Genomic DNA, 57,671 nt, shown 5'->3' on the forward strand with positions numbered 1-57,671 from the left:
CAAGAGGTGGCGCCCAAACCGGCGCCGAGGCCGCCGCTTGGACTCCTACTCCGCGACGAGCCTCCACCTGAATTCGAAGCACTTGCCCCACTCGGTGCGCGCCGACGAACAGGTGTCCCCACGATGCGCTCCTGACTCATACGGGTGCACGCCACGAAGACCACCGGGCCGACGGACAACATCGGACCGCATGGCCCGCGACCGGTTCATTCCCTCGAACACGTTACGCCGAACGGGTGCTGTCGGCACCTGGGCGGAGCCGCCGTCCCGGGCCGCGAGGGCGACCCGGGACGACGGCTCCGGAGCGGGCGGGAGAGGATCAGGGGATGAGCCTCCACTGGTCGATGTAGCCGACGTCGATCGCGGCGTGGTCCTGGACGCGGAGCTTCCAGGTGCCGGTCAGAGGCTGCGCGGAGGCGTCGACGGTGAAGGTCTGGTCGACGTTGTCGGCCGAGCCGCCACTGCGGTTCAGGAGCGAGTAGACCGTGCCGTTGGGGCCGACCAGGTCGACCGTCAGGTCACCCCGGTAGGTGTGGATGATCTTCACGTAGACCTGGGTGGTCGCCGAGGCGTTCCCGGTGCGGTCGGTGACGGTGATCGGGGACTCCACCGCGGAGCTGTTGTCGGGGATGTCGACGCGGGTGGAGCTGGCGTAGACGTAGGCCACCTCCCAGGAGAAGCTCACTGTGCTGCTCGCGCCGGTGGCGTCGGTGACCGTGATGCTGACGTCGCTGGTGCCGAGAGTGGTCGGGGTGCCGGAGATCAGGCCCGTGTCACTCATCGTCAGCCCGTCCGGCAGGCCGGTCGCCGTGTACGTCAGGCCCGCACCGGAGTTGGTGGTGTACGCGTCCGTCTGGAGGGACACCGCCTGCCCGACACCGCTGATCTGGTCCGCGATCGGCGCCACGTTGACGCCCAGTGCGATCCGGCTGCCCACGTTGATCGCCGCCCACGCGTCGGCCACGGCGAGGTAGGTGGGGCTGTAGGCGCCGAAGAGGTCGGCCGCCGCCTGGAGCGTGGCCGTACGGGCGCCCGCGTAGTTCGTGCTCGACGTCATGTAGGTGGTGAGGGCCCGGTACCAGACGCGTTGGGCGTTGTCGATGCCGATGCCGGTCACCGGCTGCCCGTCGTAGGTGGGGCTGTCGTAGGCGACCCCGTTCACGGTCTTCGCCCCGCTGCCCTCGGAGAGCAGGTAGAAGAGGTGGTTGGCCGGGCCCGAGGAGTAGTGGACGTCGAGGCCGCCCAGCGAGGAGCTCCAGTAGTCGCTGGACGCGCCGTCCTTGGAGGGCTTGTCCATGTAGCGCAGCGGGGTGCCGTTCCCGTTGATGTTGATCTTCTCGCCGACCAGGTAGTCCGGGACGTCGGCCGGCAGGTTCTCGTAGAACTCGACGGCGGCGGCGAAGATGTCCGAGGTGGCCTCGTTGAGGCCGCCCGACTCGCCGGAGTAGGTGAGGCCGGCGGTGGCAGCGGTGACACCGTGGCTCATCTCGTGGGCGGCCACGTCGAGCGCGGTGAGCGGGTGGGTGTTGCCCGAACCGTCGCCGTACGTCATGCAGAAGCAGCTGTCCGACCAGAAGGCGTTGACGTAGTTGTTGCCGTAGTGGGCGCGGCTGTAGGCGGCTACGCCGTCGTTGCGTATGCCGTTGCGGCCGAAGACGTTCTTGTAGAAGTCCCAGGTGGCCGCCGCACCGAAGGCGACGTCCACGCCCGCGGTCTGCCGGTTGGACGGGGTGCCGTCGCCCCAGACATCGTTGTCGTCGGTGAAGAGCGTGCCGGTGCCGGAGGTGCCCTGGTTCAGGTCGTAGGTGCGGTGTCCGGCGCGGTCGCCGTCGACGAGCTGGTACGTCGAACCGGAGAGCGTGGTGCCGAGGGGCACGGTGCCGTTGAACTGGCCGGTGCCGGTGCCGGTTTCGACGCCCTGGTACTTGAAGAGCTGCTTTCCGGTGTCCGCGTCGGTGATCACGTGGAGCTCATTGGGGGTGCCGTCGTCCTGGAAGCCGCCGACCACGGACTCCCAGGCCAGGGCGGGCTTGCCGGAGGCGGCCCAGACGACCAGACGCGGGGCGCCGTCGATCGCGGGCTGTTCGGCACCGGCCTTCGCGGCGGTGGTGAGCGCCTTGGCCTTCGCCGTCGCCGAGGAGACCTTCGCCTTGACGGACGGGACCGCGAGGCTCGCCTTCGTGGCCCGCGACACCGTGAGGCGGCCGCCGTCGTCGTGGACGATCAGGTCGCCGCCGAGGACGGGAAGGCCCGCGTAGGTGCGCTCGTAGCGGGTGTGTGTCGTACCGTCCGCGTCCTGGGACACGTCCTTGACGACCAGCTTCTCGCCGGCGCCGAGGCCGAGGGTCCTGGCGGTGTCGGGAGCCTCTGTCGCGGCGCTCTTGAGCAGCGCCGCACGCCTCGCCGGCGAGAGCTTGGCGGAGGCGGCACCGGCGTCGGGGGTGGCCAGGATCTTGGCCGGGGCGTGACCGCCGGATGCGGCCATCGCGGTGCCGTTCTGTATTCCGGCCACGAGCATCGCACTTGCCGCGGTCAGCGCCAGGGCGACGCTGTGTCTGGTGCGATGCTGATGACGGTCCTGCCGGAACATGCGTTCTCCTTCTGTGGGGTGATCGGGCCCGGTGGGGCCCGGGAGAGCGGGTCGGCCTGGTGAGGCCGTCCGGCGGCGCGCGGGTGGGTGGCACGGTACGAGGCGGGTCAGGTCCTCGCTGCCGTGCGGGGTGAAGACAGGGGTCGGACACGGGAGTTGTGTGGGACAACCTGTGTGTAGACGGTGAACTTTCGGAGAGCAGATTGACACTCGGGAACCATAAATGTCATGAGCGCATCAGAACATCGGCTTGAACTGGCGGTTGCGAGCGGCCGGTTCGAGCGGCTGAACAGCGCTTTTCGGCCGCTGCTTCCATGTGCTCCCGTGTGGTGCTTCAGGAGCCCGGAGCGAAGGAGGCGCGAGCCGCCGCTCCCCGTACGGCCGGGATCAGGTCCGCGACCCGTTCGAGCTGGTCGCGCTGGGAGGACAGGCCCAGAGCTCCGAGGCGCACGACGATGTGCCGGACGCCGGCGGTGACGTACTCTCCCAGGCGCTGCCGCACCTGGTCGGCGGAGCCGGTGACAACTGCCTGGATCTTCTCCAGCTCCTCCAGCGGCATGCCGTAGGTGGCCCGTGCGTAGCCCTCCAGTGCCCGGCGGCCGCCCTCGATGTCGTCGTCGATCCGTACCGAGACGAACACCGCGGGGGTGATGTCCTCAGCCGCACGTCCGGCATCGGCCGCCGCTCTGCGGATGTCGCGGAGGCCGGACGCGTAGTCGGCGGGGTCGGGCGGGTAGGGCAGCCAGCCGTCGTACATCAGCCCGGTGCGGGCCAGCGCCGCAGGGGTCGCGCCGCCGAGCCAGACGGGCGGGCCGTCGGCTCGGAACGGCCTGGTCGTGGGCGGGATGCCGTCGAACCGGAGGATCTCGCCGTGGAAGGCGTCGGCGCCGTCCCACAGGGCCCGCCACAGGCTGACAGTCTCGTCCAGGCGGGCGAAACGCCTGTCCCACGGCAGCTCGGACAGTGTGTAGAGGGGCCGTCCGAAGCGGCCCGGGAAGCCGGCGCCGACGGCCACGGTGAGGCGGCCTCCGGACAGCAGGTCGATCGACGCGAGGGCCTGCGCGGCCTGGACGGGACGGCGCAGGAACGGCATCAGCGCGGCCGTGCCCAGCGTCACGGTCCCGGTCGCCGGGGCGAGCGCGGCCAGCATCGAGAGCGCCTCGATACGCGGGCTGACGAGCGAGTCGTTGACGAAGAGCGAGGAGAAACCCGAGCGTTCGGCCAGGCGGCCGAGGTCGACCAGCTCGCGAGGGTCGTCGGCCGGGCCCCACTGGGCGGTTCCGGTCGGAAGCAGTACGCCGATGTCCATGCCGGCGATGCTCGCGACCGGTGTCGGTGGCGGCAATTCCCTGCGGGGAATGGCCCGGAACCGTCCGCCGGCGTTAGAACAGGCGCGTGGACTTCCCTCGTACGCTTCGCGAACGCCGTACCCGCAGTCGTCTCAGCCAACTCGACCTGGCGCTGCGGGCGGGCACCACCCAGCGGCACCTCAGCTTCATCGAGTCCGGCAGGTCCGTCCCCGGCCGGAACATGGTCGTGCGCCTGGCCGAGTCGCTGGAACTGCCGCTGCGGGAGCGCAACGAGCTGCTGCTGGCCGCCGGATTCGCACCCGCCTATCCCGAGAGCGCACTCGACGACCCGGTGCTGGCCCCCGTGCGCACGGCCATCGACCACATCCTGCGCGGGCATCTGCCGTACCCGGCACTGGTGGTGGACCGCGTCGGTGACCTGATCGCCGCGAACACCGCGTTCGACCTGATCACCGAGGGGGCGGCCGCCGACCTGGTGGGCCCGGGCACGAACATCTACCGCCTCGCCCTGCACCCCGACGGTCTGGCTCCCCGCATCCTCAACCTCGCCGAATGGGCGCGCCACATCCTGGCACGCCTCGGGCACGTGAAAGACCTGCACTCCGAACTCATCGGTTACGTTCCCGAGTTGGAGCCGTCCGACGGACTCCTGGGTTTCGCGGTTCCGCTCCGCCTGCAGTCCTCGCTCGGTGAGCTGCGCCTGATGACGACCGTGACGACCTTCGCGACCGCCGTCGACGTGACACTCGCCGAGCTGAAGCTGGAGGCGTTCCTGCCGGCCGACCCGGCGACGGCCGAGGCGCTCTCGACGGCCGCCGGATCCACCGCCTTCGCTGTCGCGGGTCAGGCACCCGGGAACCTGTAGTCGGCCTTGGTCCGGCAGAGCCTCCAGCGTCGTGTGCCCGAAGCCGAGTTCTGCCGCGGTCTGCCGGATCTGCGCGGTGATGCTGCGGGATTCGAAGGAGATGCCCTAGTCTCCCGCTGCCCCGTCATAGCGTTCGCGCGCCGCGTGGACCTCTTCGATGTGGGTCTCCGCCCAGTCCTTCACGCCTGCCACCAGGAGGCAGAGGCTGAGGCCGAGCGGGGTGAGTTCGTAGTCCACGCGGACCGGGACGGACGGGGTGACCGTGCGGGCGAGGATGCCGTCGCGTTCCAGGGAGCGCAGGGTCTGGGTGAGCATCTTGGGGCTGACGCCGGCGATCTTGCGGGCGAGCTCGCTGTAGCGCATCGGGCCGGGGGCAAGCGCGCAGACGACGAGGCTCACCCACTTGTCGCTGATCCGGTCGAGGAGCTGGTTGGTGGGGCAGGCCCGGATGAACGCGTCGTACTCCACGCGCGCCTGCTCGCGTCGCTGGGCCGCCGTCGTCGTCGGCATCGCTCACCTCTGGGGGACCTAGGCACCTTCAGGTAACTACTTACCAGAAGATAGTAACTCTTCCTAGGGTTGCGATCAGCCGAGGAGAGACCGAGGCGAGACCCGGGCGAGAACGCCCTACAGGGAGCAGGCAGTCATGCGTGCAGCAGTGGTGAACAGGTTCGGCGGGCCCGAGGTCGTGGAGGTGGTGGAGACCGAGCGGCCCGAGCCGGGCCCGCGCCAGGTGCGGATCAAGGTCGCGGCGGCCGCGTTGAACCCCGCGGACGAAGGAGTGCGAGCCGGATTCTTCGGCGGCGCGGGCAAGCGGATCGGGCTCGGCTGGGACGTCGCCGGGACCGTGGACGCGACCGGCGTCGCCACCGCCTGGGGCGTCGGCGACCAGGTGGTGGCGCTGGACCCCGGCATGGTGCGGCCGCTCGGCACCCACGCCGAGTACGTCGTCGTGGAGGCGGACGCGGTGGCCACGGCGCCGGCCACGGTGGACGCCGTGCACGCGGCGACGCTGCCGCTGAACGGGCTGACCGCCGTACAGGCCCTGGACCTGCTGGAGTTGACCGAGGGGCAGTCCCTCCTGGTCACCGGCGCGGCGGGTGCGGTCGGCGGCTTCGCCGTCCAACTGGCGGCCCACCGGGGCGTGTCGGTGACCGCACTGGCCCGCGAGGCCGACGAGGAGCTCGTACGGTCCCTGGGGGCCGCGCACTTCACGGCGGGCGACGTCGAGGCGGGGAGTTTCGACGCCGTACTGGACGCGGCGGTTCTCGGTGAGCCGGCCCTGGAGTGGGTGCGCGACGGGGGCGGCTACGTCGGTGTCCGGCCCGGGGGTGAGCCCGCGCCCGTGCGCGGGATACGGACGACCTCCGTCGCCGTGACCGCCGACGGGGCACGCCTCGCGGAGCTGGCGGGACTCGTGGACGAGGGCGTGCTGACGCTCCGGGTGGCCGAGACGTTCCCCCTGGAAGAGGCCGCCAAGGCACACGCCCGCCTCGCGGCGGGCGGGGTACGCGGGCGACTGGTGCTGGTGCCCTAGCCGGCTAGCTCTGGCGGCCGGTGGTGGTGAAGCGGCTGCGGTAGTGGGTCGGGGTGGTGCCCAGGTGGCGGGCGAAGGCACGGCGGAGGGTCTCGTCGGTGCCCAGGCCACTGTGCCGGGCGGCGGAGGTGACGCTGTGGCCGGCCAGAAGCAGCTGCTGGGCGCGGTCCAGGCGGACCCGCTCGACCCAGCGCGCCGGTGTGGTGCCCAGCTCGGCGGTGAACAGCCGGGTCAGGTGCCGGGTGCTGACGGCGGCGGACGCGGCCATGGCGGGCAGGCTGTGGTCGGCGGTCGGATCGGCGAGCACCGAGGCGACGAGCGTACGGAGCAGGTCGCTGCGGGCCGGTGGTGTGGTGATGGCCGTGGAGAACTGCGACTGGCCGCCCGGGCGTTGCAGGAACACCACCAGTTCGCGCGCGATGTCCCGCGCCACGTCCGCGCCGTGGTCGTCCTCCACCAGGGCGAGGGTGAGGTCGATGCCCGCGCTGATGCCGGCCGAGGTCACGTACCGTCCGTCGCGGATGTGGATGGCGTCCGGCTCGACCCGCACCCGGGGATACCGGCGTGCGAACGTGGCCGCGTGCCGCCAGTGGGTCGTCGCGCGCCGCCCGTCGAGCAGGCCCAGCTCACCCAGCACGAACGCCCCCGTGCACACGGAGGCGACCCGCCGCGCCCGCTCGGTGAGGTCGCGTGCCGTGGCCAGCAGCCCGTCCTCGATCGGCCGCTCGGCGAGCCGGTCGCCGCCCGCCACCAGGACCGTGTCCACCGGGCCGGCGTCGGCGGCCCGGACGGTGCCGGTCAGGGCCGGCCCGGCGGAGGTGGTGACCGTGCCGCCCGCAGGGGAGACCAGCACCAGCTCGTAGGGGTCGGCGAGCCGGCCCGCCTGGTACAGCACCTCCGAGGGACCGCTCACGTCGAGCATGGTCACCCCGTCGAAGACCACAAAGCCCACCCGATGCGCCATGTCCGAATCCGTGGTTTTCCTGGCAGCAGAGACATGGCCCAGCCTACGTCCCCCGGAGAACCCTGGAGGCACATCACCTGCACATCACCTGACCGGCACGGAGGCCGAAGAACGATGAGCGAAGAGATCGCAGGCGTACGGATCCCGGACACCGCCCTGGTGCGGGAGGCCACCGAGATGGTCCGTGACATCGCCACCCCGCTGGTGTTCGACCACTCCCGGCGGGTCTTCCTGTGGGGCTCACTGCGCGGCCGCGCCCTGGGTACGGCCTTCGACCCCGAGCTGCTGTACGTCGGCGCGATGTTCCACGACCTGGGGCTCACCAAGAGCCTGCGCCGCACCGACCGGCGCTTCGAGATCGACGGCGCCGACGAGGCCCGCGCCTTCCTGCAGGCCCGCGGCATCACCGGCGAGCCGGCCGACCGGGTCTGGACGGCCATCGCCCTGCACACCACCCCGGAGATCCCGCTGCACATGGCCCCCGAGATCGCCCTGGTCACCCGCGGGGTGGAGCTGGACGTGCTGGGCATCGGCTACCACGAGGTCACCGACGAGCAGCGCGCGGCGGTCGTCGCGGCGCATCCGCGCCCGGACTTCAAGAACCAGATCCTCGCCGCCTTCACGGAGGGGATCCAGGACCGCCCCGACACCACCTTCGGCAACGTCAAGGCCGACGTGCTCGCCCACTACGTCCCCGGCTTCCGGCGCGGTGACTTCGTCGAGGTCATCAGGACCTCCGCCTGGCCCGAGTGACCCGTGCGAGCGGGGCTGCTCAGTCCGGCGGCGGTCCGAGCAGCCCCTCCACGATGTCGTGGAGGGGACCCAGGAGGTCCTCGGGTGTGGCGTCGGCCAGGGGCCGCAGGCCCACGGCGGAGCGTACGACGGCCACCCCGACGCCGAGGGCGACCAGGAGCTCCGCCCGCAGCTCGGCGTCGGGTGCCGACGAGGCGCCGGACGCTTCGAGCACCTGCCGGCCGAACTCCTCCAGGGCCCGCCGGCGCAGCTCCGTCACCTGCTCGTCGCCGGAGTCCCGCAGCAGCATCAGCACCGGATGTTCGCCGAACTCCGCCCACGCCCCGGCCGCCAGCTGCCGGCTGAGCGCCTCGGCGAGCGCGGCCCGGTCGCGCGGGAACTCGCCCTCGCCGCCGAGGAACCGGGGCGCCGACGCCAGCGCCGCCTTGAACAGGCCCTCCTTGGAGCCGAAGTAGCGCTTGATGAGCGCCAGGTTGACCCCCGCGTCCGCGGCGACGTCCCGCAGCGTCGTACGGTCGTAGCCCAGCCGTGTGAACCGGGAGCGGGCGGCCAGGAGCAGGGCCTGCCGGGTCGCCGAGGCGTCCCGGCGCCGGGGCCCGTCGGCGGCCTGCTCTGTCACGTCGTCCGACGACACAGCGGCTCCTCTCGTCAACGCCACGACGGCCCCTTCGGCGGAACGAGGCTGCGCCACAAGGTAATCATGCGTTGACATGGTCCCGCAGTGCGGGCTACGTTGCCAAGTAATCACTTGATGACTAATCGCTTGATGGCTGACCGCTTGATGGCCGGCCGCTTGGTGATCAACGGGCCGCGTGGAAGGAACAGAGACGGTGCCTCAGCAAGCCCTCCTCGTCATGGACGTCCAGCAGGTCGTCGTCGACCGCTTTCCCGACGCCGAGTACCTGCCCCGGCTGAGCAAGGCGATCGACGCCGCCCGGGCCGGCGGCGTCCCGGTGATCTACGTGGTCGTCGGCTTCCGCCCGGGCTACCCGGAGGTCAGCGCCCGCAACAAGATGTTCCGCGGCCTCGTGGGCGCCGCGCCCCGCCCGGCCGGGGACGACCGGTCCACGCAGGTCCACCCGGACGTGGCTCCCGCGCCCGGCGAGCCGGTCGTCACCAAGCGGCGGGTCAGCGCCTTCGCCGGCAGCGACCTGGACATGGTGCTGCGGGCCGGCGGGATCGACCACCTCGTCCTCACCGGCATCGCCACCAGCGGTGTCGTGCTGTCCACCCTGCGGCAGGCCGCCGACCTGGACTTCGAGCTCACCGTGCTGTCCGACGGCTGCCTCGACTCCGACCCCGAGGTGCACCGGGTGCTCACGGAGAAGGTGTTCCCGAAGCAGGCCGAGGTCACGACCGTCGACGCGTGGGCGGCGGCACTCTGACCGCGTTCTGAACGCATTCCGACGCGGGCCGTCAGGCGAGCGTCACCTCCACCGGCAGCTTCTTGATGCCGTTCACGAAGTTCGAGCGCACCCGCGGCACCTCGCCGGCCAGGCGGATGTCGGCGAGCCGCGGGATCAGCTCCTCGAACATGATCCGGATCTCGGTGCGCGCGAGCAGGTTGCCCAGGCACAGGTGCGGGCTGCCCTTGCCGAAGGTGACGTGGTCGTTGTCCCGCCGGGCCACGTCGAAGTCGTACGGGTTCCCGAAGACCTCCTCGTCGCGGTTGCCCGAGGCGTACCACATGACGACCTTGTCGCCCTCCTTGATCTGCTTGCCGCCGAGCTCGACGTCACGGGTCGCGGTCCGGCGGAAGTGGTAGACCGGGGACGCCCAGCGCAGGAACTCCTCCACCGCCGTCGGGACCAGCGACGGGTCGTCCCGGAGCCGGGCCAGCTGCTCGGGGTGCTGGAGGAGGGCCAGCATGGAGTGGGTGATGGTGTGCCGGGTGGTCTCGTTGCCGGCCACCACCAGGAGCAGGAAGTAGTTGTCGAAGTCCTGCGCGGAGAGCGGGACCCCGTCGCGCGGGGTGGTGTTGACCAGTCTGGAGACCAGGTCGGTCCCCTCGCCGCCGCGCCGCTGCCGGGCCAGTTCCCGTCCGTACTCGAAGACTTCGAGCGAGGCGGGGGAGCGGAACGGCAGGTCGCGGTACTTCTCGCTCTCCGCGCTGTGCAGCAGGACGTCCGCGTAGTCGGGGTCGGTGTTGCCGATGATGCGGTTGCCCCAGTCGATGAGCTGCTGGTTGTCCTCCGGCGGGACGTCCAGGAGCCGGGCCAGGACGTTGATGGGGAAGTCCGCGGAGACCTCCTTCACGAAGTCGAAGGTCCCCTTGGCCAGCGCCGCGTCCAGCGTCTTCGCCGTCAGCCCGCGCAGGAAGTCCGTGTAGCTGTTGATGACCCCGGCCCCGAACTGCCGCTGGATCACGCTGCGCAGGGCACGATGCCGGACACCGTCCAGCTCCAGGATCGAGGCGCGCTTGCGGATCTGGTCCTCGTCGAGCTCCTCCAGGTTCACGAACCGGGTGGAGGTGAACGTCTCGGCGTCCCGGTCGACCCGCGCGATGTCGGCGTGCCGGGTCAGCGCCCAGAAACCGGAGTTGGGCGCCTCCTCGGGCTGCCAGTGCACCGGGTCCTGGTGGCGCAGGGTGTGGAACATCCGCCAGGGGGTCACCCCGTCGGTGAAGTTGTCGAGGTTCGCGAGGTCGACATCGGCGAGGCGCATGGCCTCGACGCCGGTGGCTGTGGTCATCGTCGGTCCTTCGAAGGTGGTCGCGGGTGGCCGCGGGTGGTCACAGGTGGTAGGCGTACTCGGTGAACTCCCAGTCGGTGACATGCCGTTGGAAGCGTTCGACCTCGTTGCGCTTGTAGGTGAGGTACGACGTGGTGAAGTCCTTGCCGAGCAGCTCGGCCAGGGCGGTGTCCGCCTCCAGCGCGTCGAGCGCGGCGGACAGGTCCATCGGGAGCACGGCCGCCTTCGTGGTGTCGTAGCCGTAGCCCTCCAGCGGGGCGGGCGGCTCCTCGCCGGCCAGGACACCGAGGAGTGCGGCGGCCGTGGTCGCGGCGATCGCCAGATACGGGTTGGCGCTCGCGTCCCCGAGCCGCAGTTCGAGCCGGGCACCTGCGCCGCGCTCGGGCGGCACGCGGACCATCGCGCTGCGGTTGTCCAGGCCCCAGTCGATCAGCCAGGGGGCGAGGGTGTCGGGTCCGAAGCGCTTGTACGAGTTGACGGTCGGGTTCAGCAGCGCGGCCAGGGCGGGCGCGTGCGCGAGGATGCCGGCGATCGCGTGCCGGGCGGTGGCCGACAGGCCGTACGCGCCGGACGGGTCGTCGAAGACGTTGCGTGCCTCCTCGCCCTCGCAGGACAGGTGCAGGTGAAAACCGGAGCCGCCTGCGTCGTTGAAGGGCTTGGCCATGAAGGTGGCGAGCCGCCCCTCGCGACGGGCCAGTTCCTTGACCGCCGCCTTGAAGCGGAACGCCCGGTCGGCCGCGGACAGGGCCTCCGAATGCAGCAGGTTGATCTCGAACTGCCCGCCGTCGAACTCGTGGTTGCCGCTCAGCACCCCGATGCGCAGGTCGCGGACCTGCCGCAGGGTGCGCAGCAGGTGGTTGTCGGGGTCGGCGCGCAGCCCGGCGGTGTAGACGACACCGGGGACGCTGCCGTAGCGCCGCCAGCCGCCGCCCGGGTCCGGCTCGCACAGGAAGTACTCCAGCTCGGGCCCGACGACCGGGCTCAGCCCGTGCTCACGGCACCGCTCCAGGACCGACCGCAGCAGGTCACGCGGCGACTCGGGGGCGGGTGACCCGGTGGCGGGATCGGTGACCTCGGCCAGACAGGCCGCCACGCCCGGCTCCCAGGGCAGCGCGACCAGGGTGGAGAGGTCCGGCCGTACGCAGACGTCCGGGAGCCCGGCGTCCAGACCACCGCTGACCGGGACCACGTCCCCCTGCGGGCTGGTGTGGTACACGGCCCGGCAGAAGGCCAGCCCGTGCTCCAGCGCCCGCGGCAGCTCCTCCACGAGCACGTCACGCGCCCGGTCCGTGCCGATCAGGTCGGGATACGTCACCCGGACGACGTCGATGCCGTCGGCGGCGAGCCGGTCCAGGTGCCGGCGGACTTCTGCATGGTCTTGATCGCTCACCGTTGTCTCCTTGGGCGGACGGACGTCGGGACACCACGAAGAGTCAGGTGGTGTGAAAGGTGAGGGCGGGGGGCCGGGGTGCGATGTGAGAGGGCCTCGGCAGCACTCCGGCCGACTGTTTGAAGCCAAACGGTAGGCAGGGGTGCACCTTGCCGCAAGAGGGCGACGCAAAGAATTTATCCATACGGATAGGTATTGACCAGGGGGTGGCGGCTGCCTACCTTGTTTGAAGCCAAACGAGTCCGGGACGCGGTCCGCCGCAACCCGTTGGCGGGGCCCGGTCGGCACGACCGGCCGGGCCCACTTCTTCTCCCTCTCTCCCTTCGCTCCCGCTCCCTCAGGAGGACCGGCCATGAAGGTCGTCGTCGACATGAACAAGTGCCAGGACCACGGCCAGTGCGTCTTCGCGGCCCCCGACGTCTTCTCCCTGGACGACGCCGGCCACCTCGTCCACGTCACCGACCCGGACGACGCGCTGCGCGACGAGGTCGAGGAAGCGGCCGACGTCTGCCCGCTCCAGGCCATCCGCATCGAGGCCTGACCGTGAACGCGCGCATCGTCGTGGCCGGCGCCTCCATGGCCGGCCTGCGCGCCGCCGAGCAACTCCGCGCGGCCGGCTGGAGCGGCGCGATCACCCTCGTCGGCGACGAACCGCACATGCCCTACAACCGGCCGCCCCTGTCCAAGGAGGTCCTGGCCGGCAGGGCCCCCTTCGAGTCCCTCGCCTTCCGGCCGCGCGCCAGCGTGTCCGACGTCGAATGGCGACTGGGCAGGACGGTGGTCACCGCGGAACTGGACGAGCGGACGGTACGGCTCGACGACGGCACCGAGCTGTCGTACGACGGGCTGGTCGTCGCCACCGGAATGCGCCCCCGGCGCCTGACCTGCCCGGGACCCAGTGCCGGCCGCCACACGGTCCGCACCCTCGACGACGCCCAGGGGCTGCGCGCGGCGCTGACCCGGCCCGGTGCCCGGGTCGTCGTGGTCGGCGCCGGGTTCATCGGCTGCGAGGTCGCCGCGACCGCGGTGGGGCTCGGAGTCGCCGAGGTGACCGTCGTCGACCCGCTGCCGCTGCCGATGGCCGGACCGCTCGGAGAGCTGCTGGGCCGGGCGCTGCTCGGGCGGCACGAGGAACGCGGGGTCCGCTTCGCGCTGGGGACCGGCGTCGCCGGGTTCACCGGAGACGACCGCGTCACCGGTGTGATCCTGAGCGACGGTTCGGTGCTGCCCGCGGACGTGGTGGTCGAGTCGGTGGGCTCGGTCGCCAACACCGAGTGGCTGGACGGCAACGGGCTCGACCTGACCGACGGCGTGCTCACCGACGCCTGCCTGCGGGCCGGCGGCCGGCCCGACGTGGTCGCGGTGGGCGATGTGGCCCGGTTCCCCAACGCCCGCTACGACGGTGTGCCGCGCCGCGTCGAGCACTGGTGCATCCCGACCGACACCGCCAAGCACGCGGCGAGGACGCTCGTCGCCGACGAGACGCCGGCGCCCTTCGCGCCGTTGCCCACCTTCTGGAGCGACCAGCACGACTTCCGGCTGCAGTCCTTCGGGGCGCCGGTCCTCGGCAAGGAGGACGTCCGTGTCCTCGACGGCGACCCGGCGGGGGACGTGCTCGTCGGCTACCACCACGACGACCGGCTCGTCGGTGTCGTCGCGCTCGGCGGCCAGGCCGCGGCCGCGTCCGCCGCCCGTTACCGCGCCGAGCTGCTGAAGCAGCCCGCCCTGACCGAGACCGTTTCCGTCTAAGGAGCCCCAAGTGACCGGTGTACGCGGCTTTTTCCACCCCAGGACGGCGAGCGGAGCGTCGTCGCTGATCCCGGCTCCGCCGTGGCGGTACTCCGGTGACCTGCTCACCGTCGAATACCGCACGGATCCCGCACGGGTGCGTGAACTGCTCCCCGAGCCGCTGGAGTTGGCCGACGAGGATCCCGGCGCGGTCGCCCTGATCTGGGCCGACTGGCAGTCCTGCTCGGCGTCCGGGGACGAACTGCTCGACCCTGTGCGTGCGCAGTACAAGGAGGCCTTCGCGGTCGTGCGCTGCAAGTACCGGGGGCAGACGTACTCGCGGTGCGTCTACATCTGGGTCGACAAGGACTTCGCGATCGCCCGTGGGCTGCACCAGGGGTATCCCAAGAAGCTCGGGTCGATTCACCAGACGCGGCCGCACCCGTACGGGCCCGCTCCCCGGATCGAGGCCGGGGCGAGGTTCGGCGCGACGCTGGCCGCGGCCGACCGGCGGCTGGCCCAGGCGGTGGTGACGCTGCGGGAGCCGTCCGGGACGAACGGGTTCGTCAACGGGCATCCGATGGCTCATCACCGGTGGCTGCCGGCGATCGAGAAGGGCAAGGGGCTGGCTCTCGACGAGTTGATCGAGTCGGGGGCCGCGGACTTCGAAGGGGGCCAACCGTGGGTGGGGGAGGCCGAGTTGGAGCTGTTCGAGGCGCCTACCGAGGAGCTGGCCCGGCTGGAGGTCCGGGAGCCGATCGCTGCGTATTACCGGCAGGTCGGGGTGGTGTGGGACGGCGGGCGGCTTCTTGAGTCCGGAACGTCGGGAGCGGTTGCCGAGTGAGGTGCGTGGTCGGGTGCGGGTCGTTCGTGGCTGGTCGCGCAGTTCCCCGCGCCCCTGAGTAGGTCCAGTTTCCCTCGATAATCAGGAGCCCCTCTCATGGCTGACAAAATCAACGTCGCCGGAATCCCCGTCGACACCCGGCACTGGATCGGCGGCCGACGGGTCGCCTCTGCCGAGACGTTCACCGACAGTTCGCCCATCGACGGGGAGCCGATCGGTGAGATCGCCCGCGGCGGTCCCCCCGAAGCCGCTGCCGCCGTTGCCGCTGCCCGGGACGCCTTCCCCTCCTGGGCTGCCACCCCCCGTGCCGAACGCGCTCGCCTTCTCCACGCCATCGCCGACGGGGTCGAGAAGCGCATCGAAGAGCTCGCGATCGTCGAGACCTCCGACAACGGCGCCCTCCTGCGTTCGCACCGGCGCGGAGTCATGCCCCGTGTCGCGCACAACTTCCGTTTCTTCGCGGACTGGTTGCTCCAGCTCGACCACGAGGACTTCGAGACCCGGGGCCACCGCAACCACGTCAGCTGGGACCCCGCCGGCCCCTGCGTGCTGATCACCCCGTGGAACGCCCCGCTCATGCTGGCCACCTGGAAGGTCGCCCCGGCTCTCGCCGCCGGCAACACCGTGATCCTCAAGCCCGCCGAGTGGTCCCCGCTCACCGCCTCCCTCCTCGCCGACATCGCGGCCGAGGCCAGGCTGCCGGCCGGGGTGCTCAACGTCGTGCAGGGGTACGGCGCCGAGATCGGTGATGCGCTCACGTCCCATCCGGACGTACGCCGCATCAGCTTCACCGGCTCCGTACCGACCGCCAGGCGCATCGCCGCCTCGGCCGCCGCCAACCTGACGCCCCTGAGTCTCGAACTCGGCGGCAAGTCACCCCTGTTGGTGTTCGCCGACGCCGATCTCGACCTTGCCGTCGACCTCGCCGTGGAGCAGTACGACAACGCCGGGCAGGTCTGCCTGGCCGGGACCCGCCTGCTCGTCGAGGACTCGGTCGCCGAGGAGTTCACCCGGCGGTTCGTGGCGAAGGCCGACGCGCTGCGGCAGGGCGACCCCCGTGACGAGGCCACCGACATCGGGCCGAACATCCACCCCCGTCAGCTGGAGAAGATCGACGGCTTCGTGCGGCGGGCCATCGGCGAGGGGGCGCGGGCCGTGATCGGCGGGGAGCGCCGGGACGGGCAGTTCTACGCACCGACGCTTCTCACCGATGTCGCGCAGGACAGTGAGGTCGTGCAGGAGGAGGTCTTCGGGCCCGTTCTCACCCTCCAGACCTTCGCCGACGAGGAGGAGGCGGTCCGGCTCGCGAACGACACGCGGTTCGGGCTCGCCGCCACCCTCGCCACCGGCGACCCCGAGCGGGCCGAGCGGGTCACCGCGCAGTTGGTCGCCGGCACCGTCTGGGTCAACTGCTTCTTCGTGCGTGACCTCCAGGCGCCGTTCGGCGGCTCCCGGCTCTCCGGGGTCGGGCGCGAGGGCGGCACCTGGAGCTTCGACTTCTACTGCGACCTCAAGAACACCGTCACCGCACCGAAGGGGTTCAAGGACCATGGGTGAGATCGTCGGGGCGGGGCTGCTCGCCCACGTCCCCACCATCGTGCTGCCGGAGGCCGACCGGCTGGAGCTCAACGAGGGCAAGGAGATCACCCTCGTCACCGGCCTCCGGCAACTCCGCAGGGACGTCTTCGAGCGGGACGACTACGACACCGTCGTCGTCCTCGACTCCCACTGGGCGACGACCGTCGAGTTCGTCGTCACGGCACAGCAGCGCAGGGCGGGACTGTTCACCTCCGAGGAACTGCCGCGTGGGATGTGCCGGATGCCGTACGACTTTCCCGGTGACCCCGAACTCGCCCGCAACGTGGAGAAGTTCGCCGACAAGCACGGCACCTGGATCACCGCGATCGACGACGAGTACTTGCCGATCTACTACGCGACCATCAACCTCTGGAAGTTCCTGGGCGAGGGCCTGCCCGACAAGCGGTGGGTGACCATCGGGGTATGCCAGACCGGGGACATGGAGGACCATATGCGGCTCGGGCGGGCGCTCGCCGACGGTATCGCCGCGACTCCTGGGCGGCGGGTGCTGATCATCGCCTCCGGTGCCCTCTCGCACACCTTCTGGCCGCTGCGCGAGCTGCGCGACCACGAGGCCAGCGATCCGGTGCACATCCGTACGCCGGAGGCCCGGGAGGCCGACTACGAGCGCATCGAATGGTTCAGGGAGGGCCGGCACGACAAGGTCCTCGACACCATGGACGCGTTCTGGAAGTTCAAGCCCGAGGCGAGGTTCTCGCACTACCTGATGATGGCCGGCGCCCTCGGTGAGCAGGCCTGTGCCGCCCCGGCCCGGCAGTACGGCGACTACGAGAACTCCGTCGGCACCGGCCAGGTGCACCTCTGGTTCGACCGGCCCGCCGACGGCTGGACCGGCACCGGCACGCCCGTGACCGCCGCGCCCCACCACCCGCACCGTCGTCCCTAGGAAGGCCGCCATGCCCGAATACCGCCGCATCCTCCTCGACGGCGCCGCCGTCCAGGTCACCGTCGACGGGGACGAACTCGTCGCCGGGGACGGGCGCCGCGTCAAGATCGAGGAGGCGCAGCACCTGCCGCCGGTCGTACCGTCCAAGGTGATCGCCGTCCATCTCAACCACCGCAGCCGGGTGGAGGAGTTCCGGATCGGGCTGCCCGACACCCCGACCTACTTCCACAAGCCCACCTCCGCCCTCAACTCCCACCGGGGCGCCGTCGTCCGTCCCGAGGGCTGCAAGTGGCTCAACTACGAGGGCGAGGTCGCCATCGTCATCGGGAGGACCGCGCGGAACGTCTCGCCTGCAGAGGCGGGCGAGTACATCGCCGGGTACACGGTCGCCAACGACTACGGACTGCACGACTTCCGGGACACCGACGCCGGCTCCATGCTGCGGGTGAAGGGCTCGGACACGCTGTGCCCGCTGGGCCCCGGTCTGGTCACCGACTGGGACTTCCACGGCAAGCGGCTGCGCACGTACGTCAACGGCGAGGTGGTGCAGGACGGTTCGACCGACGAGATGAAGTGGGACATGCACTACCTCGTCGCCGACATCGCCCGCACGATCACCCTCTACCCGGGCGACGTGCTGCTGTCCGGCACCCCGGCCAACTCGCGGCCCGTCCAGCCGGGCGATGTCGTCGAGGTCGAGGTGGAGGGGCTCGGGCGGCTCACCAACCACATCGTCACCGGGCCCACCCCCATCCGTACCGACGTGGGCGCCCAGCCCACCGAGTCCGAGGAAGTGCTGTCCACCGCGCTCGGCGGCGACTGGGAGTTCCGTGGCATCCGCGCGCCCCGCAGGTAGACGTCCCGGAAGGCGCCGGGAACCGGCGGGTAGGGTCGCGACCATGACCGAACCCGCCGAGACCCCCCACCGGCCCGACGATCGGCCCGTCGACCAGCGCGGCGACCGGCCCGACGACCGGTCGCGCAAGCGGCTCGGTTACGGCGAGGGGCGCGAGGCGCTGCTCAAGGCCGCGGTCCGGGTCGTCGGCGCGCGCGGGCTGCGCCACCTCACCTACCGTGCCGTCGCCGAGGAGGCCGGGGTCACCCACGGCCTCGTCGTCCACCACTTCGGCTCCCGGGACGCGCTGATCGAGGAGTCCCTCGCCTACGCCGTGCGCCTCAGCCTCAGCAGCAGCCTGCTGGAGCCCGGCACCGGGAAGCCCGAGGACTTCGTGGCCGGTCTGACGGACATGGTGGAGGACGACTCGGACGGCCAGGCGTACCAGTACGAGCTGCTCCTGGAGGCCCGCCGCAGGCCCGAGCTGCTCCCGCAGGTCCGCGAGCTCTACGACGAGTACTTCGGTGCCTCCCAGCGCGAGCTGGACCGCATCCTGCCCGGCGACGCGAGCCCCGCCTTCAACCGGCTGGTCTTCGCCGCGCTGGACGGTCTGGTGCTGCACCAGCTCACCGGCATCGGCGACCGAGCCGACACCGAGGCGGCCCTGTCCGAGCTGCGTGCCCTCCTGCGCACCCTGGGTGAGCGGCCGCCGGAGAACCGCGACTGAGCGTGCCCGTCCCGGAACCCCCCGTCGCGGTCGCGCCGGGGGGTTTGCCATGCCCTGGGCGCAGCGGTTTCCCTGGCGTAAATTCCCCTTCCCACCCCCTTGCCAGATGGATAGTTCCGGCCCACCATGAGGCAACTCGTTTGGCTCAAAACGAAAACTCTCCCTTCCCCTCAGCAGGTGATCCGAGTGGACAGTCAGACGGTCGACGCCGCCTCGCAGGCCGGAACGGGCGCCCAGCCCGCCACCACCCTCAAACGCAACGCCCTGGGTGTCCTGGGCATCCTCTTCTTCGTCCTGTCCGCCCAGGCACCGCTCACCGGTATCGCCGGCGCCGTGCCGATCGCGGTCGCCATCGGCAACGGCGCCGGCGCCCCGGCCGCCTATGCCCTCGCCGGAGCGGTGATCCTGCTGTTCTCGGTGGGCTTCGTGGCCATGGGCCGCCATGTCGTCAACGCCGGCGCCTTCTACACCTACATCGGCAAGGGGCTCGGCCGGACGACCGGCAGCGGCAGCGCCGCCGTGGCTCTGTTCGCCTACTGCACGGTCCAGGCCGCGATGTACGGGCTGTACGGGTACACGGTCAGCGGGCTCGTCGAGCACTACTCCGGCGCGCACATCGCCTGGTGGGTGTGGACCCTGGTGACCATGGTCGTGGTCCAGGTGCTGGGCGCCGCCGGGATCGAGCTGGGCGCCAAGGTCCTCGCCGTCTTCGTGCTGGCCGAGTTCAGCATCCTGCTCGCCTTCGCCCTGGTCACGTTCTTCAAGGGCGGCGGCCCCGAGGGCCTCGACTTCGGCGGTACGTTCTCGCCGAGCGCCGTGCTCCAGGGCGCGCCCGGCGTGGCCCTGATGTTCGCCGTCGCCTCGATGTTCGGCTTCGAGGCCACCGCCATCTACGGCGAGGAGGCCCGCGAGCCCCACAGGACCGTCCCCCGGGCCACCTACCTCTCGGTCGTCGTGGTCACCGGCTTCTTCGCCTTCGTGTCCTGGATGCTGGTCTCCTCGTACGGCCCCTCCAAGGTCACCGCGGCCGCGGGCAAGGCACTGTCGGGCGGCGACTCCACCGTCTTCGTCTTCGCACCCATCGCCGACCAGTTCGGCGGCTGGGTCAACGACGTCCTGCCGATCCTGCTCGCCACCTCCCTCTTCGCCGGCATCCTCGCCTTCCACAACTCCGCCAACCGCTACCTGTTCTCCCTCAGCCGCGAGGGCCTGCTGCCCGCCCGGCTGCGCACCCTCAACCACCGGCACTCGCCGTGGGCCGCGGGCCTGGTCCAGACGGCGATCGCGGTGCTGCTCGTGATGCCCTTCGCCCTCGCCGGCAAGGACCCGGTCCTCACCCTCTTCTCCTGGTTCAGCGGCGTCGGGGTCCTCGCCTGCATGCTGCTGTACTTCCTGACCTCGGTCTCGGTGATCGTCTTCTTCCGCCGCGAACGCCTCGACACCCGGCCCTGGAACACGGTGATCGCCCCGGCCCTCGGCGCCCTCGGCATCGCCGCCATGATCTGGGTCATCCTGGCCAACTTCACGACCCTCATCGGCGGCGCCACCAGCACGGCCGTCTGGCTCGTCGTCACCGTCCCCGCCGTCCTGGGTCTCGGGGCGGGCACCGCACGGCTCGTCCACCGCCGCTGACGCACCCCGCCGGGCCCGGCCCCCGCACGGCCGGGCCCCCACCCTCCGATTGGGAACACCATGCTGGACCTCACCCCCGACGAACTGACCGGCCGGGCCAAGACCCTCGACCTGCCCGCACAGCACCACATCGACGGCACCGACGAGCCGGGCGGCGGGGCGGCCTTCGCCGTCGTCTCACCCCGCGACGGTCAGCTCCTCACCCAGGTCGCCGACGCCGGGCAGGCCGAGGTCGACCACGCCGTGGCCGCCGCCCGCCGCGCCTTCGACGCCGGGCCCTGGCCCCGCCTGGCGCCCGCCGAGCGCGGCCGGATCCTGCTGCGCATGGCCGAACTCCTCGAAGAACACCGGGAGGAGCTCGCCCTCACCATCACCCTGGAGATGGGCAAGCCGATCACCGAGGCGTACGCCATCGAACTGCGCGCCGCGATCACCACGTTCCGCTGGTACGGGCAGCTGGCCGACAAACTCACCGACGAGTCCCCGCACACCGCCTCCGACGCCCTCGCCCTGGTCACCCGCGAGCCGACCGGCGTCGTCGGCGCGGTCGTCCCCTGGAACTTCCCCCTCACCCTCGCGAGCTGGAAGGTGGCCCCGGCACTCGCGGCCGGCTGCACGGTCGTCCTGAAGCCCTCCGAGTCCTCCCCGCTCTCCGCCCTGCTCCTCGGCCGGATCGGCACCGAGGCCGGACTGCCTCCAGGCGTCCTCAACGTCGTCACCGGCGACGGCCCCACGGCCGGACGGGCGATCGGCCTCCACCCCGACGTCGACGTGCTGGCCTTCACCGGCTCCACCGCCGTCGGCCGCCACTTCCTGCGCTACTCCGCCGACTCCAACCTCAAGCGGGTCTGGCTGGAGCTGGGCGGCAAGTCGCCCAACATCATCCTCCCGGACGCCCCCGACCTGGACCGGGCCGCCGCCACCGCGGCCTGGGGCATCTTCTTCAACCAGGGCGAGATGTGCACCGCGCCCTCCCGGCTCCTCGTCCACTCCTCGATCGCCGAGCGCGTCACGGACGCCATCGTGAGGCGGGCGGAGGAACTGCGGATCGGCGACCCGCTCGACCCCGCGACCGAGATGGGCGCGCTGGTCGGGGAGGCCCACCTGGAGCGCGTGCAGGGGCATGTCGCCGCCGGGCAGGAGCAGGGGGCCCGGCTGCGCACCGGCGGCGAACGCACCCTCACGGAGACCGGCGGCAGCTTTCTGCGGCCCACCGTCTTCGACCGCGTCGACTCCGGTATGCGGCTGGCCCGGGAGGAGATCTTCGGGCCGGTGCTGTCCGTCCTCGCCTTCGACGACCTGGACGAGGCGGTCCGGCTCGCCAACGCCACCGAGTACGGCCTCGCGGCCGGCCTGTGGACCTCCGACCTGTCCACCGCGCACCGGGTCTCCCGCGCCCTGAAGGCCGGCACGGTCTGGGTGAACTGCTACGAGGAGGGCGATCTGACCGTGCCGTTCGGCGGGATGAAGCAGTCCGGCAACGGCCGGGACAAGTCCGCCCACGCGATCGACAAATACACGGACCTCAAGACGACCTGGATCCAGCTGTGACCCGTCCGCACCGTCGGCTCCGTCCCCTCATCGCCGTACCCGCGCGGTTCTCCGCCACCACCTCGGCGCTGCGCTTCGCCGCCGAGGTGAACGCCCGGGCCCTGATCGAGGCCGTCTGGCGGGCCGGCGGCGAACCCGCGAGCATCCACCCCGCCGACACCGACGTGCCCGGCCGGCTCGCCCGCTTCGACGGCGTGCTGCTGCCCGGCGGCGGCGACCTCGCCCCGCACCGCTACGGGGCGACGGAGACCCACGACACGGTCTACGACGTCGACGACCTCCAGGACACCTTCGACCTCCAGGTCGCCCGCCACGCGCTGGAGTCGGGCCTGCCGCTGCTGGCGATCTGCCGGGGGCTGCAGGCCGTGAACGTGGCTCTGGGCGGCACTCTGGAGCAGGACATGGGCGGCCCGGACCGCACCCACCGGCACCTGCGCCACCCGGTGACCGTCCGTCCCGGGTCGCTCGTCGAGCAGGTGGTGGGGGAGGAGAAGGTGGACGCCTCCTGCTACCACCACCAGCGTGTGGACCGCCTCGGCACCGGACTCGCCGTCACCGCGTCCTCGGCGGACGGCACGGTCGAGGGACTGGAACTGGCCGACGCGCCGGGCTGGTTCACCGCCGTGCAGTGGCATCCCGAGGACACCGCGCACGAAGACCCGGTGCAGCAGCGTCTGTTCGACGCGTTCGTACGGGCCGCGCGGTGAGGCTCAGGCCTTCGGGCGCCGTCCGCTGCGGCGCGGCGCGGGCTCGGCGCCGTCGAGCAGTTCGCGGCGCCGCTCCTCGCCGTGGTCCTCGACCTGGAGGACGACCCGCCGCAGCAGCTCCGCGAGGGTGCGGCACTCGGCGTCGCTGAGCCCGGAGGTCACGAAGGCCTCCTCCTCGTTGAACGCCGGGAACACCCGCTGCATCAGCTCCTCGCCCTTGTCGGTGAGGCTGAGCAGCACCAGGCGCCCGTCGTCCGGATGCCCGGCGCGGCCGAGCAGCCCGCGCGACTCCAGGGTGCGCGCCACGCCGGTGAGCGTGCCCTTGGAGATCCCGGCCTCCTCCGCCACGTGCCGGGTCTCCGACTCGCCCCACACCCAGACGACCCACAGCACCACGAACGCGGTCCAGGTCAGGTCCGAGCCGCGCAGCACGGAGTTCTCCAGGTGCTGGCGGACGGCGGAGGCGGCCCGGTGGACGTTGGCCACGGCCGCCATCTGGTCCCGGCGGACCGGGATCCCGCCGAGCTTCGCCGAGGCGAGCTTCTCCGCTTCGGTGATGGACCGGTGACCGGGCACGGGTGGCTCCTTCTCGACTTTCGTTCGGCCTCAAATTATACGGTCGTACGGCACAAGCGTGCCGTCAGCGGGCGGCCGGGTGGGGCAGGTCGTGGGCCTCCAGACTGATCAGCTCCTCGGCCGTCGGTGCGGTGAGCTCGGCGACGCGCTGGGCCTGGCGTTCGGTCATCTCCTGGAAGATCTGGCGGGCGGAGCGGCCGTTGCCGAAGCCCTCACCCCGGGGCATGGCCTCGAAGAGGGAGAACAGTTCGGTACGGGCCGTGGGGGTCAGCTCGTAGCGGTGCTGCCCCGCCTGGAACTCGACGATCGACACCAGCTCGCCCGGCTCGTAGTCCTCGAAGAGGAGGGTGCGGCCGAAACGGGAGGCGAGGCCGGGGTTGGAGCCGATGAAGCGGTGCATGTCACCGGGGTAGCCGGCGGCGATGACCACCACGTCGTCGCGGTGGTCCTCCATCAGCTTGACCAGGGTCGCCACGGCCTCGGTGCCGAAGTCGTTGCCCGCGAAGGCCGGGGCCAGGGAGTAGGCCTCGTCGATGAAGAGGACGCCGCCGAGCGCCCGGTTGAAGGCGGCGGTGGTCTTCGGGCCGGTGTGGCCGACGTACTCGCCGACCAGCGCGGTGCGGTCGACCTCGATCAGGTGGCCCCGGCGGAGCAGGCCGAGGGCCTTGAGGAGGCGGCCGTAGAGGCGGGCGACCGTGGTCTTGCCGGTGCCGGGGTTGCCGGCGAACACCAGGTGGCGGCTGAGCGGCGGGGCGGGCAGCCCGGCTTCCTCGCGGCGGCGGACCGTCTGCATGAGCTTGACCAGGGAGCCGACGTCCTGCTTCACGCGGTCCAGGCCGACCAGCTCGTGGAGTTCGCCGAGCAGGTCCTCCAGGTTCTCCTCCTCCGGCTCGTCGGAGCCGTCTGCGGTCTTGGCGGCGGAAGAGGGGGAGGGGGCCGCACCCGGTCGGCCGTTCGTGGGGGCCGCGGCCGGGGTGCCGAAGGTCAGCGGGGTGCCGTCGGCGGTGCAGTCCTCCAGGACCGGCTTGGCGCCCTCGTCGGTGCCCAGCGCCTCCGCGCAGTCCCGGATCCGGCAGTGCCGGAAGACCGGGTCGGCGCCCTTGGCGACGTGCAGGGCCGGGAAACCCGCCCGGGTGACGTCGACCGAGGTGAAGGTGCCGCCCGCACCCTCGGCCAGGAACACCCCGTTCTTGCCCGGCCGGTCGATGTACAGGCCGGTCACCTCCGGTGTGGCGCCGGTCCACACGACGGCGCCGGAGCCCGCGCAGTCCTCGACCCGGCCGCCGGTCACCGTCGCCTCGGCACCCTCGTCGACCACCAGACCGGCCGCCCCCGCGCCGCTGATCCGGATCCCGGCGAGGGAGACGGCCGCCCCCTTGGCGACCTGCACGCCGATCTCCTTCGTCCCGGTCACCGTGGTGTCCGCGACCGTGCTGCCGGCGGGCGAGCCGATGCCGATCCCGGCGGCGGTCCCGGCGACCCGGCAGCCGGTGAGCGTGGCCACCGCCCGCTCCAGGACGCTGACCCCGGTCATGGCGACGTCGGTGATCCCGCAGTCGGTGAGCTCGATCCGGGCCTCGCCCGTGGCGTGCACCCCGTGCTCGGAGCCGCCCCGCACCCGGCGCCGGTGCATCGACGTCACCAACGCGGGCGGGGACGGCACCCGGCTGGAGATCCTGGACTGCTCGGGCGCCGCCAAGCAGAAGTGGGTCTTCCAGTCGGACGGCACCATCCGCTCGCTCGGCCTGTGCATGGACCTGGCCTGGGCCAACACCGCGAACGGCACCGCGATCCAGGTCGCCAAGTGCAGCGGCAACCGCGCCCAGCTGTTCTACCTCAGCGCGCAGGGCGACCTGGTCAGCGCCCTGGCCGACAAGTGCGTGGACGTCACCGACAACGGCACGGCCAACGGCACCAAGCTCCAGCTGTGGACCTGCGCCGGCACCGCCAACCAGAAGTGGCACAAGAGCTGACGGACCTGACGGCCTGACGGCCGCGGCCGGTCACCTGGTCCAGTAGCGGAGGTTGCGGAAACGGGCCTCCGCACGGCCGGAACCGTGGTTGTACACCCCGTTCTTGAAATAGCGGGTGGCCGGACCCCGGTCGGCGACGGTCAGGACCAGGGAGTCGTCGAAGTAGACCTTGACGGTCCCGGTCCCGGTGCTCGCCAGGTGGGCGATCTTGACGTTGAACCAGGTGTCGTACGCGTCCGTCCTGAGCACGGTGCCGTCGTAGCGCCGCACGGTGCCCCCTCCGGTGTCGTAGACGTCCAGCATGATGTCCGTGGCCGGGGTGCCCGAGGGGTGCACGCTGCGCAGGATCTGGACGAAGGTCGCGCCGTCGGTGCCGGACGGCAGATACACGTCGGCGTCCCACATGTGGTCGCCCGTGCTGTAGTCGACCTTCCAGCGCATCTCGGTACGCGGATCGGTGTCGCTGCCCTCCTCGAAGGGCTCGTCGGTGGCGTACACCCACATGCGCTCGACGCCCCCGCTGGAGCTGTGCCGGTCACTGAGATCGAGGTTCCACGGCTTCTGCCAGCTGTAGGTGAACGAGGTCTGCGTCCACCCGTCGGTGGGGGCGACGGCCGCGACGGCCACGGCATCGGTCAGGGGGAGCGCGGCCAGTGCTCCGGTGCCGGCTCGTAAGAAGGATCTCCGGTTCATCGACTGTCCTTTCCGGTGGAGGAGCCGAGAGAGATGACGCGACCGCAGGCAACTCCAATACATCGGAGGAGTCAAGCACTTGGGTCAAAGTTATTGATGTGAACGCGGAGCTCAAGCCTTCTTGATGGCCCAAGTCGACGTGATCCTCGCCGTGTTGAGGTTGTTGACAGGTGCAAGCTAGGTCCCTAGGTTCCCGGATACACCCGATGTATCGATGATCCGTCAGGTCTGGAGGACGATGATGACTTCGCACCCGGAGCAACGTTCGCCGGTGCCCCGCAGAGCCGTACTCGGCACCGCCCTCGGTGGAGCGGCGGCCGTGACCCTGCCCGGAACCGCCCACGCGACGTCGGCGGAACCGGCCGCCGCGGAGGGCGCGAAACCGGCGGCGTCAGCGGTCCGACGCCGCTGGAAACTCCGCAACACCATGACCACGGACGGCGCCTGGGACCGTTTCCTGCGCGGCCAGGACCTGCTGTGGAGCAGGCTGCCCACGCTCTGGTACGAGGGGCCGTTCCTCGGCGACGGCCTGCTCGGCAGCATGATCTACCAGGAACCGGGCGCCAACCAGATCCGCCTCACCGTCCAGCACGGCCGGGTCCAGGACCACCGCCCCGAGTTCGGCAGCGGTTGGGGCACCGCCCGCCTGCCCGTCGGGCACCTCACCCTCGAACCTGTCGGCACCATCACCGCCGTCGACTGGCGCCTCAGCCTGTGGAACGCCGAACTCACCGGCACCGTCACCACCACCGCCGGCACCCTCACCCTCGCCGCCCTCATCCACGACGAGGTCCTCGCCGTCCGCGCCACGGCCGGCGACGGCGAGCGCGTCACCTGGACCTTCCACCCCGAGGAGGCGATCAGCCCCCGCAAGATCCAGGAGTCGCCGCCCGCCGGCTACACCGCCAACCCGCCCTGGACCACCCGGACCACGGCCGACGGCACCGAGCAGGTCCTGCAGCCTCTGACCGGCGGCGGTCAGACGGCCACCTCCTACCGCCGTACCGGCGACGAACTGCTGCTGAGCGTCGGGCACAGCTTCCCCTCGGACAGCGCCGCGGAGGCCGATTCCCGGCGTCGTCTGCAGAGTGCTATGTCATACAGCACCCTCAGACGACGCCACACCCACTGGTGGCACGCCTTCTACCGCAAGAGCTTCGTCTCCTTCCCCGACCAGCGTCTCCAGAGCTTCCACTGGATCCAGCTCTACAAGGTCGCCTCCGCCAGCCGCGCCGACGGCCCGGTCATGGCGACCCCCGGCCCCTGGCTGGAACCCACCCCCTGGCCGGCGGTCTGGTGGAACCTCAACGTCCAACTGGAGTACTGGCTGATCCACGCCTTCAACCACCCGGAACTGGACTCCCTCGCCACCACCCTGCGCCAGAGCCAGGAACAGCTCACCGCCAACGTGCCCGCCGCATACCGCTCGGACAGCTCCGGCATCGGCCGCAGCTCCGACATGTTCGCCAACCGTGAGGTGGGCCGGCCGGGAACCGGCGCCGAGACCGGCGACCTCACCTGGGCCCTGCACAACGTGTGGCTCTCCTACCGCCACTCCATGGACAAGTCCCTCCTCCGCGACACGATCTACCCGCTGCTGCGCCGCACGATCACCTACTACTGGCACTTCCTCACCCCGGGCAGCGACGGCAAACTGCACCTCCCGAGCACGCTTTCGCCCGAGTACCCGGTCGTCCCGCCGCAGGACACCAACTACGACCTCGCCCTGATCCGCTGGGGCTGCCAGACCCTTCTCGACTCCGCCGAACTGCTCGGCATCGACGACGAGCTGAAGCCGCGCTGGCAGGAGATCCTGGCCCGGCTCACCCCGTACCCGGTCGACGACAACGGCTTCATGATCGGCGCCGACACCCCGTACGCGCAGTCCCACCGCCACTACTCGCACCTGCTGATGGTGTACCCGCTGTACCTCGTCAACTGGGACCAGCCCGAGAACCGCGACCTGATCACGAGGTCCGTCGTGCGTTGGCACGCGCTGACCGGCGCCCACCGCGGCTACAGCTACACCGGGGCCGCCTCGATGTACGCGATGACCGGCGACGGCGACACCGCGATCGGCTACCTGCGGAAGTTCTTCGACCCCACGACCCGCTACCCGTGCCGGGCCAACACCCACTACACGGAGGCCGGTCCGGTCATCGAGACCCCGCTGTCCGCCTCGCAGTCCCTGCACGACATGTTCTGCCAGAGCTGGGGCGGGATCATCCGGGTCTTCCCGGCCGTCCCGACCGCCTGGGCGGACCTCACCCTGCACGACTTCCGCACCCAGGGCGCCTTCCTGGTCAGCGCGGTGCGCAAGGCGGGCAGCACCCGGTTCATCCGGATCCGCAGCCTCGCCGGCGAGCCGCTGAAACTCCGGCACGGCCTGACCGGCCCCCTCACCGTCCTGCTCGACGACGGCACCCCGGCCCACACCCACGACCTCGGGGACGGCACCCTCGCCATCGACCTGCCCCGCGGCCGCGAGGTCCTCGTCCACTCCGGCCCCCGCCCCGACCTCGTCATCGCCCCCGTCGCCGTCAGCGAACCGGGCGGGGCGTGGGGACTGCCGTAACCACCGACCGGAAGGCAGGCTCCTCATGGCCGTTCCCCTCACCACCAGAACCATGGCCGCCGCGCTCTGTACCGGGCTGGCGGCCACCCTCCTCACGACCGCGACCGCTTCCGCATCCGCACGGGTCGAGCAGCAGTTGCAGCCGCCGCACGCCTGGACCGTGTCCGAGGCGGCGCACGCCCCCCGCGCCCGGATAGCCCTCGACGACACCGCCGGCACCCTCAGCCTCACGGTCTCCCGCGACGGCCGTACGGTCATCGAGCCGTCACCCGTCGGCATCGTCACCCAACAGGCCGATCTCTCCCAGGGGTTACGGTTCCTGCATCGCAAGGACCGTACGGTCGAGGAGCGTTACCGGGCGAAGTCCGGCAAGCGCCTGGACCGCAGGGTGCGGATGAACGAGACCCGGCTGTCCTTCGCCACCGCCGCGGGCGCCCGCCTCGACCTCGTCGTCCGCGCCGCCGCCGACGGCATCGCCTACCGGTACGTGCTGCCCGCCGGGTACGGCGACGTCCTCGGCGAGAGCTCCGCGTTCAACCTGCCGGCGGACGCGGGCGCCTGGCTCAGCACCTACCGGGTCGACAACGAGGGCCAGTTCAACCAGTACACCGCCGCGACCGCCCCGACCGGCGAGTACTCGGACCAGGCCCTGTTCGCCACCGACGGCGGCTACACCCTGCTCGCCGAGTCCGACCTCACCGGCACCTACTCGGGCGCCCGGCTCGCCCACACCCAGGGCACCGGCACGTACCGCGTCAGGCTCGCCGACAGCCAGGTCCACACCGCCGGGCCCCTCACCACCCCCTGGCGGGCCATGATCACCGGCGACCTCGCCACCGTCACCGGGTCCACCTTCACCGACGACCTCGCCCCGGCCTCCGAGGTCGCCGACACCTCCTGGATCCGCCCCGGCACCGTGCTGTGGACCTGGCTGGCCGGCGGCCGCACCGCGGGGCAGAGCCTCGACGCGCAGAAGGCCTACGTGGACTACGCGGCGGCGCACCACTGGCCCTACGAGGCCGTCGACTCCGGCTGGTACTTCAAGAAGGACGAGTGGGACGTCACCGACCCCGACTGGCAGACCGACAGCTGGATGCCCGAACTCGTCGACTACGCAAGGGCCAAGGGCGTCGGGATCATCGTCTGGATCCACCAGCGCGACCTCGACACCCCCGAGGAACGCGCCCAGTGGCTGCCGGCGTTGGAGCGCTGGGGCGTCAAGGGAGTCAAGATCGACTTCATGAACTCCGAGGCGCAGTCGATGTTCCAGTGGTACGACACCATCCTCGCGGAGACCGCCCAGCACCACCTCATGGTCGACTTCCACGGCGCCACCGTGCCCAAGGGCATCCAGCGCACCTGGCCCCAGGTGATGACCATGGAGGCCGTCGGCGGCGAGGAGAAGCGCACCAACACCGCCGCCCACCTCACCACCCTGCCCTTCACCCGCAACGTGATCGGTTCGATGGACTTCACCCCCGGCGGTTTCCAGCGCGTCGGGCTGCGCCCGAACTCCGACGCGGCCGAGGTCGGACTCACCGTCGTCTACGAGTCGGGGCTCCAGATGTTCGCGGGTACCCCCGAGTCGTACGACCAACGGCCCCTCGCCCGTGACTTCATGGACCAGGAGCCCGCCGCCTGGGGCGACACCCGGCTGCTGGCCGGCAGCCCCGGACAGGAAGCCGTGCTCGCCCGCCGCAGCGGGGACCGCTGGTTCCTCGGCGGGGTCTACGCCGGTGCCGCCCGCACCGCCACCGTGCCGCTGACCATCGGCCGGGGTCGCTGGCTGGTGGAGACGGTCCGGGACGGTGCCGACGGTCTGGTCCAGGACCGGCAAGTGCTGCGCGGCGGCGACGAGTTGAGCGTCGACGTCGTCGCCAACGGCGGCTTCGCCGCGATCGCCTGCCGCTGGCACCCCGGCGTCACCACCTGCTACCGCTGAGCGCGCACCGTCCTACCGTCGAGCGCGCACCGCCGCCCGGCGGGCACCCAGCAACAGCTTCAGGGTGCCCGCCGGGGAGGGGGACGCCGAACCCCGCAGCACGCCCGTACCGCGGGCCAGTACCGCCTCGGCGGTCATCAGCTCGATCTCGACGAGGGCGCTCACCATCGGCCGGTGGGGCGCCGGCATCAGCGTCAGCACCTCCCGTCCCGCCCGCAGATCGGTCCGGGCCGTCTCGACCTCGTGCTCCACGAGGGAGCGCAGCCCGGTGGAGGCCCGGCCCGCTTCGAGGTCCTCCACCGTGACCGAGAAGCGCTTCAGCGTCTCCGCCGGGATCCCCAGGTGTCCCTCCCGCAGGTCCTCGGCCAGGTCGTTGACGAAGTCCAGCCGCTGGCTGCCGTCGATGAGCGTGCGGCAACCCGCCCGGAACCGCCCGCCCGGGTCGCTCTCGGGCCCCAGCAACCCGGCGATCGGCAGGAAGGCGGGCAGCGAGTAGGCGTCCACATAGGCCTGGTAGTCGGCCTCCGTCGCGAAGCCGTCGAACGCCAACTCGGCGGCGGCGGTGGCCAGATACGACTCCACGACCTCCCGGTGCCGAGGGAAGGAGGCGACGGTGTGCAGCAGGGTGCGGATCAGCGGATCGTCACTGGTGCCGGTCTCCAGCGCGGTGCGCACCCGCCGCTCCCAGGCGGCCCAGGCCACCGCCCGCTCCGGCTTCGGGCCGCTGTCCAGGAGAACGTCCCCGTGGTGCATCACGGCCGTCGCGGCCACCACATGGGGCAGTACGGCAGGCGGCAGCAGCACCCGGCAGGCCAGGTAGGCGCTGCGCCGGTACCGGCGCACCCCCCGCCGCTGGGTGCCGTAGTCCCGGCGCAGTTCCGGGTCGGTGATGCCCGCCGCGGTCAGGGCCTTGTTCCACGCGTTCACCGGACGATCGTAGAGGCTGCCGCGGGCGGCCCGGACGGGTGCCCTGAACGGTGCTCTCAGGAAAGGGACTTGAGGAAGTCGAGCAGCGCCGCGTTCACCTCGTCCGGCCGCTCCTGCTGGGTCCAGTGCCCGCAGCCCGCCAGCTTGAGCGGCTCGCGCACCAGGTTCGGCATCAGGGCGGGGAGGTGCTCGATGAGTTCGGGCGTGCCGGGGAAGGCCGGGACCAGGTCGCGGTCCCCGTAGACGTACAGCGCGGGCGGGGTGACCACCGCGCCCTGCCAGGGGGCGGTCAGTTCCCAGTTGCGATCGAGGTTGCGGTACCAGTTGAGGGCGCCGGTGAAGCCGTGCGAGAAGCTCTCGGTCAGCGCGTCGAGGTCCGCCTCGGTGAACCACTGCGGCAGGGTCTCGGGATCCGGCATGGCCGCGAGCCAGCCGCGCTCGGGGTCGACCAGCGGCTGCCGGACCTCACCGGAGCCGGCGCCCTCCCCGGACGCCATGGTGAAGAACTTGCGCAGCGTGGTGCGCGGGTCGCGGTCGAACTCGGCGTCGGCGACACCCGGGCGGTCGAAGTAGTTCCAGTAGAAGCGGCCGCCGAACCTCTCGTCCATGGTCTTCAGCGGAGGATTCGCCCCCCGGAACGGCGGCGGCACGCTCAGCCCGGCGACGCCGCGCACCAGGTCCGGCCGGAGCAGCGCGGTGTGCCAGGCCACCGGCGCGCCCCAGTCGTGCCCGACGACGAACGCCCGCTCCTCGCCCAGCTCCCGGATCAGCCCGACGACATCGCCGACCAGGTGGAAGATGCTGTACGCCTCGACGTCCGCCGGATGGTCGCTGCTTCCGTACCCGCGCTGGTCGGGGGCGACCACACGGAAGCCGGCCGCGGCCAGCGGGCCGAACTGGTGCTGCCAGGAGTGCCAGGACTCGGGGAAGCCGTGCAGCAGCACGACGAGCGGGCCGGAACCCTCCTCGGCGATGTGCAGCCGGATCCCGTTCACGTCGACCATTCGATGCTGAACCATGTGCACGAGCGTACGCGCAATGATCTTCGGCTACCCGTCCTGCCCGGCTCCGGACGCGGGGGAGGCGTCCGGAGCCGGCGGAGGCGGCGCGGGCGGTCTGCGACCCCTTCCCGCGGCGACTGCGGCGACTGCGGTGACTGCGGCGACTGCGGCGTCGAAGGCGCGCGTGGCCTCGGGCGCGGTGCCGGGCAGCAGGAACGAGCGGGCCAACTCCTCGAAGCGCTGGTCGGTCACCGTCTGCCGGGTGTGGTGCTGGGCGAGATGCTCCGCCCACGACCCGACGAGGTAGTTCTCGATGAACCGGCCGGGCTCGTTGCCGTCCTCGTACAGGCCCCAGGTGAGCGCCCCGGTACGGCGCCGGGAGCGGGCCACGTTCTCCATCGCCCCGGCGAAGGCCGCCCGGTCGTCGGGGGAGACGCGGTAGACGATCGAGACGAGGACCGGGCCGTCGGCCGGGCCGGGCGTTGCCTTCCTGGCTTTCCTACGCGGCTTTCTTACGCGCCGGAACCGAACCGCCGCAAGCGAGGAGGCCGTCCCAGCTCGGCCTTTGCCCGAACGGGCAGCCACCCGGGCGCGCCCGGGTGGCGCACTCCCCGGGAAGGATCTGCCGGGCGCATCGATTGACGGCGCAGCATCGGCGGGAGAGATTGATGCCATGGAGCTGCGGCATCTGAAGTACTTCCTGGCCGTCGCGGACACCCGCAACTTCACCCAGGCCGCCGCCCGTTGCCATGTGGCGCAGTCGGCGCTGAGCCAGCAGATCGCCCGGCTGGAGAAGGACGTCGGCGCCCCGCTGTTCAACCGCACGAGCCGGTCGGTACGGCTCACCGCCGCAGGCGAGCTGCTGGAACCGCTGGCCCGCCGCATCCTGGCCGACGTCGACAACGCCCAGGCCGCCCTCGACGCGCTGGCCGGGCTGCACCGGGGCCGGCTGAGGCTGGGCCTGGTGCAGACGATGGCCGTGTCCTTCGACATGGTGGAGGTGGCGGCCGAGTACCGCGCCCGCTACCCCGGCATCGACCTGCGCGTGTCGAACGCGCCCAGCTCGCGGATGGCCGCCGAGGTCCTGGCCGGCACCCTCGACCTCGCCGTGGTCGGCCTCGGCCCCGGGCAGGTGCCGGAGGGACTGGACCGCCGCATGCTGGGCAGCGCCCCGCTGGTCGCCGTCGTACCCCGCGAGCACGCCCTCGCCGACCGCGAGGCCATCGACCTCGCCGAACTGCCGGACAGCCACCCGCTGATCCAGTTCTCCCGCGGCAGCGGCCTGCGCCGGCAGGTCGAGGCGGCCTTCGCCCGCGCGGGAGCCGAGGCGGGCCGGCACTTCGAGGTCGGTCAGATCCACGACATGATCCGGCTCGCCGTGCGCGGGGTGGGCGTCACCGTCGTCCCCCGCTCCACCGTCGTCGGCCCCGGCTCCCTGCTGGGCCTCGACACCGCCGACGACCTGCCCCGCGGCGCCCGCATGCTGCGCCTGACGGACGACGAGGCCGTGCACGACATCTGCGTGGTCTACGACGGCACCCGGCTGGCACCGGCCGGCGCCGCCTTCCTCGACGTGCTCGACCGGCACGCCACCCACCGATCTGCATGACCGATCGCTGCATGCGAATCCATATGTTGGACAGCGGGACCGGATCGGCCGGAGGCTTGAAGGGACGCACCGAACGCGGCGCGCCCCCGTTCCCGATCCGAATGGACCACCATGTCGATCAAGGATGCGGTCCGGCCCGTAGTGCGTGACGCCCGGGCCACCGTGCTGCCCGACCCGGCCGACCGGCACGGCCCGCTGCCCCCGGTACTGCTCGCCCTCACCGTGGTCACCGGCCTCGTGGACGCCTTCAGCTACCTGGTGCTCGGCCACGTCTTCGTCGCCAACATGACCGGCAACGTCGTCTTCTCCGGCTTCGCCATCGCGGGCGCCGCCGGCTTCTCCCTGGTCGCCTCGCTGGCCGCGCTCGCCGCCTTCGGGGCCGGCGCCCTGGTGGGCGGCCGCATCGCCCACGCCCGCCGGGCCCACCGCGGCCGCGTCCTGCACCTGGCGCTCGTCCTGGAGACGGCCCTGGTCCTGGCGGCCTACGTCGTCGCCCGCTACGACGCCCCGTTGGACGCGGCCGGGGCCCGCTACCCGCTGATCGCACTCCTCGGTCTCGCGCTGGGCATCCAGAACGCGACGGCCCGCGCCCTCGCCGTACCCGACCTGACCACGACCGTCCTGACCCTGACCATCACCGGCATCGCCGCCGACAGCAGGGCCGCCGGCGGCCGGGGCGGCAGGACGGGCCGCCGCGCCCTCTCGGTCCTGGCGATGTTCGCCGGGGCCCTCGCCGGCGCCTTCGCCGTCCGCCACAGCGACCCGTCCCTGCCGCTGCTGCTCGCCACCCTGCTCCTCGCCGGCTGCACGCTGACCGCGTTCACCCTGGCCCGCTCGGACGCGAGCTGGACCGACCCGCTGTGACCGGCGTGCGGACGCCGGGGCGCACGGCGGGCCCGGTCGGCCGCCGTGCCTACTTCACGCGGGCCGCCGCCCGGGTCGGCCGCCCCAGCGCCCAGAACAGGACACCGAGGAGCATGAACCCGACGAGCGGCACCAGCTCCGTCAGCAGGTACTTCCCGCGCTCGGCGTGGGTCCAGCCGTCCGGCGCGTAGTCGGCGCCGAACCAGTGGTCGCCGGCGCCGGGCGCGACCAGCTGCACGCTGGCGAAGAGGATGAGCAGGGTGAGGACGGTGCTGATGACCCAGGGGAACGGGGCCCGGTACGGGCGGGGCGTGTCCGGGTACTTGCGGCGCAGGAACGGGAGCGCCGGGAAGATGCCCAGGTAGCTGACGAGGGTCGTCGACACGGCGAGCCCGAGGACCGCGCCGAAGAGCTTGGCCGCGCTGCCGTTGGTCAGCTGGTGGGCCAGGATCAGGACGCCGGTGGAGACCAGGCCGCTGAGGATGTTCACCCGCACCGGGGTGCCGAACCGGCTGGAGATCACGCCGAGGAAGCGGGGCGCCGCGCCGTCGTAACCGGAGACGGCCAGGGCCCGGTCCGAGCCCATGATCCAGGTGACGCCCGAGGACAGCACCGTGAGTATGAACATGATCGCGGCCAGATCGCCGAGCACGGTGCCGAACCCGCTGAGCGTGGGCGTGCCGTCGGCGGCGACGTGGCCGCCGTACACCGTGAACACCTGCCGGATCGCGTCGACGAAGCCGCCGAGGCCGGTGATCGCCTTGACCGGCAGGACCAGCAGGATGCCCAGGATCGGCAGCGCGTAGAGGAGAACGGAGAGGACGGCGCTGCGGAAGATGCCGTAGGGGACGTCCTTCTGCGCGTTCGTCATCTCGTCGCCGGCCGTGTTGGGCAGCTCGAAACCGACGTAGTTGAACATCAGGACCGGCACCAGGCCGACGAACCCCGCGTAGGTCGGCGAGAAATCGCCGATGCCGAAACCGTGCAGCCCGTGCTGGATCCCGTACACCACGACCGTGACGGTGAACAGGCCCAGCAGCACGAACCGGCTCCAGGCACCGATGGTCGGGATCCACTTGCCGACGTCGAAGGAGAGGATCGCGGCGAGCACGCCCACCCACACGAAGACGAGGGTGAAGACGTAGAAGGCGGGGGTGCTCAGGTCCTTCCCGTCGTTGAAGAAGGTGGTGTACGCGGTGACGGCGGAGACGGCGAGGGTGCCGCCCAGCCACACCGGGTTGGTGATCCAGTACAGGAAGTTGTTGACGGCGCCGGCCAGCCGCCCGAAGGCCCGGCTCGTCCAGATGTAGGGGCCGCCCTCGTCGGGGAAGGCGGCTCCGAGCTCGGCGATCAGCAGCGCGGAGGGCACGAAGAACACCACGGCCAGCACGATCAGCCAGGTGAACGCCTCGGCGCCGGACGACGCCACGGCTCCGATGGTGTCCACCCCGACGATGGTGCACAGCAGGAAGAACAGGATGTCGAAACGGCCGAAGTGCTTGCGCAGCTTCTGCCGTTCCTCCTGCGCAGCGGCCGGGGCGTCGACCGGCTCGGATGCGATGGGGCCAGCGGTCACCAGGAACTCCTGCATGCTCGGGTGAGGGGCGGAATTCGGCCAATGATCCGCCGCGCCGCACAAGCACACAAGCGGTCGGACCCAAGTCGTGACCATCGTTTCGGGCACTCATAGCCCCCGGAAATCTCCCGGAAACGCTGCGCCCCGAGCTGCCCGCCCCGCCTTCCGGTGCCGGTCAGGGCGTCGAGGGGCGGGTCTCCGTCCAGTCGACCAGCAGACGGCGCTCGGCGAACAGCCACTCCCCGTCCTGCTTCACGAACTCGTCGAGGTAGCGGATCGACGCGATCATCAGGGTGCGCCGGCCGTCGTCCGCCACCGAGAGGTGGTGGGCCAGGCAGTAGCTCTCCCCGGTCGCGCGGTCCCCGTCCAGGGAGACGGTGCTCTGGCCGTTGAAGTGGGTCGTCGTCCGGTACGTGTTGAGGTTGTCGAAGACGGGGGCGAGGGAGTCGCGGCCGTGCAGTTCCTGCGTCGGCTGCGCCGCCGTGGCGTCCATGAACACCAGGAAGCGCGTGTCCTCCGTGAACAGACTCATCTGGCCCTTGGCGTGCCGCCGGTCCGCGCAGTGGGCGTAGGCGTCGACCAGCTCGCGGATGGCCAGCCGGTCGGCGGCCTCCTGCGGGGAGACTGAGGTGTGGGCGGCCATGAGGGGTTCCTCCTGCTGTGCCGCACCCATCTATTTGACAGGTGTCTATTTGATGGGGGTATAAAAGCACTGCCGGTAGGGTCACGCAACGGCCTCGCGCAGGAGGTCCAGGAGGGCAGTGCTCTGAACGACCGGATCGATCCGCGCATCACCCGAACGGTCCGCGCCTTCGAGCAGGCCGTCGTGGAGCTGGCCTCGGAGCGTCCCGTCTCCCAGATCACCGTCGCCGAGCTCGCCGACCGGGCCGGCGTCACCCGGGCGACCTTCTACAACCGCTACAGCACCCCGCTGGACCCGCTCATCCAGGTCCTCCTCGACGACCTGGAACGTGCCCACCGCAGGGAGGACGAGCTCCGGGCCCAGGGCGGACACTCCGCCCGGGAACTGCTCCGGCTCGCCACCGCCGGGGTCGCCGACCACGTCGAACGGTTCACGGACGTCTACCGCAACTCCCTGGCCGACCCCGCGGACAGCGGTGTCTACGAGGCACTCGTACGGCACTTCGGCGAGTACACCCTGGCGTTCCTGGCCCGTACCGAGCCGGCCGGCGTCCGCGGCGCCGACCGGCGGGTCATCGCCCAGTTCATGGCCCACGGGTTCGCCGGGGCCATCAAGGCCTGGCTCGGCGACCCGTCCGTCACCAAGGACGACCTGGTCGACGCGGCCGTGGCCTGCGCCCCCACCTGGTGGACGTCCGGTCCCGCACCGGAGGCCCCCTCCCAGCAACGGAGATCCTCGTGAACGTCGTCGTGTTCGGTGCGTCCGGCATGGTCGGACAGGGCGTCCTGCGCGCCTGCCTCCTCGACCCCACGGTCGGCAGTGTCCTGGTGGTGGGCCGCCGCCCGCTCGGCATCACCCACCCGAAGCTGACCGAGATCCTCCACGACGACTTCACCGACCTGTCCGCCATCGCCGACCGGCTGACCGGCCTGGACGCCTGCTTCTACTGCCTCGGCGTCTCCTCCGCAGGCATGAGCGAGGCCGAATACACCCGCGTGACCCACGACTTCACGCTCGCCGCCGCCCACGCGGTGCTCGCCGCCAGTCCCGGACCGACCTTCACCTACGTCTCCGGCGAGGGCACCGACAGCACCGAACAGAGCCGCACCATGTGGGCGCGGGTGAAGGGCCGTACCGAGAACGCCCTGCTCGCCCTGCCGATGAACGCGTACATGTTCCGCCCCGGCTACATCCAGCCCCGTCACGGAGCGGTCTCCCGGACCCGCTCCTACCGCGTCATGTACACCCTCACCTCCTGGTGCTACCCCCTGCTGCACCGCCTCGTCCCCGCCCACACCACGACCACCGAGCACCTCGGCCGCGCCATGCTGGCGCTGACCCGCCCGGGCGTGACCGCGAGCAGGGTGCTGTACAGCAAGGACATCAACCGACTGGGCGCCTGACGGTTCGCTCTCGCCCCGAGGACCTGCCCTGCCGCAGGGCGCCCTGCCGTACGGCACCCTTGCGTACGGCCACGAGCATGACGGCCAGGGCGGCCAGCGCGAGCGCGGCGCCGGTGTAGAGCGGTGCCGTGTAGCCGAGGCCCGCGGTGATGGCCAGGCCGCCGAGCCAGGCGCCGAGGGCGTTGCCGACGTTGGACGCGGACACGTTGGCGCTCGCTGCCAGCGCCCCTCCGTGGGCGGCGTCGGTCACCCTGGTGATCATGCCGGGGACGGCTGCGAACCCGGCCCGCGGTCGCCTCGGACACCGCGAAGTCCGACGCCACCTGCGGCAGCAGCCCGGCGACCAGGAACTCGGTGAGCCCGATGCCGAACCCGCCGAGCGCCAGCACGATCAGGCCGCTCGGCGTCCGGCGCGTTCCGAATCCACCCATGGACCGAGCCTCACCGCCGGCGGCGGCCTCGTCCATGGACAAAGATCGACGGGGCTTGGACGAATCGACCCGGGTGCGGTCGGGCCCCGGTTGCCCTTCTGTGCCAACTCGGGCTGCCAGCAAGGCAATTGACTCCGACCGGCACGGCGACCGCGGCGACGGCGTCGTAGCCTTTCGAGGTTTGTCGATCACCGCCGATCACCGCCGATCGCAGTCGATCACCGCCGATCGTAGGTGTGCCACCTCGGAAAGCGAGTGGAATTCCCATGATTGCCGTGCCGCCGTTCTACTGTCCGATACCTTCCGCGGAATCCCCCCACGCCGCGGCCGCCGAACGCACGGTCGTGGAGTGGCTCGACAAGTTCGAGCTCTTCGAAAGCCCCGCCCAGCGCGACTACTTCGCCCGCTCGCACTTCCCGGCCTTCCCCGGACGCTCCTTACCGGACGCCGACCCGGACCTGCTGGTGCTCCCCGGCAAGGAGGTGATGTGGCTCCAGTCGTTCGACGACGTGCACAGCGACGAGAAGCCGGGTGCCACCCCGCCCGAGGAGTACATCCCGCTGCTGGCCCGGCTGGCCAGGATCATGGAGGACCCGCGGGCCCCGCTGCTGCCCGACAACCCGTGGGCGCACGCCTTGCGCGACCTGCGGCTGGACGTCGGTGAGCGGGCCACCGACGTCCAGACCGAACGCTGGGTGCAGGCCAACGTCGAGTACTTCGACGGGCTGCTCTGGGAGGCCGTCAACCGTGCGGAGGGGCGGATCCCCTCCCTCGACGACTACGTGGCCATGTGGCTGAAGCAGTCCGGGGTCCACCCCTGCGTCGTCTTCACCGACATCGCCTGCGGCTACGAGGTGCCCGCCGCCGACTGGGCCGGCCGCCGGGCCCGCACCCTGCGCGAGATGACCTCGGTCCTCATCGGCTGGGACAACGACCTGACCTCCTACGACAAGGAGGTCGCCCGCGCCGCCGAGCGGAACTTCCCGGTGGTGCAGAACCTGGTGTCGGTACTGGCGGCCCAGTACGCCCTGCCGGAGGCGGAGGCCGTCACGCTCGCCGGGGCGATGCGGGACCGTGCGATGACGAAATTCCTGGCGCTGCGGGACGAGACGGTGGCCACCGGCCGTCCCGAACTCGCCCGCTACGCACAGGGGTTGGGCCAGTGGATCCGCGGCTACCTCGACTACAGCGGCCGCTCCCCGCGCTACACCGACCCCACCAACCCGGACGACGCGGCCGTGACCGACCCGGCCCGCCCCGGCTGGACGGTCACCGCCACCCCCGGCCCCGGCGCCGACCGTACCGACCTGCCGGCCCTGGCCTGCATCGACTCCTGGTGGGCGTGATCGACATGACACAGCCACTCGACACACGTGACCAGACGTCGGCCGGGTTCCGTCCGGTGCCGGTCGCACCCGGACGGCTGCCGGTGCTCGGGCACGCCGTACCGCTCTTCCGCCGCCCGCTGCACTTCCTGCGCTCGCTGGAACAGGTCGGCGAACTGGTCCGGGTGGACATCGGCGCGCTGCCGATGGTGGTCATCACCGACGCCGGGCTGACCCGCCAGGTGCTCACCGACAGCCGCACCTTCGACAAGGGCGGCGCCCTGTTCGACAAGGTACGGGAACTCACCGGGGACTCCCTGCTGACCAGCCGGTTCGAGACGCACCGGCGGCAACGCCGGCTGATGCAGCCCGCGTTCGGCCGGGCCCGGGTCCAGGCCTACGCCAAGGTCATGAACTCCATGATCGACGCGGTGCTGGGGGAGTGGGAGGAGGGTTCGGTGATCGACGTCGCGGCCGCGGCGTACGACATCACCTCGCGTACGGCGGCCCGCACCATGTTCGCCGCCGACGTCGCCGGACCGGCGGCCGCGCGGGTCGTGGCAGCCCTCTCCGTCTACCTGCACGGGCTGTTCCTCCGCATGATGGCACCCAGCGGAGCACTCGGCCGGCTGCCCACCCCGGGCAACCTCCGGTACGAGCGGGCCGTGCGCCTGCTGCACTCCTCCGTGGACGAGATCATCGAGGCGTACCGGGCGTCCGGCGAGGACCACGGGGACCTGCTGTCGATGCTCCTGGCCGCCGGCGATGACGACGACGGCGAGCGCCTGAGCCCGCAGGAGATCCACGACCAGGTGATCACCCTGTTCCTGGCCGGGATCGAGACGACGGCCGCCGCCCTCTCCTGGTCGCTGTACCTGCTCGGCGCCCACCCCGAGGCCGCCGAACGGCTGTGGACCGAGGTGGACTCGGTGCTCGGCGGCCGCTCCGCCGACTGGACGGACATCGGCTCGCTCCCGGAGACCCGCCGGGTGATCACCGAGGCGCTGCGGATGTACCCGCCCGGCTGGATCTTCACCCGGGTCACCACGGCGGAGGTGGCACTGGGCCCGCACCTGCTGCCGGCGGGCACCGGCCTCGCCTACAGCCCCTACCTGCTCCACCACGACCCCGGAGTGTTCGCCGACCCCGACCGGTTCGACCCGGACCGTTGGCTGCCGGAGCGGGCCGCATCCGTGTCGAAGGGCGCGTTCGTGCCGTTCGGCGGCGGTGTCCACAAATGCATCGGCGACACGTTCGGGATGACCGAGGCGACCCTGGCGCTGGCCACGATCGCGGCCCGCTGGACCCTGGCCCCGGAGTTCCGGGGCCCGGTCGAGCCGGCACCACGGCGCGCCACGCTCAGCCCCGCCCGGCTCCCGATGCGGGTCGCCGGACGACCGTAGCGACGGCGGGAACCGGATGCGGGCGGCGGGTTCCACGTCGCCCGCACGCGGCACCACCCTTCGCGAAACCCTTTCTTCACACCTTGACTTAACATCACGGATATTGCTTGGATCTCGGTTCGGCACGGCACGACCCCCGACACCCCCACAGAGTCCAGGAGTTGCTGTGAGACGTACGATCACCGCGATCGCGGCCGTCACTGTCATGGCACTGCCACTCATCGGCGCGAGTCCGTCCGCACGGACCGGCCCGGCAGCGAACGGGAGCGCCGGGCACGGCCAGGTCGTCACCGGCACCTACTCCACCGGCGGCACGCAGGCGTGGCAGCCCCTGCCGATCGTCAGGACGGGCGCGGACCAGGGCGGTGCCGTCGACGCCACCGTGGTCGCCGACCCGGCCGCCCTCCGGCAGAAGTACACCGGCATCGGCTTCTCCCTGGACGAGACCAGCGTCTCCAACCTGTGGAAGCTCACCCCCGCCGAGCGTGCGGCGGCCGTCCGGCTGCTCGTCGACCCCGAACACGGCGCCGGACTCGACCGGTTCCGGCTGACGATCGGCAGCCCCGACCTCATCGAGCACCTGCCGTTCTGGTCGGAGGACGACCTGCCCGCCGGTGTCACCGAGGACTTCGGCCTCAAGCACTTCTCCGTGCAGCGGGACATCGACCTGCACATCATCGACACCATCAAGCTCATCCAGCGCTACAACCCGCACGCCACCTTCTTCGCGTCGGCGTGGAGCGCCCCGGCCTGGATGAAGACGAACAACCGCTTCCTCGGCGAGGTCGCCCTCAAGCCCGGCAGCAGCACGGACTACTACCAGGTCGGCAAGTTGCGGGACGACTGCATCGAGGTGGTCGCCCGCTACTACGTCAAGTTCGTCCAGGCGTACGCCAGGCACGGCATCCACGTCGACGCGCTCACCCTGCTGAACGAGCCCGGCATGGACGTCGTCTATCCGGCGATGGACATCAGCATCGCGCAGCAGCAGAAGCTGGCCCTCGCCATCAAACGGGAGATGCACACCGCCCACCTGGACACCCAGCTCTACGTGCACGACTTCAACTTCTGGGACTGGCGCGACCCGAACAGCACGGCGACCAAGAACTACCACCGCATCTTCCAGGACGCCCCGGACGGCTCCGTGACGGGCGCACAGGTCCGCAAGGCGGCCGACGCCATCGCCTTCCACCCCTACTGGGGTGACCCGACCGTCATGCGCGACGCGTTCGAGGAGTTCGGCAAGCCCGTCCAGCTCACGGAGACCAGCGACCTGTCGCCCGCGACCGTCCTGAACGACTTCCGCCTGGACGCCGGTTCCTACATCCTGTGGGCCCAGACCACCGACCAGGACGGCGGCACCCTGCACTGGACACCGGCCCGGGACAACAACATCGACTGGGACCAGGTCGCGGCCACCACCAAGTGGAAGGACCGGCTGGTGACCGTCGACACGGGGACGAGGAAGTTCACGGTCCGCGACGAGCTGTACGGGCTCGGGCAGTTCGCGAAGTACCTCGCGCCCGGTGACGTCCGACTGGAGTCCAGCGCCACGGATCACGGCGTCGGCAACGTCGTCTACCGCACCCGGGACGGCGGATACGTCACCGTCCTCGGCAACGGCAACGCCACGGACAGCAGGGTCCGGGTCACCGTCGGCGGCCAGAGCTTCGTGACGACCGTACCGGCGGGCTCCTTCGCCACCTACCGGTGGCATGGGCGGGCGTAGGGCCAACCCCCGGTGGTGAGGACCGGCCTGCCGGATGGTGACGGCCGGGCCGGTCCACAAAGCTGGGAGGCGTCGCTGAACACACGCCGTCCGCGTCGTCTGCGCCGCCCCAGCGCTGTCCGCGCTGTCCGCGCTGTCTGTGCGGCCCGTGCGGTCTGCGCAGCCAAGGAGGCCTGCCTTGCTCACCCGCCGCACCGCCCTGCTGTCGGCCGTCGCCGCCACCACCCTGTCCGCCGTCTCCGTGCGCACCGCGTCGGCCGCGCCGCGCACGGCAGCACGGCTGCGGCTGACCCTGCCCACGCCCAGCGGGCCCCATCCGGTGGGCACGGTCTCCGTGCGCCTCGTCGACACCGCACGCGCCGATCCCTGGATCACCGCACAGCCGTACCGGGAGCTGATGATCAGCATCCGCTACCCGGCGCGGGACACCGGCGGCCACCCCCGGGCACCGCAGATGCTGCCCGGCGAGGCCGCCGGCTTCGCCGCTGTGAACAACCTCGCCGGCGTGCCCGCCGACAAGGTCGACTGGGCGGCCACCCGCACCCACGCGCACGAGGGCGCCCCGGCCGACCGGGACCGGGGCCCGTACCCGGTCGTCTGCTACTCGCCCGGTGCCGGCGACCCGCGTTCCCTCGGCACCACCCTCTGCGACGACCTCGCCTCCCGCGGCTACGTCGTGGTGATGCTCGACCACACCTACGACGCCGCCGCCGTCCAGTTCCCCGACGGCCGGGTCGAACGCACCGTGCTGCCCGCGGAGTACGACAAGGCCTACCCGGACGAGAAGCGCATCAGGGCCCTCCTGAGGAAGACGATGGAGGTGCGGGTGGCCGACACCCGCTTCCTGCTCGACGAACTGCCGCGCGCACTGCCCCGGGAACTGCGCGGCACCCCGGACTGGAACCGCACCGGCATGTTCGGTCAGTCGGCGGGCGGTTTCACCGCTCTCCAGGCGATGCACGACGACCGGCGGATCGCGGCGGGAGCCGACCTGGACGGCGTCGTCGCCTACGTCCAGGACGACGGCGACCACGGTCACCTCTCGACCGTCGCCGTCGACGGCCTCGACCGCCCCTTCCTGCTGATCGGCAAGGACGGCAACGACCTGAGCACGGTCCCGTCCTGGAACGCCCTGTGGCGGCACAGCCGCGGCCCGCGCGAGGGCCTGACCCTGCGCGGCGCCGAACACGCCACGTTCACCGACGAGGAGGCGATGGTCCCGCAGATCGCGCGCGGGCTCGGCCTGCCCCGGGAAACGGTCGTGAATCTCATCGGCACCATCGCTCCGGCCCGCGCCATTCCCGCCGAACGGGCCTGCCTGGCCTCCTTCTTCGACCGCCGGCTGCGCGGCCGGAACGACACCGGGCTGCCGGGCCTGCTGCCGGAGGTGCGGCCCTTCGCCCGGTGAGCGGCGTGAGCGGCCGCCTCCCCGGCCGCTGCCGGGGGTGTCACCCGGGAAGCCAGCACAGGCCGTCGTCGGTGACCCCGAGCGTCCCGGACGCGGACGGCGGCCGGGCCGGGCCGTCCAACGGTGCCCCGTACAGGGCCTGTTCCTGGAGGTCCTTGCCGGTGCGGAAGGTCTCGGTGACGACCCGGGTGGTCAGGAGCGGGTTCGTACGGTCGCCGGATGCGGCCAACCGGCCCACCGCGCCCTCCAGTTCGGCCACCGAGGTGCTCCACCGGACGCCGAGCCCGCCGGCGCCGGGTATTCCGGTGTCCCCCGACGCCACACCCCCGGCCAGCTCGGCGAAGGCGGCGGCCTCGTCGACGTCCACCCGGGTGATCTTCTTCGCCGACCAGAAGTACGAGTCCTCGTCCCGCTCCATGTCGTAGAACGCGACGAGGAACTCGTAGAACACCCCGTACTCCCGGCGGTAGCGGGCCTCGAACTCGGCGAGGCCGCGCTCCTCCGGCACCCTGCCCTCCAGGGCCGCGTTCACCGCGCGGGCCGCCAACAGGGCACCGTAGGTGGCCAGATGGACGCCCGAGGAGAGCACCGGGTCCACGAAGCAGGCGGCGTCGCCGACCAGCGCCATGCCCGGGATCCACAGGGACGTCTTCCAGTAGGAGTAGTCCTTGCGCACCCGGACCCGGTCGTACGGCGGCTCGGTCGCCACCGGTACGTCCGTCAGCAGCCGGTCGACCTCGGGGCAGGCCTTGATCATGTCCTGCCACGCGGCCCGCGGGTCGCCCTGCACGGCCGCGTAGTGCTCCGGCGCGATCACCGCCCCGACGCTGGTCAGGTCGGGGCGCAGCGGGATGTACCAGAGCCAGCCGGCGTCGAACGCGGCGCAGAAGATGTTGCCGTCGTTCGGCGCGGGCAGCCGGCTGCCGCCCGCGTAGTAGCCGAACACGGCGAGGTTGCGGAAGAAGTCCGAGTAGACCCGTGCCCCGCCCACCCGGCCGTGGATCCGGCTGGTGTTGCCGGACGCGTCGACGACGAACCGGGCGTGCGCGGTGCGCGGGGTGCCGTCCCGGCCGGTGTACTCGACACCGGACACCCGACCGTCCTCGCTCAGCACCCGGCGCACCGGGCAGCCCTCGCGGACGTCGGCGCCCGCCCTCGCCGCGTTGCGCAGCAGGATCTCGTCGAACCGGGAGCGCTCCACCTGGAAGGCGGTCGCGGTGGGATCCGGCAGCCGGGGCGTCGTCGCGAAGGAGAACTGCCAGGGCTCCGGATCCCGGCCCCAGCGCAGGGTCCCGCCGCGCTTGAGGGTGAAACCGGCCGCCGCGACCTCGTCGGCGACGCCCAGCAGACGGCACAGGCCGTGGACCGTGGCGGGCAGCAGCGACTCGCCGATCTGGTAGCGGGGGAAGGTCTCCCGCTCCAGCAGAAGCACGCGGTGCCCGCGCCGGGCCACGGCCGTCGCGGCGGTCGACCCGGCCGGCCCACCACCGACGACGATCAGGTCGTACCGCTCGTACTCCTCGTGCCGCAAAGCCATGCAGTGTCTCCTCTTCCGAACGAGGCGGGGGCGGTGGTCACCTGGGCAGCCAGGCACGGATCGCCGCGGCCGTGCTGCCGGCGTCCTGGTGCAGCAGGGAGTAGTGGTCGCCCGGCACGTCCACGGCCTCGTGCGGCAGCGGCCAGTGCGGCCGCCAGTCGTCGTCGGGAGCGCGGCGCAGCATCTCCGCGGTGGGCCTCCCGCGCAGCAACAGGGCAGGGACCGGGGACGGTTCGGGCCGCCAGCTCTCCATCACCCGGACGTACCCGCCTCCGGCGATCAGCAGGGCGTCGTCCAGCCGGTCGACCACCTCGGCGTCGAGCGCGGCACCCGCGGACATCAGCGCCTGCCCGCGCACGTCCCCACGGCGCAGCACCCCGGCATGGGTGTCGAGCAGGACCACCCCGGCCGGCGGCTCGCCCTCCGCCGCCAGCTGCCGCGCCACGGCATGGGCGATCGCGCCGCCCGCGCAGTAGCCGACCAGGACGGGCGGCCGTTCGACGGGCAGTGAGCGCACGGTGTCGGCGTGCGCCCGCACCAGCGTGGCCACGCTGTCCGGAACGGCCCGCCGGGTGCCGAAGCCGGGATGCTCCAGCACCTGCAGATCCCGCTCGCCGTCGAACTGCCCGGCCAGGCCCGTGGGCAGGCGCAGGTGCGGTGCCATGTAGTCGGGGAGGTAGACCAGCGGGGTGCCGTCGCCGTGCGCGAGTTGCAGCGGCGGCACGGTGTGCCGTGCCCGCTCCGCGCCGGAGAAGACCGGCAGGGCGTACGAGGCGAAGAAGCGCTGCGCCATCGCCTCCTTCGGCCCTTCCTCGCGCAGGACGCGGTGGTAGAGGGGACTGAACCGGTAGGGGGCGTGGGGGAGTTGTGCGGGGGTGGTGCCCGGTGGCACGGGCAAGGGCTCGGGCTCGGGTTGCCGATGGGCGACGGCGGACTCCGTCTCCGTCTCCGCTCCCTGCACCGCGTCCTCGTCGAGCAGCACTCCGTGGACGTGGGCCGTCAGCTCGGGCAGCGTCGGGTACTCGAGCACGACGGTGGGCGACAGGCGGACCCGGGTGAAGGCGCTGAGGCGGTTGCGGACCTGCACGGCGGAGAGGGAGTCGAAGCCGATCTCGGTGAAGGAGCGTTCGGCGGGCAGTGCGGACGGGTCCGGGAAGCCCAGCACCGCCGCGATCTCGGCGCGGATCAACTCGGCCAGCAGCCCGGGGCGTTCGGACGGCGCGACGGCGGCGAGCCGCTCGCGCCAGGCACCGGGCGCCCGGGCGGCGTCGGCCGGGGGCGGCGCGTCGGCCGCCGCCGGGCTGCGCGGCAGCAGGTCGGCGAGGACGGGCGGTGCGTCCGGTCCCGCCGCGGCCCGCAGGTCCAGCGGTACCGGTACCAGGACCGGTTCCGGACGGCGCAGCGCGGCGTCGAGGAGAGCGATGCCCTCCCGCTCGCCGACGGGCAGCACACCGCCCTCGCGCAGCCGGTCCGGCGCGACCCGGCCCGCCATACCGGCCGCGCCCGCCGTGGTCCACGGCCCCCATGCCAGCGACTGCGCGGGCAGGCCGCGGGCCACCCGGTACCGGGCGAGGGCGTCGAGGAACCCGTTCGCGGCGGCGTAGTTCGACTGCCCCGGCCTGCCGAGCACACCCGCGGCCGAGGAGTAGAGCACGAAGGCGGTCAGGTCCAGGTCCTTCGTCGCCTCGTGCAGATGCCAGGCCCCGTCCGCCTTCGGCGCGAGCACGGCCGCGATCCGCTCGGGCGTCATGGCGGCCGTCACGCCGTCGTCCACCACCCCGGCCAGGTGGAAGACCGCGGTGAGCGGCGGTCGGCAGGACGCGACCAGCGCGTCCACGGCCGCCCGGTCGCTCACGTCGCACGCCACCGCGTGTACGTCGGCGGCCAGTTCGTCCGCCCAGTCCGGGGCCTTGCCGCCGCGGCCGGCCAGCAGCAGGTGCCGGACGCCGCGTTCGGTGACCAGGTACCGGGCCAGGCTCGCGCCGAGCGCACCGGTGCCTCCGGTGACGAGGACGGTCCCCTCGGGATCGAGGTCGGGGGGTTCGGCGGTCGGCGGATCGGCGGGGGCCAGCCGGGGAGCCATGGCGACGCCTGCGCGCAGGGCGAGTTCGGGCTCGCCGGAGCGCAGCACCGCCGCCACGGCCGCAGTTGTGGCCGTCGTCAGAGCCGTCGTCGTTGCCGTCGTCGTGGCCGCGGCGCCCTGCCCGTCGACCAGCACGATCCGGCCCGGATGTTCGGACCCGGCGCTGCGGACGAACCCGGCGACGGCGGCCTCGGCGAGGTCCGGGGTGTCCCCGGTGGCGTTCCGGGTGAGGACCAGCAGCCGGCCCGGCCGTGCGTCGGCGGTCCACTCCCGCACCCGCTCCAGCACGGCGCCGAGCAGCGCCCGCACCCGGTCGGGCACCGGCGTGGACGGGGGCAGCGCGGCGGCCAGCCCGGCCACATCGAGCAGCTCGTGCTCCGGGGTCGCACCGTCGGCCGGGGGCACGGTCACGGGCCGCCAGGTGAGCCGGTACGTCTCGGCCGGCGGCCGGGTCGCCGGGATCGTCCGGGTGACCACGGACTCCACGGCCGCCACCGGCAGTCCGGCCCCGTCGCTGAGGGTGACGCGGAACTCGTCCGGACCGAGCCGTCGTACGACCGCTCGCGCGGCGGCGACGCCGGTCGCGTACACCGTCACCCCGGAACACGTCACCGGCGCTTTCGGCTCGCCCGGCTCCTCGGCCAGCAGCGCGGCGTGCAGGGCGGCGTCGAACAGGGCCGGGTGCAGGGTGTACGACCCTGCGGTCGCCGCTTCCCCGGGAGGCAGCGCCAGCTCGGCGAAGGTCTCGTCGTCCCGGCGCCACAGCGCGGTGACGGCGCGGAAGGCGGGCCCGTAGCGATGGCCGTGGGCTGCGAGGCGCTCGTAGTCGACGTCGATCCGTTCCGCGCCCACCGGCGGCCAGGCGCCGGGCGTCTCCTCGGTCAGCGCTTCGCTCTGCGCTGCGGTCGGTTCCTCGGCCGGGGCGGTCGTCGCGGTGGCGTGCCGGGTCCATGGCTCGCTCGTGTCGGCCCGGCGGCCCCAGACGGTGACCGGCCGCCCGCCCGTCCCGTCCGGTGCCCCGGCCACCACCTGCACCTGCGCCCCCTGCCCCGGAGCGAGGACGAGCGGAGCCCGGAGCGCGAGCTCGGCCAGCCGGACCGGCCCGGCGGAGCCGTCCGCGCGGGCCGCCAGCTCGGCGAAGACGGTCGCCGGGACCACCACCCGGCCGCCGATCACATGGTCGGCCAGCCAGGGATGGTGGTCGAGGGAGAGCACGCCGGTGTGCCGGATCCCGGGCCCGTCGGCATCGGGCACCGGCTCGCCCAGCAGCGGATGGCCGGACCCGCTCCGCGTACGGACGGCGTCCAGCCAGTAGCGCTGCCGCCGGAAGGGGTGGGTGGGCAGCGGACGCCGTCGGGCACCGGAGTCGGCGTACACCGACCGCCAGTCCACCCCGACCCCGTGCACGTGCAGCGCCGCCAGCGCCTCGACCGTCGTCCGGGCGTCTCCGCACGACACGAACACCGCACCCGCGTCCGGCCCGACGCACTCCTCGGCCGCCACGCCGAGCGAGGGGGACGGCCCGGCCTCGACGAAGGCCGTGACGCCCTCCTGGGCGAGCAGGCGCACCGCATCGGCGAAGCGGACCGTCTCACGGGCCTGCCGCACCCAGTGCCCGGCCGTGGCGAGCGCGTCCGTCTCCGCACGTCCGGTCAGAGTGGACACGACCGGCACGGTCGGCCGCCGGTAGGTCACCGACTCGGCGACCGCACGGTACTCCGCCAGCACCGGGTCCAGCAGCGGCGAATGGAAGGCATGGCTCACCCGCAGGCGCCGCTGCGGCCGTCCGACGGCGGCGGCCAGCGCCGTCACCGCGTCCTCGGGCCCGGAGAGCACGACCGACTCCGGCCCGTTGACCGCCGCGACCGTCACGGTCCGCCCGGGAACCCCGTCGAGCAGCGGCGTCACCTCGGCCGGCGACGCCCGGACGGCGATCATCGCGCCGCCGGGGGGCAGGGCCGCCATCAGCCGGCCACGCGCGGCGACCAGCCGTACCGCGTCGGCCCGGGAGAACACCCCGGCGACATGGGCGGCGGCCAGCTCGCCGACCGAGTGCCCGACCAGCCGGTCCGGCCGTACGCCGAAGCCGGCGAGGAGCACGTGCAGAGCGACCGCGTAGGCGAAGAGCGCGGGTTGCGCGTAGTCGGTGCGGTCCAGGAGACCCGGCTCGTCGATCACCTCCAGCAGAGGGCGGTCGAGCCACGGGGTGAACTCCTCGCAGAGCTCCGTGAACGCCCGGTCGAAGGCGGGGAAGGCCGCCCGCAGCCCGCTGCCCATCCCGGGGCGCTGGGCCCCCTGGCCGGGGAAGAGGAGCGCCACCTTCGGACGTGGGCGTGCGGTGCCTCGGAGCAGGGCCGGACCGTCGGCGCCGGCGGCCAGGTCGCGCACCCCCCTGAGCAGGCCTTCGGCGTCCGGGGCCAGGACGGCGGCCCGGTGCGACAGCGGGGCCCGCGTCGTGGCCAGCGAGAGCGCGACGTCCATCGCGTCCGCGTCGTCCCGTACGCCGGCCAGCTCGGCCGCCAGCCTCCCGGCATGGGCCCGCATCCCGGCCTCGTCACCCCCGCCGACCAGCCAGGGCATCGGCGGCAGCCGACGGGGCGGCGCCGCGGCCGAGTCCGCATCGGCCGCCGTGCGGTCCGCCGGGACGATCTCGGTCGGCTCCTCGATGATCACGTGCGCGTTGGTGCCGCCGATGCCGAACGACGAGACCGCCGCCCGGCGCGGACGGTCGCGGCGCGGCCACGGGCGGGCCCGGTCGAGCAGCCGTACCGCACCGCCGGACCAGTCGACGTGCGGCGACGGCCGCTCCGCGTACAGCGAGGCGGGCAGTTCGTCGTGGCGCATCGCCTCGATCATCTTGATCAGGCCCGCCACCCCGGACGCGGCCTGGGTGTGCCCCAGGTTCGACTTCACCGAGCCCAGCCACACGGGGTCGGCCGGGTCTCGGTGCTGCCCGTAGGTCGCGAGCAGGGCGCCCGCCTCGATCGGGTCGCCGAGCGCGGTGCCCGTGCCGTGCCCCTCGACCGCGTCGACATCGGACCCCGCCAGCCCCGCGTCGGCGAGCGCCAGCCGGATCAGGTCGCGCTGTGCCTCGCCGTTGGGGGCGGTCAGGCCGTTCGACGCGCCGTCCGAGTTCACGGCGGAACCGCGCAGCACCGCCAGCACCGGATGGCCGTTGCGACGGGCGTCCGACAGCCGCTCCAGCAGCACCAGACCGACCCCCTCGGCCCAGGCCGTGCCGTCCGCGCCCGCGGCGAACGACCTGCAGCGCCCGTCCGGCGACAGCCCGCGCAGCCGGCTGAACACGACGAACGGCCGCGGGTTCGACAGCACCGTCACCCCGCCCGCCAGCGCCAGCGAACACTCCCCGGCCCGCAGCGACCGGGCCGCCAGATCCAGCGCCACCAGCGAGGACGAACACGCCGTGTCCAGGGTCAGCGCCGGACCGCGCAGCCCGAGGACGTAGGAGATCCGGCCGGACGCCACGCTCGGCGACGAGCCGACGCCGAGCTGGGCCTCCAGCTCGTGCGCCGGCCGTCCGCCGCCGTACCCGCCGGCGTGCATCAGGCCGACGAACACACCGGTGTCGGTGCCCTGCAGCTCCGGCGCCGGGACACCGGCCCGTTCGAAGGTCTCCCCGGCGACTTCGAGGAGCAGCCGCTGCTGGGGATCGGTGGCCAGCGCCTCGCGGGGCGACATGCCGAAGAACAGCGGGTCGAAGTCCGCGACCCCGTCGAGGAACCCGCCGCGGCGGGTGTACGTCGTCCCGGGCCGGTCGGGGTCGGGGTGGTGCAGCGAGGTGAGGTCCCAGCCGCGGTCGGTGGGGAACTCCGCGGTGGCGTCGCGGCCTTCGGCCACCAGGCGCCAGAGGTCCTCGGGTGAGCTCACACCGCCCGGAAAGCGGCAGCCGACCGCCACGATCGCCACCGGCTCGGCCTCCGGACCACGCCGCGGCCCGATCCCGGCGATTCCCTCCGGCACGGTTGCGCCCGCGGCGGTCCCGGCTGTTCCTGCAGGTACCGGCCCGGTCACCCCGTACAGCAGGGCGTCCAGGTGGGCCGCGACCGCGGCCGGGGTCGGGTGGTCCCACACCAGCGTCGTCGGCAGCCGCAGCCCGGTGCGGGTGCCGAGCCGGTGCCACAGGGTCATGGCGTCCATCGACGTCAGACCGAGGTCGGCGAACGCCGTGCCCGGATCGGCGGCCGTCCCCCGGATCCCCGCCGTCTCCGCGCACACCAGGTCGGTCAACGCGGCGCGTCGCTCACCGGGCGTCCGGCCGGCCAGCGCGGCGAGCCCCGGATCGGCCGGGCGGTCGATGAGCGCCCGGCGCAGCAGGGCGCGGCGCAGCTTGCCGCCGGAGGTGCGCGGTATCGCCGATGCCGGCAACACCTCCTCGGGCACCTTGTGCGCGGAGAGCACCGCGGCGCAGGCGCGCAGCAGCGGCACCGGATCGAGGTCGAGGTCCGGGCGGTCCGGCACCACGAACGCCACCGGCACCTCGCCGAGCAGCGGATGGGCCCGCCCGACCACGGCCGCGTCCCGCACCCCGGGCAGACCGCACAGCACCCGCTCCACCTCGGCCGGGTCGACGTTCTCCCCGCCGCGCACGATACGGTCGCCCGCCCGGCCGGTGACGGCCAGAAAGCCTCGCTCGTCGAGTCGGCCCAGGTCACCCGTGCGGTACCAGCCGTCGCGCAGGGCGGCGGCGGTCTCCTCGGGCCGGTTGTGGTAGCCGAGCATGACACCGGGGCCACGGACCCAGATCTCGCCGTCGCCGTCGCCGTCGCCGTCGCCGTCGCCGTCGCCGTCGCCACCGGCACCGCCGTCACCGCGGTCCCTGTCGGTCCCGCCGGCCCGCTCCGGCGCGACGGCCCGTACCTCCACCTCCATGCCGGGCAGCGGCATCCCGCTGCTGCCGGGCACCCGGGGTCCGGTGGGCGACTCCACCGCGATCTTGCCGCAGGTCTCGGTACTGCCGTAGCCGTCCAGCAGCGGGGCGCCGAACCGCGCCTCCGCCTCCTCCCGCAGCTCGGGGTCGCTGGGTGCGCCGGCCGTGACGCACAGCCGCAGCGAGGGCACGGCACCGAGGCCGGCGTCCAGCAACTGCCGGTAGGTGAGCGGCACCCCGGCCAGCACGGTCGGTGCGTACTCGGCGACCAGCCGTGCCAGTGCGGCCGGTTCCCGGGCCGTGGTGATCCGGGCGCTCGCCCCGGCCATGGTGGTGCCCAGGACGCAGAGCGAGTGGGCGTAGGTGTGCGAGAGGGGCAGCGGCCACAGGACGCGGTCCGCGGCCGACAGCCCGAGCCGGGGCAGATAGCAGGCGGCCGAGGACCACAGCGCGGACCGCTGGCTGGAGATCGCGGCCCTGGCGGTGCCGGAGGTCCCGGACGTGTAGAGCAGCCAGGCGGGCTCGTCCAGGCCGAGATCGTCCGGGGGAGCGGGCGCCGGTGTCGTGGCCGTCGTCTCCCAGGCGGTGACCCCGTCGGGCAGCGGCCCGTCACCGGTGACCAGCAGCCGGACGGGACGTCCGGCCGTCAGCCGCGTGATCCGTGACAGGTGGTGCCGGTCGGTGACCAGCACGTCCGGATCGCAGTCGGCCAGCAGCCCGGCGAGCTCGGCGTCCGTGGCGCGGGAGCTCAGCGGCACCCCCACCGCGCCGGCCCGCACCGTGGCCAGCAGCCCCTCGGCCAGCTCCACGCCGTCACCCAGGCAGAAGGCCACCCGCGCCGTGCGGCCGACCCCCAGCCCGGCCGCCAACCGGGCGGTCCTGCGCTCCAGCTCACCGTCCGCCGGTCATCGGCGAAGGCGACCCTCCCGCCGTAGCGCTCGGAGTTCTCGACGAGCAGTTCCGCCACGGGCCGCACATCCGACGCCCCCGTCATTCCCACCAGGCTCCCCCTCGGTGCCAACACCCCTGCTGTCCGTCCCCGTTGGCGAGCCTACGGCCGACCGCACCGCGGACGTCCCCGGCTCGCTGGACCGGGCGTTCTCCCGTTAGGAGGGCGATGTCGGGGACGGGGTTGCAGCGCCTGTGCGATCGGCGTTTTCTGGAGGTATCCGATGGTGAAACAAGAGCGCCCAGGGTCGCGGCACGCACCGGGGGCGCCGTCCCGGCTGTTCCCCATGGCCAGGCCTCCGTCCGCGTGGTCCGCCGTCGCCCGGCGTTCGACGCGGAGGTGAGCCAGGTGAAAGCCGTCGTCTACGAGAAGCCCTTCAGTGTCACGATCAGGGACGTCGACGACCCGCGCATCCAGCACCCCAACGACGTGCTGGTACGGGTCACGTCGAGCGCTATCTGCGGGTCCGACCTGCACATGTACGAGGGGCGTACGGCCGCCGAGTCGGGCATCGTCTTCGGACACGAGAACCTCGGCATAGTCGAGGAGATCGGCTCCGGCGTGACCTCGCTGTCCGAGGGCGACCGGGTGGTCATGCCCTTCAACGTCGCGTGCGGATTCTGCAAGAACTGCCTGGCCGGCAAGACCGGCTTCTGCCTCACGGTGAACCCGGGCTTCGCCGGCGGAGCCTACGGCTATGTGGCCATGGGCCCCTACAAGGGCGGCCAGGCAGAGCTGCTGCGGGTGCCGTTCGCCGACTTCAACTGCCTGAAGCTGCCGCCGGGCACCGAGTTCGAGACGGACTTCGTGCTGCTCGCGGACATCTTCCCGACCGGCTACCACGGCTGTGAGCTCGCCCAGGTGATTCCGGGCGAGAGCGTCGCCGTCTTCGGGGCCGGTCCGGTCGGGCTGATGGCCGCGTACTCCGCGCTGCTGCGTGGCGCGGCCAAGGTGTTCTCGGTCGACCGCGTGCCCGAGCGGCTCGCCAAGGCCGAGCAGATCGGCGCGATACCGATCGACTTCACCCAGGGCGACCCGGCCGAACAGATCAAGGAACAGACCCGGGGCGAGGGCACGGACAAGGGCGTCGACGCCGTCGGCTACCAGGCCCAGGCGCACGACGCGAGCCACGAGGAACCCGCCGTCGTCCTGAACACCCTCGTCGAGACGGTACGGCCGACCGGCATGCTCGGCGTACCGGGCCTGTACGTTCCGTCCGACCCGGGCGGACCCGACGAGTACGCCAAGCACGGCCAGCTGCTGGTGTCCATCGGCAGGATGTTCGAGAAGGGGCAGCGGATGGGCACCGGCCAGTGCAACGTCAAGCAGTACAACCGCCAGTTGCGCGACCTGATCATCGCGGGGCGGGCCAAGCCCAGCTTCGTGGTCTCCCACGAACTGCCGTTGGAGGAGGCGCCGAGGGCCTACGAGAAGTTCGACCAGCGGATCGAGGGCTACACCAAGGTCGTCCTGCATCCCGGGCACGCCCTCGCGGCGTAGCACCGGCGACGGCACAGTGCGGCGGGCCGGCACCCGTGACCGGCCCGCCGCGCACGGCTGAGGCTACGGCGGCACGGCTACGGCTACGGCTGCGGCTGCCGGGAGCCGCCCCCGCCCGTCCCGGCACCCGGAACCGAAGCCGGAACCGGAGCAGGGGTGAGGGCGGTGATCCACTCGGCGGGCCAGGGAGCACTCGCCCGGTCCGCCCGCTGCGGCACGTGCACGACCGTGTAGCGGCCGGACGCGGAGAGCTGCCGGGGGCGGCCGTCGATCTCCTCGCCCCACACCTCGAACCGGAACGTCATCGAGGAGGTGCCGACACGTTCGACGGTCAGGACGGTCGTCACCTCCTGCTGGAACCAGAGCGGGGCGGTGAAGTCGACCTCGTAGCGCACCCGTGGTGCGGCACCGAAATAGCCGACGACGCCCCGCTCGCGTACGAGAGCGGCCTCGGCCGCCTCCACGAACCGCACCACCGCCGAGTTGTGGTAGTGCCCGGAGGCGTCGGTGTCCGACCACTCCACCCGGCACCGGTGGACGGCTCGGACCTCGTCGGCAGGTTCAGGGGCCGGAGCAGCCAAAGCAGTGTCCTTCCGGGATCTGATATCTCGTATTTTTCACGATCGTCATGCGAAGTCAATATAGTCAATACGGCTGAGGGGTCTGCCAGGCCCCGACGGCCCGGCAGACCCCTCGCCCGCTCTCCGTGCTCCGCTAGCTGCTGCGGCCCGCCGGAGCGTTCCGGTCCTCCCCGGCCAGCGGCGTGGCGTCCCCGGGCGCCGTGTCCGTGCCCGTGCCCGCCGCCGGTTCCGCCCGGTCGGCATGGCCCGGCCACCAGGCCGCGTGGCCGATCAGCGCCGTGAGGCTCGGGGTGAAGAACATCGCCATGACGAAGGCGGCCACCGCGATACCGAAGGAGACCGCGAAGCCCATCTCCGTGAGCAGCGAGTTGCCCGCCAGCATCATCGTGGCGAAGGTCGCCGCCAGGATGAAGCCCGCCGCGGCCACCGTGGGACCGGACTGCCGCACCGCCATGCCGGCCGCCTCGCGCGGCTCCCGGCCCTCGCGGGCCTCCTCACGGAGCCGGGCGATCATGAGGATGTTGTAGTCCGTGCCGATGGCGACCACGAAGAGATACATGATCACCGGCAGCATGAACATCAGGCCGGGCTTGTTCTGGGCCTCCTGGAAGATCCAGACCGTGGCGCCGAGGGTGGCGCCGAAGCCGAGCCCGACCGAGCCGATCAGGTACCAGGGCGCGACCACACTGCGCAGCAGCAGCCCCAGGATCACCATGATCAACAGGGCGGCCACGGGGAACACCGTCCGGTAGTCGTGGTTGACCGCGGCGTCGATGTCCTTGTAGATCGAGGACATGCCGCCGACGAGTGCCTCGGTCCCCTCGGGCGCGTCGGCGTGCGCGACGTCACGCACCCGCCCCACGGCGTCTATGGCCTTGTCCGTGGACGCCTCGTACTTGAGGGTGACGGTGAAGTCCGCCGTGGTGCCGGCCTTGTTCACCTGGGCCATCCGGGCGCTCGCGACACCGTCCACGGCCCCGAGCTTCGACGCGTACGCGTCGAAGGAGGACGTGTCCAGCGCCTTGCCGTCGGTGCTGGAGAGGTACACGTCGGTGGGCGCCGCGGCACCGGCCGAGTACGCGCCCTGCATCCGGTCCTGGACGACCATGGACTCCTTGGTCTTGGGCATCGAGCCCGACGCCAGGTCGAACGTGGCGTGGAAGCCCAGGGTGCCCAGGGACAGGACCACCAGCACGAGTCCGGAGACCGCGGCGGTCAGCCCCGGGCGGCGCTGCACACCACGGCCCAGGGCCGCGAAACGGGCGTTCGCCGGCTCCTGCTGCCAGGACTTGGACGGCCAGAACACCTTCGGGCCGATCAGCGACACGACGGCCGGGATCAGCGTCAGCCCCGCGACCAGGGTGACGGAGACCGCGATGGCCAGCGCCGGGCCCATCTGCTTCAGGAAGCCCAGCGTGGACAGCACCAGCGCGAGGAAGGCGATGA

At 72.1% G+C, this 57,671-nt stretch carries 46 protein-coding genes (1 of these 46 running past the window's edge); 26 read left to right on the forward strand and 20 right to left on the reverse strand.

The genetic code is table 11. The features are described 5' to 3' along the window. Window positions 1-319 precede the first annotated feature (319 nt). Window positions 320-2,590: a M4 family metallopeptidase gene (locus ABZ887_RS38285; protein WP_361300374.1), complete on the reverse strand. Its 2,271-nt coding sequence runs from the start codon at window positions 2,588-2,590 to the stop codon at window positions 320-322. Between the two features lie 334 nt (window positions 2,591-2,924). Further along, the gene (locus ABZ887_RS38290; RefSeq protein WP_361300377.1) at window positions 2,925-3,899 is read right to left on the reverse strand and encodes an LLM class flavin-dependent oxidoreductase; all 975 of its coding nucleotides are present in this window, start codon (window positions 3,897-3,899) and stop codon (window positions 2,925-2,927) included. Between the two features lie 86 nt (window positions 3,900-3,985). Between ABZ887_RS38290 and ABZ887_RS38295 the strand changes: the two genes are divergently transcribed. Next, a complete protein-coding gene (locus ABZ887_RS38295) occupies window positions 3,986-4,765 on the forward strand; it encodes a helix-turn-helix transcriptional regulator (RefSeq protein WP_361300380.1) in 780 nt (259 codons plus the stop codon). A 105-nt stretch (window positions 4,766-4,870) separates the two neighbouring features. Here the strand turns inward: ABZ887_RS38295 and ABZ887_RS38300 are convergent, their stop codons facing one another. Continuing rightward, on the reverse strand, window positions 4,871-5,275 hold the full coding sequence (locus ABZ887_RS38300) for a helix-turn-helix domain-containing protein (RefSeq protein WP_361300383.1): 405 nt from the start codon (window positions 5,273-5,275) through the stop codon (window positions 4,871-4,873). Between the two features lie 136 nt (window positions 5,276-5,411). Here ABZ887_RS38300 and ABZ887_RS38305 point away from each other — a divergent pair, with 136 nt between their 5' ends. Further along, window positions 5,412-6,302, forward strand: a complete 891-nt coding sequence (locus ABZ887_RS38305) for an NADP-dependent oxidoreductase (protein WP_361300386.1) — start codon at window positions 5,412-5,414, stop codon at window positions 6,300-6,302. A gap of 4 nt (window positions 6,303-6,306) precedes the next feature. Here the strand turns inward: ABZ887_RS38305 and ABZ887_RS38310 are convergent, their stop codons facing one another. Beyond that, window positions 6,307-7,266 carry a GlxA family transcriptional regulator gene (locus ABZ887_RS38310; protein ID WP_361300389.1) on the reverse strand — a complete coding sequence of 320 codons (960 nt, stop codon included), beginning with the start codon at window positions 7,264-7,266 and terminating at the stop codon, window positions 6,307-6,309. 114 nt (window positions 7,267-7,380) lie between these two features. On the opposite strand from ABZ887_RS38310, the gene ABZ887_RS38315 reads away from it, so the two are divergent. Beyond that, entirely contained in the window at window positions 7,381-8,019 is a 639-nt protein-coding gene (locus ABZ887_RS38315; RefSeq protein ID WP_361300392.1) for an HD domain-containing protein, read from the forward strand. 19 nt (window positions 8,020-8,038) lie between these two features. On the opposite strand, the gene ABZ887_RS38320 is transcribed toward ABZ887_RS38315, so the two are convergent. Beyond that, the gene (locus tag ABZ887_RS38320) at window positions 8,039-8,653 is read right to left on the reverse strand and encodes a TetR family transcriptional regulator (RefSeq protein WP_361300395.1); all 615 of its coding nucleotides are present in this window, start codon (window positions 8,651-8,653) and stop codon (window positions 8,039-8,041) included. Window positions 8,654-8,849: 196 nt separating this feature from the next. On the opposite strand from ABZ887_RS38320, the gene ABZ887_RS38325 reads away from it, so the two are divergent. Continuing rightward, entirely contained in the window at window positions 8,850-9,404 is a 555-nt protein-coding gene (locus ABZ887_RS38325; protein WP_361300398.1) for a cysteine hydrolase, read from the forward strand. Window positions 9,405-9,435: 31 nt separating this feature from the next. On the opposite strand, the gene ABZ887_RS38330 is transcribed toward ABZ887_RS38325, so the two are convergent. Continuing rightward, the gene (locus ABZ887_RS38330) at window positions 9,436-10,710 is read right to left on the reverse strand and encodes a cytochrome P450 (protein ID WP_361300401.1); all 1,275 of its coding nucleotides are present in this window, start codon (window positions 10,708-10,710) and stop codon (window positions 9,436-9,438) included. A gap of 40 nt (window positions 10,711-10,750) precedes the next feature. Next, window positions 10,751-12,100 (reverse strand): glutamine synthetase family protein, encoded by a 1,350-nt coding sequence (locus ABZ887_RS38335; protein WP_361300404.1) that lies wholly within the window; start codon window positions 12,098-12,100, stop codon window positions 10,751-10,753. A gap of 352 nt (window positions 12,101-12,452) precedes the next feature. Here ABZ887_RS38335 and ABZ887_RS38340 point away from each other — a divergent pair, with 352 nt between their 5' ends. The 10 genes from ABZ887_RS38340 to ABZ887_RS38385 all read left to right on the forward strand — a co-directional run bounded on the left by ABZ887_RS38340 (window position 12,453) and on the right by ABZ887_RS38385 (window position 22,609). Then, window positions 12,453-12,641, forward strand: a complete 189-nt coding sequence (locus ABZ887_RS38340) for a ferredoxin (protein ID WP_361300407.1) — start codon at window positions 12,453-12,455, stop codon at window positions 12,639-12,641. 2 nt (window positions 12,642-12,643) lie between these two features. Beyond that, on the forward strand, window positions 12,644-13,849 hold the full coding sequence (locus tag ABZ887_RS38345; RefSeq protein WP_361300410.1) for an FAD-dependent oxidoreductase: 1,206 nt from the start codon (window positions 12,644-12,646) through the stop codon (window positions 13,847-13,849). A gap of 10 nt (window positions 13,850-13,859) precedes the next feature. After that, window positions 13,860-14,672, forward strand: coding sequence for an acetoacetate decarboxylase family protein (locus ABZ887_RS38350; protein ID WP_361300413.1), 813 nt, complete (start codon window positions 13,860-13,862; stop codon window positions 14,670-14,672). Window positions 14,673-14,768: 96 nt separating this feature from the next. Further along, on the forward strand, window positions 14,769-16,229 hold the full coding sequence (locus ABZ887_RS38355; protein ID WP_361300416.1) for an aldehyde dehydrogenase: 1,461 nt from the start codon (window positions 14,769-14,771) through the stop codon (window positions 16,227-16,229). Next, a complete protein-coding gene (locus ABZ887_RS38360) occupies window positions 16,222-17,157 on the forward strand; it encodes a 3,4-dihydroxyphenylacetate 2,3-dioxygenase (RefSeq protein WP_361300419.1) in 936 nt (311 codons plus the stop codon). Before ABZ887_RS38355 ends, ABZ887_RS38360 begins: the two co-directional genes overlap by 8 nt. 10 nt (window positions 17,158-17,167) lie before the next feature. Continuing rightward, complete coding sequence (locus tag ABZ887_RS38365; protein ID WP_361300422.1) at window positions 17,168-18,013, forward strand: fumarylacetoacetate hydrolase family protein; 846 nt, start codon at window positions 17,168-17,170, stop codon at window positions 18,011-18,013. Between the two features lie 43 nt (window positions 18,014-18,056). Next, the gene (locus ABZ887_RS38370) at window positions 18,057-18,719 is read left to right on the forward strand and encodes a TetR family transcriptional regulator (protein WP_361300425.1); all 663 of its coding nucleotides are present in this window, start codon (window positions 18,057-18,059) and stop codon (window positions 18,717-18,719) included. 186 nt (window positions 18,720-18,905) lie between these two features. Continuing rightward, window positions 18,906-20,351, forward strand: coding sequence for an APC family permease (locus ABZ887_RS38375; RefSeq protein ID WP_361300428.1), 1,446 nt, complete (start codon window positions 18,906-18,908; stop codon window positions 20,349-20,351). 60 nt (window positions 20,352-20,411) lie between these two features. Further along, window positions 20,412-21,902 (forward strand): aldehyde dehydrogenase, encoded by a 1,491-nt coding sequence (locus ABZ887_RS38380; protein WP_361300431.1) that lies wholly within the window; start codon window positions 20,412-20,414, stop codon window positions 21,900-21,902. Next, window positions 21,899-22,609: a type 1 glutamine amidotransferase gene (locus tag ABZ887_RS38385; RefSeq protein WP_361300434.1), complete on the forward strand. Its 711-nt coding sequence runs from the start codon at window positions 21,899-21,901 to the stop codon at window positions 22,607-22,609. The genes ABZ887_RS38380 and ABZ887_RS38385 overlap by 4 nt, the downstream gene beginning before the upstream one ends. Window positions 22,610-22,612: 3 nt before the next feature. On the opposite strand, the gene ABZ887_RS38390 is transcribed toward ABZ887_RS38385, so the two are convergent. Then, window positions 22,613-23,185 carry a MarR family winged helix-turn-helix transcriptional regulator gene (locus ABZ887_RS38390; protein WP_361300437.1) on the reverse strand — a complete coding sequence of 191 codons (573 nt, stop codon included), beginning with the start codon at window positions 23,183-23,185 and terminating at the stop codon, window positions 22,613-22,615. Window positions 23,186-23,249: 64 nt separating this feature from the next. Beyond that, a complete protein-coding gene (locus tag ABZ887_RS38395) occupies window positions 23,250-24,818 on the reverse strand; it encodes a right-handed parallel beta-helix repeat-containing protein (protein ID WP_361300440.1) in 1,569 nt (522 codons plus the stop codon). On the opposite strand from ABZ887_RS38395, the gene ABZ887_RS38400 reads away from it, so the two are divergent. Next, a complete protein-coding gene (locus ABZ887_RS38400) occupies window positions 24,718-25,158 on the forward strand; it encodes an RICIN domain-containing protein (RefSeq protein WP_361300443.1) in 441 nt (146 codons plus the stop codon). The genes ABZ887_RS38395 and ABZ887_RS38400 overlap by 101 nt on opposite strands. A 30-nt stretch (window positions 25,159-25,188) precedes the next feature. On the opposite strand, the gene ABZ887_RS38405 is transcribed toward ABZ887_RS38400, so the two are convergent. Then, complete coding sequence (locus tag ABZ887_RS38405; RefSeq protein ID WP_361300446.1) at window positions 25,189-25,851, reverse strand: polysaccharide lyase family 7 protein; 663 nt, start codon at window positions 25,849-25,851, stop codon at window positions 25,189-25,191. A 241-nt stretch (window positions 25,852-26,092) separates the two neighbouring features. Between ABZ887_RS38405 and ABZ887_RS38410 the strand changes: the two genes are divergently transcribed. Together ABZ887_RS38410 and ABZ887_RS38415 are read left to right on the forward strand one after the other, a co-directional pair. Next, a complete protein-coding gene (locus tag ABZ887_RS38410) occupies window positions 26,093-28,426 on the forward strand; it encodes a Tat pathway signal sequence domain protein (RefSeq protein WP_361300448.1) in 2,334 nt (777 codons plus the stop codon). 25 nt (window positions 28,427-28,451) lie between these two features. Beyond that, complete coding sequence (locus ABZ887_RS38415) at window positions 28,452-30,368, forward strand: glycoside hydrolase family 97 catalytic domain-containing protein (protein WP_361300451.1); 1,917 nt, start codon at window positions 28,452-28,454, stop codon at window positions 30,366-30,368. A gap of 12 nt (window positions 30,369-30,380) precedes the next feature. On the opposite strand, the gene ABZ887_RS38420 is transcribed toward ABZ887_RS38415, so the two are convergent. The 3 genes from ABZ887_RS38420 to ABZ887_RS38430 are packed head-to-tail and all read right to left on the reverse strand — an operon-like array spanning window position 30,381 to window position 32,971. Further along, on the reverse strand, window positions 30,381-31,295 hold the full coding sequence (locus tag ABZ887_RS38420; protein WP_361300454.1) for a squalene/phytoene synthase family protein: 915 nt from the start codon (window positions 31,293-31,295) through the stop codon (window positions 30,381-30,383). A 56-nt stretch (window positions 31,296-31,351) separates the two neighbouring features. Beyond that, entirely contained in the window at window positions 31,352-32,314 is a 963-nt protein-coding gene (locus ABZ887_RS38425; protein ID WP_361300457.1) for an alpha/beta hydrolase, read from the reverse strand. 30 nt (window positions 32,315-32,344) lie between these two features. Beyond that, window positions 32,345-32,971 carry an MFS transporter gene (locus tag ABZ887_RS38430; RefSeq protein ID WP_361300460.1) on the reverse strand — a complete coding sequence of 209 codons (627 nt, stop codon included), beginning with the start codon at window positions 32,969-32,971 and terminating at the stop codon, window positions 32,345-32,347. Here ABZ887_RS38430 and ABZ887_RS38435 point away from each other — a divergent pair. Together ABZ887_RS38435 and ABZ887_RS38440 are read left to right on the forward strand one after the other, a co-directional pair. Further along, window positions 32,970-33,905 carry a LysR family transcriptional regulator gene (locus ABZ887_RS38435; RefSeq protein WP_361300463.1) on the forward strand — a complete coding sequence of 312 codons (936 nt, stop codon included), beginning with the start codon at window positions 32,970-32,972 and terminating at the stop codon, window positions 33,903-33,905. The genes ABZ887_RS38430 and ABZ887_RS38435 overlap by 2 nt on opposite strands. A 111-nt stretch (window positions 33,906-34,016) precedes the next feature. After that, window positions 34,017-34,769: a YoaK family protein gene (locus tag ABZ887_RS38440; protein WP_361300466.1), complete on the forward strand. Its 753-nt coding sequence runs from the start codon at window positions 34,017-34,019 to the stop codon at window positions 34,767-34,769. 49 nt (window positions 34,770-34,818) lie between these two features. On the opposite strand, the gene ABZ887_RS38445 is transcribed toward ABZ887_RS38440, so the two are convergent. Together ABZ887_RS38445 and ABZ887_RS38450 are read right to left on the reverse strand one after the other, a co-directional pair. Then, entirely contained in the window at window positions 34,819-36,345 is a 1,527-nt protein-coding gene (locus ABZ887_RS38445) for an APC family permease (protein ID WP_361300469.1), read from the reverse strand. A 175-nt stretch (window positions 36,346-36,520) separates the two neighbouring features. Continuing rightward, complete coding sequence (locus tag ABZ887_RS38450) at window positions 36,521-36,988, reverse strand: nuclear transport factor 2 family protein (RefSeq protein ID WP_361300472.1); 468 nt, start codon at window positions 36,986-36,988, stop codon at window positions 36,521-36,523. Between ABZ887_RS38450 and ABZ887_RS38455 the strand changes: the two genes are divergently transcribed. Both ABZ887_RS38455 and ABZ887_RS38460 read left to right on the forward strand, forming a co-directional pair. Next, complete coding sequence (locus tag ABZ887_RS38455) at window positions 36,977-37,729, forward strand: TetR/AcrR family transcriptional regulator (RefSeq protein ID WP_361300475.1); 753 nt, start codon at window positions 36,977-36,979, stop codon at window positions 37,727-37,729. The genes ABZ887_RS38450 and ABZ887_RS38455 overlap by 12 nt on opposite strands. After that, a complete protein-coding gene (locus ABZ887_RS38460; RefSeq protein WP_361300478.1) occupies window positions 37,726-38,391 on the forward strand; it encodes an epimerase in 666 nt (221 codons plus the stop codon). Before ABZ887_RS38455 ends, ABZ887_RS38460 begins: the two co-directional genes overlap by 4 nt. On the opposite strand, the gene ABZ887_RS38465 is transcribed toward ABZ887_RS38460, so the two are convergent. Continuing rightward, window positions 38,372-38,653, reverse strand: a complete 282-nt coding sequence (locus ABZ887_RS38465) for a hypothetical protein (RefSeq protein WP_361300481.1) — start codon at window positions 38,651-38,653, stop codon at window positions 38,372-38,374. The genes ABZ887_RS38460 and ABZ887_RS38465 overlap by 20 nt on opposite strands. Before the next feature lie 435 nt (window positions 38,654-39,088). On the opposite strand from ABZ887_RS38465, the gene ABZ887_RS38470 reads away from it, so the two are divergent. The 4 genes from ABZ887_RS38470 (at window position 39,089) to ABZ887_RS38485 (ending at window position 44,687) form a co-directional block, all read left to right on the forward strand. Further along, entirely contained in the window at window positions 39,089-40,168 is a 1,080-nt protein-coding gene (locus tag ABZ887_RS38470) for a hypothetical protein (protein WP_361300484.1), read from the forward strand. A gap of 5 nt (window positions 40,169-40,173) precedes the next feature. Next, window positions 40,174-41,550, forward strand: coding sequence for a cytochrome P450 (locus ABZ887_RS38475; RefSeq protein WP_361300487.1), 1,377 nt, complete (start codon window positions 40,174-40,176; stop codon window positions 41,548-41,550). Between the two features lie 166 nt (window positions 41,551-41,716). Beyond that, window positions 41,717-43,279, forward strand: coding sequence for a glycoside hydrolase family 30 beta sandwich domain-containing protein (locus tag ABZ887_RS38480; protein WP_361300490.1), 1,563 nt, complete (start codon window positions 41,717-41,719; stop codon window positions 43,277-43,279). Between the two features lie 178 nt (window positions 43,280-43,457). Further along, window positions 43,458-44,687: a hydrolase gene (locus ABZ887_RS38485; protein ID WP_361300493.1), complete on the forward strand. Its 1,230-nt coding sequence runs from the start codon at window positions 43,458-43,460 to the stop codon at window positions 44,685-44,687. Between the two features lie 40 nt (window positions 44,688-44,727). On the opposite strand, the gene ABZ887_RS38490 is transcribed toward ABZ887_RS38485, so the two are convergent. Further along, entirely contained in the window at window positions 44,728-46,224 is a 1,497-nt protein-coding gene (locus ABZ887_RS38490) for a tryptophan 7-halogenase (protein WP_361300496.1), read from the reverse strand. Window positions 46,225-46,261: 37 nt separating this feature from the next. Then, on the reverse strand, window positions 46,262-54,064 hold the full coding sequence (locus ABZ887_RS38495) for a type I polyketide synthase (RefSeq protein WP_361300499.1): 7,803 nt from the start codon (window positions 54,062-54,064) through the stop codon (window positions 46,262-46,264). Between the two features lie 428 nt (window positions 54,065-54,492). Here ABZ887_RS38495 and ABZ887_RS38500 point away from each other — a divergent pair, with 428 nt between their 5' ends. After that, on the forward strand, window positions 54,493-55,644 hold the full coding sequence (locus ABZ887_RS38500) for a glutathione-independent formaldehyde dehydrogenase (protein ID WP_361300502.1): 1,152 nt from the start codon (window positions 54,493-54,495) through the stop codon (window positions 55,642-55,644). 83 nt (window positions 55,645-55,727) lie between these two features. Here the strand turns inward: ABZ887_RS38500 and ABZ887_RS38505 are convergent, their stop codons facing one another. Together ABZ887_RS38505 and ABZ887_RS38510 are read right to left on the reverse strand one after the other, a co-directional pair. After that, window positions 55,728-56,225, reverse strand: a complete 498-nt coding sequence (locus ABZ887_RS38505; RefSeq protein ID WP_361300505.1) for a thioesterase family protein — start codon at window positions 56,223-56,225, stop codon at window positions 55,728-55,730. Window positions 56,226-56,358: 133 nt separating this feature from the next. After that, window positions 56,359-57,671: the 3' portion of an MMPL family transporter gene (locus ABZ887_RS38510; protein WP_361300508.1), read on the reverse strand. The gene runs 871 nt beyond the window's last position; the window shows 1,313 of its 2,184 coding nt (coding positions 872-2,184); its start codon lies beyond the right edge, outside the window; its stop codon occupies window positions 56,359-56,361.

It is taken from the genome of Streptomyces sp. NPDC047061 (assembly GCF_040643955.1).
Taxonomy (GTDB): domain Bacteria; phylum Actinomycetota; class Actinomycetes; order Streptomycetales; family Streptomycetaceae; genus Streptomyces.

Coding starts and splice junctions, on each gene's coding strand:
- ABZ887_RS38395 (WP_361300440.1), bottom strand. CDS start 24,818: ATGCACCGGCGCCGGGTGCGGGGCGGCTCCGAGCACGGGGTGCACGCC.
- ABZ887_RS38365 (WP_361300422.1), top strand. CDS start 17,168: ATGCCCGAATACCGCCGCATCCTCCTCGACGGCGCCGCCGTCCAGGTC.
- ABZ887_RS38490 (WP_361300496.1), bottom strand. CDS start 46,224: ATGGCTTTGCGGCACGAGGAGTACGAGCGGTACGACCTGATCGTCGTC.
- ABZ887_RS38405 (WP_361300446.1), bottom strand. CDS start 25,851: ATGAACCGGAGATCCTTCTTACGAGCCGGCACCGGAGCACTGGCCGCG.
- ABZ887_RS38315 (WP_361300392.1), top strand. CDS start 7,381: ATGAGCGAAGAGATCGCAGGCGTACGGATCCCGGACACCGCCCTGGTG.
- ABZ887_RS38355 (WP_361300416.1), top strand. CDS start 14,769: ATGGCTGACAAAATCAACGTCGCCGGAATCCCCGTCGACACCCGGCAC.
- ABZ887_RS38330 (WP_361300401.1), bottom strand. CDS start 10,710: ATGACCACAGCCACCGGCGTCGAGGCCATGCGCCTCGCCGATGTCGAC.
- ABZ887_RS38310 (WP_361300389.1), bottom strand. CDS start 7,266: ATGGCGCATCGGGTGGGCTTTGTGGTCTTCGACGGGGTGACCATGCTC.
- ABZ887_RS38305 (WP_361300386.1), top strand. CDS start 5,412: ATGCGTGCAGCAGTGGTGAACAGGTTCGGCGGGCCCGAGGTCGTGGAG.
- ABZ887_RS38425 (WP_361300457.1), bottom strand. CDS start 32,314: ATGGTTCAGCATCGAATGGTCGACGTGAACGGGATCCGGCTGCACATC.
- ABZ887_RS38370 (WP_361300425.1), top strand. CDS start 18,057: ATGACCGAACCCGCCGAGACCCCCCACCGGCCCGACGATCGGCCCGTC.
- ABZ887_RS38450 (WP_361300472.1), bottom strand. CDS start 36,988: ATGGCCGCCCACACCTCAGTCTCCCCGCAGGAGGCCGCCGACCGGCTG.
- ABZ887_RS38415 (WP_361300451.1), top strand. CDS start 28,452: ATGGCCGTTCCCCTCACCACCAGAACCATGGCCGCCGCGCTCTGTACC.
- ABZ887_RS38380 (WP_361300431.1), top strand. CDS start 20,412: ATGCTGGACCTCACCCCCGACGAACTGACCGGCCGGGCCAAGACCCTC.
- ABZ887_RS38435 (WP_361300463.1), top strand. CDS start 32,970: ATGGAGCTGCGGCATCTGAAGTACTTCCTGGCCGTCGCGGACACCCGC.
- ABZ887_RS38400 (WP_361300443.1), top strand. CDS start 24,718: ATGGCGACGTCGGTGATCCCGCAGTCGGTGAGCTCGATCCGGGCCTCG.
- ABZ887_RS38360 (WP_361300419.1), top strand. CDS start 16,222: ATGGGTGAGATCGTCGGGGCGGGGCTGCTCGCCCACGTCCCCACCATC.
- ABZ887_RS38440 (WP_361300466.1), top strand. CDS start 34,017: ATGTCGATCAAGGATGCGGTCCGGCCCGTAGTGCGTGACGCCCGGGCC.
- ABZ887_RS38470 (WP_361300484.1), top strand. CDS start 39,089: ATGATTGCCGTGCCGCCGTTCTACTGTCCGATACCTTCCGCGGAATCC.
- ABZ887_RS38285 (WP_361300374.1), bottom strand. CDS start 2,590: ATGTTCCGGCAGGACCGTCATCAGCATCGCACCAGACACAGCGTCGCC.
- ABZ887_RS38340 (WP_361300407.1), top strand. CDS start 12,453: ATGAAGGTCGTCGTCGACATGAACAAGTGCCAGGACCACGGCCAGTGC.
- ABZ887_RS38290 (WP_361300377.1), bottom strand. CDS start 3,899: ATGGACATCGGCGTACTGCTTCCGACCGGAACCGCCCAGTGGGGCCCG.
- ABZ887_RS38465 (WP_361300481.1), bottom strand. CDS start 38,653: ATGATCACCAGGGTGACCGACGCCGCCCACGGAGGGGCGCTGGCAGCG.
- ABZ887_RS38430 (WP_361300460.1), bottom strand. CDS start 32,971: ATGGCATCAATCTCTCCCGCCGATGCTGCGCCGTCAATCGATGCGCCC.
- ABZ887_RS38300 (WP_361300383.1), bottom strand. CDS start 5,275: ATGCCGACGACGACGGCGGCCCAGCGACGCGAGCAGGCGCGCGTGGAG.
- ABZ887_RS38475 (WP_361300487.1), top strand. CDS start 40,174: ATGACACAGCCACTCGACACACGTGACCAGACGTCGGCCGGGTTCCGT.
- ABZ887_RS38410 (WP_361300448.1), top strand. CDS start 26,093: ATGACTTCGCACCCGGAGCAACGTTCGCCGGTGCCCCGCAGAGCCGTA.